The sequence below is a fragment of the Streptomyces sp. NPDC036815 genome (assembly GCF_055609205.1).
Window position 1 is genome coordinate 55,687 of the sequence record NZ_JBVJPW010000004.1, and the last position, 57,459, is coordinate 113,145.

Below are 57,459 nucleotides of genomic sequence, written 5' to 3' on the forward strand. Positions count from 1 at the left end.
GAAGGAACCACCATGTCCAAGACGGCTTACGTCCGCACGAAACCGCATCTGAACATCGGCACCATGGGCCACGTCGACCACGGCAAGACCACCCTGACCGCCGCCATCACCAAGGTCCTCAGCGAGCGCGGCGCCGGAGGCGGTACGCAGTACGTCTCCTTCGACCGCATCGACCGCGCGCCGGAGGAGGCGCAGCGCGGCATCACCATCAACATCGCGCACGTCGAGTACGAGACGGACACCCGGCACTACGCGCACGTGGACATGCCGGGTCACGCGGACTATGTGAAGAACATGGTCACCGGCGCGGCGCAGCTCGACGGGGCGATCCTCGTCGTCTCGGCGCTCGACGGGATCATGCCGCAGACCGCCGAGCACGTGCTGCTCGCCCGGCAGGTCGGCGTCGACCACATCGTCGTGGCCCTCAACAAGGCCGACGCGGTCGTCGACGGCGAGGACGCCGACCTCGCGGACCTCGTCGAGCTGGAGGTCCGCGACCTGCTCTCCGCGCACGGGTACGGAGGGGACTCGGTCCCCGTCGTCCGCGTCTCGGGGCTCAAGGCCCTGGAGGGCGAGCCGCGGTGGACGTCGGCGATCGAGGCGCTGCTCGACGCGGTGGACACGTACGTGCCGATGCCCGAGCGCTATCTCGACGCGCCGTTCCTGCTGCCCGTCGAGAACGTGCTCACCATCACCGGCCGCGGCACCGTCGTCACCGGCGCCGTCGAGCGCGGCACCGTCCGTCTCGGGGACCGCGTGGAGGTCCTCGGCGCGGACACGGAGACGGTGGTCACCGGCCTGGAGACCTTCGGCAAGCCGATGGCGGAGGCGCAGGCCGGGGACAACGTGGCGCTGCTGCTGCGCGGTCTGCCGCGCGACGCCGTGCGGCGCGGCCACGTCGTCGCGGCGCCCGGCAGCGTCACGCCCTCGCGGCGCTTCACCGCGCAGGTGTACGTCCTGTCGGCCGGGGAGGGCGGCCGCAGCACACCGATCGCCACCGGGTACCGGCCGCAGTTCTACATCCGCACGGCGGACGTGGTCGGCGACGTCGACCTCGGTGGCGTGGCCGTGGCCCGGCCCGGCGAGACGGTCACGATGACGGTCGAACTCGGCCGCGACGTACCGCTGGAGACCGGCCTCGGCTTCGCGATCCGCGAGGGCGGCCGGACCGTCGGCGCGGGAACCGTGACCGGGGTCGTCTGACGGAGCGTTCGGCCCGGCCGCCCGACCCGGGCGGCCGGCGGTGCCTCACTCCTCCAGAGCCGTCGCGATGAGGTCGAGATCCCTGAGGAGCGCCGCCATGCGCGGGGGCGGGATCGGCTCGACCATGCGCTGTTCGACGGCGTAGACGGCGGCCTGGACCGCGGCCAGGCGTGCGCGGCCTTCCTCGGTGAGGTGGGCGGGGCGGGCGCGGCCGTGGTCGGCGGTCTCGGGGCGGGTGATGAGCCCCGCTTCCTGCAGGCCGCGCAGGACGACGTTGCCGGACTGCCGGGTGACGAAGGTGGCGCGGGCGAGGTCGGCGTTGGACATGCCGGGGTGCAGGGCGAGGAGTTCGAGGGTGGAGTACTGCGGCACGGTCAGTCCGTGTTCGCGCAGGACCTTCTCCATGGCGCCGCGCAGGGCGGCCTGGGCGCGTTTGAGCAGGTAGCCCACGTGCTGGGTGATGTCCTTCGCGGGCTCGGGGGACTCGGGCTCTTCCATGTCAGCATTTTGACATATGAGCCGCGGTGGCCCTACCGTCATGCATGTCAAAGTTCTGACATCCCGACGTGAGGAAGAGCCATGCCTGCCACCATCGACGGCCCCGACTTCGTGGCCCTGCAAGTCCGTGACGTGGAGGCGGCGGCGGCCTTCTGCGAGCAGCACCTGGGGCTGCGCCGGGCCGCCGTCTCGCCGCCCCACGGGGTCGTGTTCGACACCCGGCCGACGCCGTTCGCCGTTCGCGAGCTCCTTCCGGGTGTCGACCTCGACGGGGCCGCGCGGCCCGGCCTCGGCGCGGTGATCTGGTTCAAGGCCTCCGACGTCCACGAGCTCCACGACCAGCTCGTCGCCGCCGGAATCAAGATCCTCACGCCCATGGCGGACAGCCCGTTCGGGCCGATGTTCTCCTTCGAGGGGCCCGAGGGCTACAGGCTCACCGCACACGGGGGCTGACCCGCGTACGGGCGGCGGGCGTAAGAGCCTGTGTCATATCCCCGGCCGGGCGGGCGGCGTCTGGCACGCACGCTCGCCGCGTTGCCGAAAAGCCCTGGTAGCTCCGCTACCAAGACTTCCCGGCGCCTTGCGATCGCACGCACCAGACGCCGCCCGCTGATCCGACCGGGGATATGACACAGGCTCTAAGGCAGTTGGGGCGCCCGGCCGCTCCCTGGCCGTGTCCGGGCCGCGAGGCGTATGACCTGCGCCAGTGACCGACACTCACTCTTGCGCCGGGCGGTGCCCGTGTAGTCCGCTGAATCCCATGGGGAAGAAGAGAATTGCCGCAATGGCCGCCGCCCTCGTCGCGGGGTCCCTTCTGACAGGCGTAGCGAACGCCGGCGCGCAAGCGGCCGGGCACGGCGGCGGCCACGCGTCACCGCCTCCCGGGCGGCCGCTCGCAGCCGGGATCGACCTCGACACGGTGACGATCCCGGAGCTGCAGGCGCGCATGGCGGACGGCTCACTGACCGCGTCGACGCTGACCCGGGCCTACCTGGGGCGGATCGAGCGCGTCGATCCCAAGATCCACTCGGTGCTGCGCACCAGCCCGACGGCCCTGCGCGAGGCGGCCGCCAGCGATGCGAGGCACCGGCACGGCAAGACGCTCGGGCCGCTGGACGGCATCCCCGTCCTGCTCAAGGACAACGTGGACACCCGGGACATGCCGACGACTGCGGGCTCCCTCGCGCTCGCCGGGAGCCCGCCCGACGCCGACGCCGGACTGGTGACCCGCCTGCGCGGGGCGGGGGCGGTGATCCTCGGCAAGACCAACCTGTCCGAATGGGCCAACTTCCGTGCGGCGAAACCGACATCGGGGTGGTCGGCGGTCGGCGGGCAGACCAACAACCCCTACGTACTCGACCGCAATCCCTGCGGCTCGTCGGCGGGCTCCGCCGCCGCGCTCGCCGCGTCCTTGTCGCAAGTGGCGATCGGCACCGAGACGGACGGCTCCATCGTGTGCCCGGCCGGGATGAACGGCGTCGTCGGGCACAAGCCCAGCCTCGGCCTGGTCAGCCCGTCGGGCGTGGTGCCGATCTCCGCCGAGCAGGACACGGCAGGGCCCATGGCCCGCAACGTCACCGACACCGCGCTCACGTTCGCGGTGCTGAGCGGTTCCGAGGGCACGCGCCGTGACGGCACCCGCTCCGACGGCCCCCAAGGCCGCCCCGGCCCGCAGGGTCCTGCCGATCTCACCGGTCTCACCGGTCCTGCCGGTCTTGCCGGTCCGCAAGGCCTCCGCGGGAAGCGGATCGGCCTGTGGCGTCTGCCCTCGCTCGGTTCCGACGTGGACGCGGTGATGACCCGTACGGCGGAGAAGCTGCGCAAGGCCGGAGCCGTGGTCGTCGAGGTGACGCCCCCGTACCAGGCGCGGCTCGCCGAGCTCGAATTCCCGGCGCTGCTCAGCGAGTTCCACCGAGACATCGACGCCTACCTCGGCACGCGTGAAGGCCCCCGCGACCTCGCCGGGTTGATCGAGTTCAACCGCACCCACCCCGCGGAGCAGACCTGCTTCGCCGGTCAGGAGCTGTTCGAGCAGGCTCTCGCCGCGCCGCCCACCACCGACCCCAAGTACCGGGCGATGCGGGCCGAGTTGAAGGACCTGTCCCGGCGCTCCATCGACGAGACCATGGCCTCCCACCACCTGGACGCCATCGCCGCGCCCACGAACCCGCCCGCCTGGACGACCGACTGCGCGCGCGGCGACAACGACGTCATCCCGTCCTCCACCCCGGCGGCCGTCGCCGGGTACCCGTCCCTCTCCGTGCCCGCCGGGTCCGTGGGCGAACTGCCGGTCGGCCTGCTCCTGATGGCCGGTGACCACCAGGACACCCGGCTCCTGTCGCTGGGCGCGGCGGTGGAGCAGCGGTTGCGGGCCTGGCGCGCGCCGCGCTACCTGCCGACGGCCGGGCCCGGCGCGACACGGTGAATCCGGCCTGATCGGAAGGCTGTTGACGGGTCAAGGCCCGCCGGGTCACGACTCCGTCCCAGCGGCCACAGGGCGTGGAGAGGTACGGGAACGGCGGGGGAGGGCCCGGGAGAGGCGCGTTCGGGCGGGGGGTCCTCGGCAGGGTGCGTGTGGCGTACGGCTGTGCGTGTAACAGGGGTGTATTAGCGGGCGTCGGGGCGGAACGGTTCTCCGTGCCGGACCGGTCCTGGTGTGCAGCATCGCTCGCTCGTACCGCTGTTCGGCGAGTGGGCGGTACCCCCGAACCCATACTGAGGACGAAACGATGCGCGTTCACAAGCTCACCTTCGCAGCAGCCCTCGCCGTTGCCGCGAGCCTCTCGCTCACCGCCTGCAACGGCGATGACAGCACGGCACAGGGCGACGGCTCGTCCGCGTCCTCCGCGTCCACGGGGGGCGGTTCCGGCTCCGACGGTACGGACCAGGGTGGCGGCAAGGACTCTGCCGGGGAGAAGCCCGGCGAGAAGGGCGGCTCCGGCGCGGCAGGAGCCGGCTCGAACGCGGGCGGCGCGGGCGGCAAGTGCCGCACCGACGATCTGGACATCTCGGCGTCGGACAGCACCGTCGACGGTGACGACCAGGGTTCCGTCGCGGTGGAGATGAAGAACGTGGGCGGCAAGGACTGCCTGCTGTCCGGGTTCGCGGGCGTCGACCTGAAGACCAGCGAGGGCGCGCTGTCGGCGAAGCGCAGCGGCCAGCCGGCCGACCGGGGTGTCCTCAAGGCCGGGAAGTCGACGTTCTTCAACGTCAGCTACCCGATGAACGACTCGGGCGGCTCCGGTGTCAGCATCTCCGGACTCGTGGTGACCCCGCCCGGTGAGACGAAGTCGTTCTCCATGGAGTGGCCCGGCGCCAAGACCCTGCCCGTCACGGACGGCTCCGGCTCCCCGGTCACGGTCGGCCCGATCGGCAGCGCGGGCCAGGGCGGCTGATTCCACCCCTCCGGCAATCCGAACATCCCGGTCGCCCGCACGTGACGATGCCGTCCCCCGTGCGGGCGACAGCCGTGTGCCGGAAAAGAGAACAGGAAAAGAGAAAAGGCAAGGAGCGCTCTCCTTGCCACTCTCAACTTATAGCGCACCGGGGGGCTTGCCACAAGGCCCGGGGCATGGCGCAGAATCGTCGACCGAAGCCACCACCTGCGGAAATGGGGACGCGACGTGCCTGTGTTGTTGTCGATGTACGGGGGACGCAGTGGCGTCGGATCAGAGGAAGCGCCGACGGAGGTGACGCGATGAGCGAGCGATACGTACTCGACCTCTCCGAGATCGACGAGCGGCAGGTCGCGGTCGTCGGCGGCAAGGGCGCGCACCTGGGCGCGCTGTCACGGATCGAGGGAGTCCACGTACCGGCCGGTTTCTGCGTGACGACCGACGCCTTCCGGCGGATCGTCGCCGACGCGCCGTCCCTCGGCGAGCAGCTCGACCGGCTCGCACGCCTGGACCCGGACGACCGGGAGGCGATCCGTGCGCTCAGCGCCGAGATCCGCCGGACCATCGAGGAGATTCCCGTCCCGGCCGACCTCACGGCGGAGATCACCCGCGCGCTCGGCCGGTTCGGTGAGGACGCCGCCTACGCCGTACGGTCCAGCGCGACGGCGGAGGACCAGCCGACGGCGTCCTTCGCGGGCCAGCAGGACACGTATCTCAACGTCGTCGGCCCCGCGGAGATCGTCCGGCACATCAGCCGGTGCTGGGCCTCGGTGTTCACCGAGCGCGCCGTGACCTACCGCCGGCGCAACGGCGTCGACCACCGCACGGTCCACATGGCCGTGGTCGTGCAGCGGATGGTCCTGCCGCACGCGTCCGGCATCCTGTTCACCGCCGACCCCGTCACGGGCGACCGGAAGGTCTCCACCGTGGACGCCGGTTTCGGCCTCGGCGAGGCCCTCGTCTCCGGCCTGGTCAACCCCGACGTCTTCAAGGTGCGGGACGGCCGGGTCGTGGACCGGACGATCGCCGCCAAGGAGCGCGCCGTGCACGCGCTGCCCGCCGGGGGCACGCGGGAAGTGCCCCTCGACCCGGGGCAACAGGAGCAGCCCGCGCTGACGGACGCCCAGGCCGAGGAGCTCGTACGGCTCGGACGGCGGATCGAGGCGCACTTCGGCCGTCCGCAGGACATCGAATGGTGCCTGGCCGACGACGGCTTCCGGATCGTCCAGAGCCGGCCCATCACCACCCTCTTCCCCATCCCGGACGCCCCTGATCAGGACAACCACGTCTACGTCTCCGTCGGCCACCAGCAGATGATGACCGACCCCATGAAGCCCCTGGGCTACTCCATGTGGCAGCTGACGGCCATGGTGCCGATGCAGGAGGCCGGGGGGCGGCTGTTCGTCGACATCACCCGACGCCTCGCCTCGCCCACCAGTCGCGCCGGTCTCCTGGACCTCATGGGCAAGGGCGACCCGCTCACTCGGGACGCGCTGGAGACGGTCATCGAGCGCGGCGACTTCGTCCCCTCGTTCCCGGACGAGGTGCCCGCCGGTCCGCCGGCCGGCGGACCGCCCGCCCCGATCGATACCGATCCGGCCGTCGTCACCGAGCTGATCGAGCGCAGCGAGGCGTCCGTCGCGGCGCTGGAGCGCGACATCCGGGCGACGTCAGGACCGGCCCTGTTCGACTTCCTCCTGGAGGCCTTCGAGGAGCACAAGCGCGTCCTCAGCGACCCGTTGAGCTTCCAGGCGCTCATGGCGGGGATGGAGGCCACGTGGTGGCTCAACGACAAGCTGCAGGAGTGGCTCGGCGAGAAGAACGTGGCCGACACGCTGACCCTGTCCGCCCCGGACAACATCACCTCGGAGATGGGCCTCGCGCTGCTCGACGTCGCGGACGTGGTCCGGGCGCATCCGGAGGTCGTGGCGTTCCTGCAGAGTGCCGAGGGTGAGGACTTCCTCGACGAGCTGGCGAAGGTCGCGGGCGGCGCCGAGGCGCGCGACGCCATCGAGGCCTACCTCGACCGGTACGGCATGCGCTGCGTCGGCGAGATCGACATCACGCGGCCGCGCTGGCGCGAGCGCCCCGCCACGCTCGTACCCGTGATCCTGGACAACGTCAGGAACTTCGAGCCGGGCGCCGCCGAACTGCGCTTCGAGCGAGGACGGCAGAAGGCGCTGGCGAAGGAGGAGGACGTGCTGTCGCGCCTGCGGGCCCTGCCGGACGGGGAGCGGAAGGCCGAAGAGACCAAGCGGATGATCGACCGGGTCAGGACCTTCATCGGGTACCGGGAGTACCCGAAGTACGGCATCGTCAGCCGCTATTTCGTCTACAAGCAGGCCCTGCTCGAGGAGGCCGAACGCCTGGTGCGGGCCGAGGTGCTCGCCGACAAGGAGGACGTCTTCTACCTCACCTTCCAGGAATTCCACGACGCCGTGCGCACGCACCGGGTGGACGAGCGGCTCGTCCAGCGGCGCAAGGACGACTTCCGCTCGTACCACGCGCTCACCCCGCCCCGGGTGCTCACCTCGGACGGCGAGGCCGTCACCGGGGCGTACCGGCGCGACGACGCACCGGCCGGCGCCCTGATCGGCCTGCCCGTCTCCGCCGGGACCGTCGAGGGACGGGCCCGCGTCATCCTCGACATCGCGGAGGCCGACCTGGAAGCGGGCGACATCCTGGTCACGACCTTCACGGACCCCAGCTGGTCGCCGCTGTTCGTCGGCATCGCGGGCCTGGTGACCGAGGTGGGCGGCCTGATGACGCACGGCGCGGTGATCGCCAGGGAGTACGGATTGCCGGCCGTCGTGGGCGTGGCGGGGGCCACCCGGCTGATCAGGGACGGGCAGCGGATCCGCGTGCACGGGACCGACGGGTACGTCGAGCTCCTGGACTGACCTGACTCGACCCGACGTGACCTGACCGGGCGGGGGAGAGCGCGGGCGGGGCCGGACGTCACCCCACCAGGTCGGGCGAGCGCAGCATGCGCTGCGGGATGCCCCAGGCGTCGACGAGGTCGGCCGCGAGCGGCCGGATCTTGCGGCACAGGTCGTTCACCTCGCGGCGGATCGCCTTGGACCGCTGGACGGTCAGGCGGCCGTGCTCCATGAACCAGGCGCGGTCCGCCTCGATCGTGGAGAGGGCGAAGAGGTCGCACAGGAGTCCCAGCGCGACCTTGTTGCCGCCGTCGGGCAGCTGCCGCACCTTGTCGACGAACGCCTCGAGGACCAGCCGCTCGACGTGCGCGTGGGCCACCGCGATGACGTGGTCCTGCACCTGCGAGAAGACGACGCCGGGATGGGCCTCCTGACCCGTCCCCCGCTTGAGGCGGCGCGCCACACCGGCGAGCAGGTGCTCCTCGCGGAAGCGGAACATCGCGAGCTGGTACTCCGAGTCGAGGAGGCCCGCCTCCTGGTCCCACTCGTCGCCGCCGGGCAGCAGGTCGCGCACCCGCTCCAGGAGCTTGTGGGCCGAGGTCTTCTCGATGACCGTCTCGACCGCGAGGCCGGTGACGTACCGGACCATGCCGAGCTGGTCCAGGTCCTCGAACGCGCTCGCGTAGTGGGTGAGCAGGCCCTTCGCCACCAGCTGGAGCAGTACGTGGTTGTCGCCCTCGAACGTCGCGAAGACGTCACTGTCGGCCTTCAGGGCGGCGAACCGGTTGACGGCGAGGTATCCGGCGCCCCCGCACGCCTCGCGGCACTCCTGGATCGTGCGCGTGGCGTGCCAGGTGCCGAGCGCCTTGGTTCCCGCGGCCCGTGCCTCCAGCTCACGTCGTGCGAGTTCGTCGTCCTCGGTCCCCGAGAAGACCTCGTGCAACTGCGTGCGCACGACGTCCTGGGCGAAGTGCAGCGCGTAGGTGCGCGCGATGAGCGGGAGGAGTCGGCGCTGGTGCATGCCGTAGTCGAGGAGCACCTGCTCCTCGTCGTCCGAGGCGGCCCGGAACTGCCGGCGGCGCACGGCGTACTTGGTCGCGATGGCCAATGCGACCTTGCTGGCGTTGATCGCGCCGCCGGCGACGCTGACCCGCCCCTGCACCAGCGTGCCGAGCATGGTGAAGAAGCGGCGGTCCGGATGGTCGATCGGGCTCTCGTACACGCCCTCGGCGGTGACGTCCGCGAACCGGTTGAGCAGTGCCTCGCGCGGCACGCGCACGCCGTCGAACCAGATGCGGCCGTTGTCCACGCCGTTGAGGCCCATCTTGCGGCCGTCGTCCTCGATCCGGACGCCGGGGGCCACCTCGCCGTTCACACGGATCGGTACGACGAAGGCGTGCACGCCCCGGTGCTCACCGGCCACCTCCAGCTGGGCGAAGACGACCGCCAGCTCGGCGTGCCGGGCCGCGTTGCCGATGTAGTCCTTGCGCGCCTGGTCGCCTTCGGTGGTGATGACGAACTCACGGCTGTCGGCGTCGTACCGGGCCACGGTGCCGAGCGCCTGGACGTTGGAGCCGTGTCCGGTCTCGGTCATCGCGAAGCAGCCCATCAGCTCCCCGGTGATCAGACGCGGCAGGAGTGCCTCGTGGTGGCGTTCCGTGCCCAGCTGCAGGATCGCGCCGCCGAAGAGCCCGAACTGCACGCCGACCTTCACCAGGACCGAGAGATCGCCGAAGGCGAGCGTCTCGAACGCGGCGATCGACGCGCCGACGTCGCCGCCCCCGCCGTACTCCTTCGGAAAGCCCATGCCGGTCTGGCCCGTCGCCGCCATCTCGACGACCAGCTCCCGCACGCGCTCGCGGAACGCGTCGAAGCCGAGCTGTTCCGCGTCGTCCAGTACGCCCGCGTGTTTCGTCAGGTTGGCGCGGACCAGGCTTCGTACCTCGGCGTATTCGCCGTCGAGCAGCTCCGCGAGAGCCTGGACGTCGACGACGGGCTGCGCGTAGCCGCTGGGGGATGCGGTGCTGTCGGTGGCCATGTCGCCCGGCTACCCGCCCCGGGAACGATCAAATCGACCGCTTGGCCCATCCGGCGCAGGCGCGCCGCGGGGCCGCGCACCCTGGAGCCCTTTTGCGCCATTGTTCCCGTGGTGCCCCCGGTGCGTCGGATGATCTCGGTCGACGGCGGGCAGCTTTCCGTGAGCGAATCGGTGGTGAGCACCGGCCCGTGCGTCCACGTACGGACCGCCGTTCCGGGAGAAGCGAGGAGCGGATGACCGCGATCCGGGTCGGAGTGATCGGCGCCGCGGGCCGGATGGGGCGCGAGGTCGTCGGGGCCGTCGAGTCCGCCGGTGACCTGGAACTCGTCGCCGCGCTGGGCCGGAGCAGCCCGCTGGAGGGTCTCACGCGGTCGGGGGCCGAGGTCGTCGTCGAGCTGACCCATCCCGACTCGGTCATGGACCACCTGGAGTTCTGCGTGCGCCACGGCCTGCACGCGGTGGTCGGCACGACCGGCTGGACCGATGAACGCCTCGACACCCTGAGGGGCTGGCTCGCCGCCTCGCCGGGGACGGGTGTGATCGTCGGCCCCCTCTCGGTCGGTGCCGTGCTGACCATGCGCCTCGCCCAGTACGCGGCCCGCTGGTTCGAGTCTGTCGAGATCGTCGAGATGCACCACCCGGACAAGGCCGACGCCCCCGGCGGGGCCGCCGTGCGCACCGCCCGGCTCATCGCCGAGGCGCGCCGCCGGGCGGGCACCCCCGGCCGGCCGGACGCCACGACCACCGCCCTCGCCGGTGCCCGCGGCGCGGACGTCGAGGGGGTGCCGGTGCACGCCGTACGGGCGCGCGGACTCGTGGCCCACCAGGAGATCATCTTCGGTACCACGGGTGAGACCCTGACGATCCGGCACGACTCCACGGATCGCGCCTGCTTCACGCCCGGCTTCCTGCTCGGTGTGCGCCGCGTCGGTTCGGCCCCCGGGCTCACCCTCGGCCTGGAGCCGTTCATGGACCTGGACTGAGCGGGCGACCACGAGCACGTGACCGCAGACGGCCCGAAGGGTGGAGCACGTGGCAATGGGACCGCAGGGCAGCGCGCCGAGGCCTCCTCACATATCCGACGCCACACTGCGGGACTCGGCGCACATGGCGGGCGTGGAGTTCGGCGCCAGGGACGCCTCGGCCATCGCGGGCCTGCTGGTCGCGACCGGCGTCGAGCTGGTCGAGGTGGGCATGGTCTCGGGCCCGGGAACCAAGGACGCGGACCTCGTCCTCGCCACCCACGAGAGCGTGGGCCCCGAACGCTGCATGACGCTCGTCGTCGTACGCGACCGCAGGCAGGTCGGCCACGCCCTGAAGGAGGCCGAGCGGCTGGGCGTGCGGCACGTCATGTGTTCCCTTCCCACGTCGGCGTTGCACGCCGGGATGAAGCTCGGGTCGACCAGCCTCAAGTTCTTGCAGGTACTTGCGCGTTCGGCGATCTCCCAGGCCAAGGAGCGGGGCTTCCACGTCACCTTCAGCGGCGAGGACGGCGCGCGGACGCCCGCCGAGCGGCTCGTCCCGTACGTCACCTCCGGCTTCTCGGCCGGGGCCGACCGCTTCCGGCTCGCCGAGACCGTCGCCTGCCTCTCGCCCTGGCAGATGGAGGAGACGGTCGCGCGGCTCGTGGCGATCGAAGGCTCCGAGATCGAGGTCCACTCGCACAACATGCTGGGCATGGCCGTCGCCAACTCCCTCGCCGCCGTCCGGGCCGGCGCGCGGTGGATCTCCGCGACCGTCGGCGGCATCGGTGAGCGCGGCGGCAACACTCCGCTGGCCGAACTGCTCACCGCGCTGCGCGTCCTGCACGGGGACACCCGCTTCGACCTGACCCACCTCACCGCGCTCTCCCGCATCGCGCTGAAGGGTTCCGGTCTGGGCGAGGCCTTTCAGCCCGGGCCGACCACCCGTCACTCGTTCGCCTACGAACTGACGGGCCAGCTCAGCAACCCGGAGGCGTACGAGACGCTGCCGGCCGAACTCGTCGGCAACACCCGCCGGTTGAGGGTCCGCAGCCGTCTCACTCCCGGCCTGATCGCCTGGGCGCTCGCCGACACGGACATCGACGTGGACGTCGGCGCCTTCACCTCCTGGCTCGTCGAACGGCAGCGGCGGGCGGGCAACCCGCTGCTCGACCGGGACGCGATCCGCACGGCCGCCGTGGCCTTCGCGGCCGCGTGAACCCCACGCGGCGACCCGATCCCCACCCGATCACCGGAGGTTGTGCATGACGCCCCCTACGCTCACCGGTACCTGCCCCGAGTGCGAGACGAACCTGACCACGCCGGTCATGGGCACCGGAGAGACCCTCGTCTGCCCCGAGTGCCTGCTCACCCTGCGCATCGAGGAAGCCGCCGACGGCCGCATGACGTTGCGCATGGTCGAGACGCGGCTGCGCGACTGGGGCCAGTGACGTGCCGCCGACCGTCGCGCTGGCCGCGGACCGGATCGGCTGGGAGGAACGGCGGCTGATCGCCGCGGCCCCGGCACTCGGCCTGCGCCTGCGGTGGGTCAACGACGAGTCGATGTGCCTCGGCCACCCGGACCTCCCCGCGCTCGCGGGCTACGACGGACTCCTGGTGCGCAGCCGCAGCTACACCCGTGGCGGCCTCATCGCCACGCTCGCCGAGGCCGCCGGCATCCGCACCTCGAACACCGCGCACACCATCCACACCTGTCAGAACAAGGCCACCCTGCGCACCGTGCTGCGCGCCGCCGGACTGCCCGTCCCGGACTTCCGACTCGTGCTCTCCCGCGCGGACTTCGAGTGTTCTCTGCAAGAACTTCCACTGCCGCTGGTCCTCAAGCCCGTCTTCGGCGGCATGGGCCGAAGGGTCACCCTGCTCCGGGACGCCGACACCGCCCCTTCCGTATACGACTACGTCGAGGACCTCGGGCACGCCTTCGAACAGGCCTGCCTGGTGGAGCCGTACGTCGGCGGAACATCCGTACGCTGCCTGGTCGGGGGAGAGGACCTGCTCGGCGCCGCCGAGTTCACCGCAGGACCCACCGAGTGGCGCACCAACGCGGCGCTGGGCGGCCGGGGCCGGGCCACGGCCCGCGACCCGGAGCTGCGCAAGATCCTCGACGGTGTGGTGCGCACGCTGGGGCCGGGAATCTACGGAGTCGACCTCTTCCGCACCCCCGACGGCTACCTGGTCAACGAGGTCAACCACGCCCCGGCCTTCCGGGCCCTGGCCACGGCGACCGGAACCGATCTCCCCGCGGCCGTCGCCCGCAGCGTACGAGAGGCCCTCGCATGATCCGCGCGGGAGTCGTCGGAGCCTCCGGACTCGTCGGCGGGGAACTCATCAGGCTGCTCACGCCCCACCCCGGGCTGGACCTGACCTTCCTCGGCGGCTCCGCGAGCGCCGGGCGGCACATCGGCGAACTGCACCCCGGGCTGCGCGAACCGGCCCTGACCGTGCGGCACGTCACCGAGGCCACCACCGGACGGCTCGACGTCGTCTTCCTGGCCACCCCCGCCCCGGTCTCGGCGGCCCTCGCCGCGCTGCTCGCCGACCGCGTTCCGGCCGTGATCGACCTCAGCGGCGCCTTCCGCATCCGCACCCCGGAACTCCACGACCGCTGGTACCCGGCGGTGGAGCGCCGCGCGGACCTCCTGCGCCGCTCCGTGTACGGGGTCCCGGAGCTGATCGGTGATCAACTGGCGGACGCCGCGCTGATCTCGCTCCCCGGCTGTCATGCGACGGCGGTCACGCTGGGCCTGGCGCCGCTCGCCCTCGGTCTCGGTCTGCCGCTGGAGAAGGTGCTCGTGGACGCCAAGAGCGGGTCGAGCGGCAGCGGACTGCGCCTGCGCACCGCCGCTCTGCACCCGCTGCGCAGCGGCGCCATCACGCCGTACGCCCCGACCGGTCACCGGCACGCCGCCGAGGTCACCGACTTCCTGCGGCGGAGAAGGCCCGGTTCGATCGGCTCGTTGAGCATGTCGGCCTACGGCGTCCCCACCGTGCGGGGGCTGCTCGCGAGCATCTACGTGTTCACGGACGAGGTGGTCGGCCGGCGCGAGCTGCAACGGGCGTACGTCCGCTACTACAAGGGGCACCCGTTCGTCCGCGCGCGGCGGCACACCGAGACGCGGATCCCGGTGCCCGACCCGCAGGCGGTCCTCGGCTCCAACTTCTGCGACGTGACCGCCCTCGCCGACGAGGACGGGGGACGCATCGTCGTCCTCGCCGCTCTCGACAATCTCGTCAAGGGCGCCGCGGGCCAGGCGGTGCAGGCCGCCAACCTGCGCTTCGGGCTGCCCGAGGAGACGGGGCTGACGATGATGCCGGTGATGCCCGCATGAGCAGCGCCCCGCTCCCGGCGCCGACGGCCGTCGTCAAACTCGGCGGCAGCTGCCTCGAAACACTCGACGACCGCTGGTGGGACGATCTGGCCCGGCAGGCACGGCAACGTCCCCTGATCCTCGTCCACGGCTGGTCCCGGCCGCTGCGGCGACTCGACCCCCGCCACGGCCGCCCGTCCGCGATGCTGCGCGACCGCTACGGAAACCGGAGCCGCTGGACCACCCCCGAGGTCCTCGATGACATCAGGACCGTCAGCTCGGCGCTGGGCGAGGCGATCCTGAAGCGGCTCGCGGAGCGTGACGTCACCGCGGAGCGGCTGCTCGGCAGCGACGGGCTGATCGGCGCGGGTCCGGCCGAACGCCTGTGGTGGCAGGGCAAGCGGCTGGTCGAACTCGACAACCTCGTCGGCCCGGTAGACATCGTGCGCACGGGGCCGCTGGAGCCCGCCCGGCCGGGCCACGTCCGCGTCGTGACCCCACTGGCCCGCAACGCGTCGGGTCAGGAGGTCAACACCGACGCCGACCGGGCGGCGGCCGCGCTCGCCGGCGCCGTCGGAGCCCGGGACCTGGTACTCGTCACCGACGTCCCCCATCTGATCGTCGAAGGGAAGCCGGTGCGCCACGTCTCCGAAGAGACGGCGATCGGTCTCCGCGACACCGTCGTCACCGGCGGGATGCGGAAGAAGCTGCGCGCCGCGTGCGAGGCCCTGGACCACGGAGTGCGGTGCGTCGTCATCGGCGACGGCACCGTCACCGCCCTGCTCACCGCCCGCACGGGAACCCTCGTCGCCGGAACTCCCGCCACCGGAGCCTGAGGAGGCCGGGCCCGTGCTCCGTCCCCACGTCCTCGTCGTCGACAACGGAACGCTGTCACTCCCACAACTGCGCGCCCGCCTGGAGGACTTGGGGTCCGCCACGGCCGCGGTGGACACGGCCTCCCTGCCGTCCCGGCTCTCCGGCCGCTACCAGGCGATCGTGCTCAGCGGCACGAAGGTGCGCGCCCACGACCTCGACCACTACCGGCCCCTCATCGACCTCGTCGCGGACACCGACGTCCCCGTCCTCGGCATCTGCGGCGGCATGCAGATCCTCGCCGTCGCCGCGGGCGGCCACCTGTCCCCGGGGCCCCAGCGGGTCGGGCGCTGCGAGGTTCAAGTCGACACGGGGGAGCCGCTCTTCGCCCACGTCCGGCCGACCGTGACGCTCTTCCAGCGGCACACCCTGTACCTGCGCGAGGCCCCTGCGGGCTTCCGCGTCATCGGCCGCTCCGCGCAGGCGCCCGTGGAGTTCCTCCGCTCGGCCGACGGCCGCCTGACCGGCTCCCAGGCCCATCTGGAATACCGGGCCGATGGCCGGGAGATCCTGCGGGGGTTCACGCGGTTCTACCGCTGAGCCGCCGCTGTGTCCCACCGGACCCGGCACAATGGACGGCGTGGACGCGGATGAGTTCGAGGGCGGGGCCGGGGCGGATGCCGCCGGTGGGGACGAGGCGGTTCCGGTGATCAGGGAGGTCGATCACGGCACCGCCAAGCTCATGCCCGACGTCGACCGGCCGCGGGCCTGGCTGCTCACGGTCGACGGCGCCCCCCAGTCGTACGTCGACCTGGACGAACCCACGCACCTGGAGTTCGAGTACGCGCGCAGGCTCGCGCACGTCCTGGACGCCATGGCCGAACCGGGCGACCCCCTCGACGTCATCCACCTCGGCGGGGGAGCGCTCACCCTGCCCCGCTACCTGGCCGCCACCCGGCCCGGTTCACGGCAGCAGGTGGTGGAGGCGGACCGGGGGCTGCTGCGCCTGGTCGCGGAGCAGTTGCCGCTGGCCGGGGGGAGCGGGGTCGCCGTGCACGGCGCGGACGCCCGTGCGTGGCTGGAGGCGGCGCCGGGCGCGAGCGCCGACGTCGTCGTCGCCGATGTCTTCGGCGGCTCCCGCGTCCCCGCGCACCTCACCACGCTCGCGTACGCGCGGGCCGCCGACCGGGTGCTGCGCCCGGGCGGGTACTACATCGCGAACCTCGCCGACGGCGCGCCCTTCACGTTCCTCCGTTCCCAACTGGCCACGTTCGCCGAGGTGTTCGCGGAGCTCGCGCTGATCGCCGAGCCGTCCGTGCTGCGCGGGCGCCGCTTCGGGAACACGGTACTGATAGCCGCGCACGGTCCCATCGACGTCGGAGTGCTGGCCCGCCGGACCGCGTCCGACGCCTTTCCCGCCCGGGTCGCGCACGGCGACGCGCTGCGGCGCCTCATCGGGGACGCGCGGCCGGTGCGCGACGAGGACGCGGTGGCCTCACCCGAGCCGCCCGACGGCGCCTTCTCCATCGGGTGACGGCTCGGCGGCCCCGCGCGAGACGGGCTTCGCCGACGCCACCACCTCCGTCGTGCGCCGCGTCAGGTTGCGTACGTCGGGGACGAACAGGACGGCCGCCGTCACGAGCACCACGAGGCAGGCGCAGCCCCACAGGGACGCGGACAGGCCGAACGCCGACTGCGCGGGCCCGGCGAGCGCCGTCGCGAGCGGCACCATCGCGACCGAGCCGAACCAGTCGTACGCGGCGACGCGCGACAGCTTCTCCTCCGGGATCTCCTGGTGCATCGCGGTCATCCACGAAACGCCGAACACCTCGATCGCCACGCCGCTGACGGACATCACCGCGGCCAGACCCGCGAGCGGCAGCGGCACGGCGAGCGCCGCCGAGGGGGCGGCCAGCGGGAAGACGCAGAGGGTGCCCGCGAGCAGCAGCCGCCGCGGCTTCCACCGCGTCATCAGGAACGCCCCGCCGACCGTGCCCGCGCCGAACGCGCCGAGCGCGAGGCCCCACGGCCCCGCGCCGCCCAGTTCGTCGCGCGCGACCAGCGGTCCGAAGACCGACTCGGCGGCGCCGACCACCGCGACCACCACCGAGAACTGCGCCACGATCGACCACAGCCAGGGCCGCCCGGTGAACTCCCGCCAGCCGTCCCGCAGGTCGGCCATGAGCCCCTCGCCGGGCGCGCGCTCCGGTATGTGGCCGACGTCGAGGAACGAGCGCAGCGCGCCCGCGACGGCGAACGCGACGGCGTCCACGGCCAGCACCCAGCCGGGCCCGAGCGCCGCGACCATGAGGCCGCCGAGGGCGGCGCCGCCGAGCCCCGCGCCCTGCATGGCCATGCGGTACGTCGCGAAGGCCCGGCCGGCCTGCTCGCCGCTGACCGACGACATCAGCATGCCCTCGGCGGCGGGCCCGAAGAAGGCCTGGCCGACTCCGCCGAGTCCGGTGAGGACCATCATCTGCCACAGCCGCGGTTCGCCCGCGAGGACGAGCGCGGCGAAGGCCGCCTGCGACACGCAGTTGAGGGCGTTGGCCGCGACCATGACGTGGTGGCGCGGCAGCCGGTCGGCGACCGCACCGCCGATGAGCAGGAACAGGACGAGCGGCAGCGTCCGCGCGGCGGCCACGAGTCCGACGTCCCCGCCGTCGCCTCCCGCGTCCAGGACCGCGAACGCCGCCGCGATCAGCGCCCCGTGGCTTCCGAGGTTCGTCACGATCGCGGCGGCGGTCAGCAGCGTGTAGTTGCTGCCTGCCCAGGAGGGGCGGCGGCGCGGGGCGGGAGCGGCGGTGGTCACTCCGGGACTGTCCCCGGCGGGGGACCGGCTTGCCAAACCGTTTGTGCCGCCCGCTCGGGGAAGCTCCGAGGCTCTCGGGATCAGCCCGGGACGTCCCGGGAACCCCGGCGGCTCAGGACTCCTCGGTCGCCGCCTCGCTCCACCGGACCGTGCTCAGGATCTTCTTCACCGTGGCGTCGGATACCTCCTCCTTGACGCCCTTGGCGCCGTAGAGGGTCCAGGCCACGTACTCACCGGCCTCGTTCTTGAAGCCGAACGTGGTGGCCTTGCCCTCGGAGTCGCACTTGGCCGAGGTGGCGGCGCCGGACGTCGTCGACGTCGCGAGGCTGCCCTTGATGCCGGACGTGGTGGTGTAGTCCTCGACCTTGCTGATCTTGATCTTCTTCTTGTCGGCCTTCGTCTGCTCGGTGTAGCCGCCGAAGACCCACCAGGCCGAGTCGTTGCGCGCGATGTCCTTGGTGTTCTTGGCGCCGTTCTGGCCCTTGGTGCCGACCGCGGCGAGCGAGGTGTCGTCGGACTCGCCGTCCTTGTCGTCGTCGGAGGTGCACCACTTCTCTTTGTAGACCGCGGGCGAGGACATGATGATGATCGACTTCGCGCCGTCTTCCTTGCGGTCGTCGAAACCGAGGAGGGTGTCCGGCGTCTCGACCTTCCAGTCGGCCGGCACGTCGAAGGCGGTGCCCCACTTGGGGTTCACCACGACCTGCCAGCCGTCGATCGTCGGCTTGTCCTCGCCGCCCTCGCCGCGCGCGTTCCCGTCGTCGCTGGGCTTCGGGCTCGGCTTCTCGGTGGCCGGCTTCGAGGGGGACGGCTTCGCCGGACCCGCCTCGTCGTCCTTGTCGCCGCCGAGGATCAGGAAACCGGTGACACCGGCGGCTGCCACCACGGCGAGCGCGGCCACGATGGCGGTGATCTTCGTCTTGTTGCCGCCGCCACCGCCCTGACCGCCGCCACCGTTCTGGGACGGCATGGGCGGGGGCGTGGGAGCCGCCCACTGCGGCTGCTCGGGCTGCGAGAAGCCGCCCGACTGCGGCTGCTGGTAGCCCCCCGCAGGCTGCTGCTGATGACCCGGCTGCTGCTGCGGGTACCCCGACTGCTGGTATCCCGGCTGCTGATACGGGTTCGGCTGCTGGTACCCCGGCTGCTGGTACGGGTTCTGACTCTGGTCCTGCGGGTTCTGCTCGCCCCCGGGCGGCTGCTGTTCTGGCCACATGGCCAGTAACCATAGATGGGCCACGGGGCGGCGTGCCACGGCCGATCACCCGCGGCGCCGTCCGCGCGACCGCCGTAACGGGAGAAGCCGGTCAAATGGCGCGGTTCTTCACCGGGCGGCCGCACTTTTCCCCCGTACTCGACCCGACACGGGCGGGCCGGGTCAGGAGTTCGTCGGCTCTCCGTACGTGCGGACCGTGCTGAGGATCTTCATCACCGTCTTCTCGGGCAGCTCGTCCGCCACGCCCGTGGCGCCGTAGAGGCTCCACGACACGTACTCACCGGCGGAGTTCTTGAAGCCGAAGGTGATCGCCTTTCCGTCGGTGGCGCACTTGCCCCGCTGGGGCGTGTTCTTGGACCTGGCCCGGGCGATGCTGCCCTTGATGCCGGAGGCGGTGGTGTACGGCTGTGCCTTGTCGTCGTTCGTGAAGCTCTTCTTGTCCGGCTGGGTGTACCCGCCGTAGACCCACCAGCCGACCTGGTTGACCGCGACCTCGGCACTGTTCCTCGCCCCCTTGGCGCCCTTGGTGCCCACGGCGGCGAGCTCGTGGTCCTCGGTCCTGCCGTCCTTGTCCTCGTCGACGACACACCACTTGGGCCGCAGGTACGCGGGGGCCGACATGGTCATCAGCGGCTTGCCGGTCTTGATGTCCTCGAAGGCGATCGCGGAGCCGGGGTTCTGCACCTCCCACTCCGGCGGCACGTCGAAGGCGGTGCCCCACTTCGGGTTCACCACGACCCGCCAGCCCTTGATGGTCGGCTTCGGATCGCCGTCCGTGCCGCGCCCGCCGTCACCGTCGGCGCTGCCGCCGTCCGCGGTCGGCTCCGGCTTCCGGGAACCCGCCTCGGCGGGGGAGCCGGCCTTGGCGTCCTTGTCGTCATCGCCACTGAACAGCAGGAAGCCGGTCACCCCGGCGGCCACGACCACGGCGGCGGCCGTCACCAGCGCGACGATCCTGGTCCTGCCCCTGCCGCCCCGGTCTCCGTCACCGCCGCCGCCCGGAACCTGCGGGGCGCCCGTCGGCGCGGTCGGGGCGCTCCACTGTCCCTGCGGCCCGGCCGCGGGCTGCTGGTAGGGGTGGGGCGCCTGATACCCCGGTTGCTGATACGGGTTCGGCTGCTGGTACCCCGGCTGCTGGTACGGGTTCTGCCTCCGGTCCTGCGGGTTCTGCTCGCCCCCGGGCGGCTGCTGTCCTGGCCACATGGCGGGACACGATACGGGTGCCGGTCCCGCAAGATCACAACGGCCCCGACGTGCCCCGCTCGAAGGCGGGTTCTCAGTTCTCGGAAGCCTTGTACTCGCGCACCGTCGAGAGCATCTTCCGCACGGTGGCGTCCGGGAGTTCGTCCGCGACGTCCTTGGCGCCGTGGAACGACCAGGACACGAACTTCCCCCGGGAGTCCTTGAAGGCGAACACCGTCGCCTTGCCGTCCGAGTCGCACTTGCCCTGCTTCTCGACGCCGGACGAACTCGCGCTCACCAGGCTGCCCTTGATGCCCGACTTCGTGGTGTACGTCTCGGTCGGCCCGGTGGTGACCGTCTTCCTGTCCGGCTGCGTGTACACGCCGTAGACCCAGTTGGCCGCGTCGTGCCGCGCGACCGCCCCGGTGCTCTTGGCGCCGCGGTTGCCCCGGGTGCCCGCGGCCGCCAGCTGCCTGTAGTCCTTCGTGCCGTCCCGGTCCTCGTCGCTGGCGCACCACTTCTCCTTGAAGTAGGCGGGGGCGGCGTACGCGGCGAGGAACTCCGCCGATTCGTCCTCGGCGTCCTCGTTCTCCACGACTCCGCCCGCCCAGTCCCGCGACTCCAGGGACCACTCGGCGGGCACGTCGAACGCGAGGCCGAGCTTGGGGTTGACGACGACCTTCCAACCGGCCACGGCCGGTTCGGGCATGCCGTCGCCGGTACGGGGATTGGCGTCGTCCTCCGAGCCGCTGGGCGCCGGTGAGACGGCCGCGGTCCCGGTCGGGTCGGGCTTGGCGGTGTCGTCCTTGTCGCCGCCGAGGAGCAGGGCGCCGGTGACGCCCGCGGCCACCACGACCGCGCCCGCGGCGACGAGGGCGATCAGTTTGGTGCGGTTGCCGTTGCCGCCGCGCGGGGGTTCCGGCGGGGCGCCGTGCGGGCCGCCGGGCAGGGTCGGCGCGTTCCAGGGGGCCTGCTGCCCGTACGGGTTGGGCTGCTGGTACCCGGGCTGCCGGTACGGGTTCTCGCCCTGGTTGCGACCGTCGTTCCGGCCCTGGCCCTGCTGGTTCTGCTCGCCCCCGGGCGGCTGCTCTCCTTGCCACATGGGCGTCAACGATAGGTGACGGTGATCCACACCGGGACCGGCCCCGGCCGCCAGGTGAGACGGGTCCTGGTCAAGAAACGCTACCCGTGGGTAACATCACCGCATGAGCGCAGACCAGATGTCGATCGGCGAGATGCTCGCCGCCACGGTTCCGATGGCCAGGACCCTGAACCTCGAGTTCCGCGAGACCACGCCCGACAGGGCCGTGGTGGCCCTGCCCGACCAGGGCGAGTACCACAACCACGTCGGCGGCCCGCACGCCGGTGCCATGTTCACGCTGGGCGAGTCCGCGAGCGGCGCCATCGTCCTCGCCGCGTTCGGGGCGGAGCTCTCGCGGGCCGTACCGCTCGCCGTCAGCGCGGAGATCGCGTACAAGAAGCTGGCGATGGGACCCGTCACGGCCACGGCGACCCTCGGTCGCCCGGTCGCCGACGTGATCGCCGAACTGGACGCGGGCAAGCGTCCCGAGTTCCCGGTCGCCATCGAGATCCAGCGCGAGGACGGTGCCGTCACCGGCGAGATGACCGTGGTCTGGACGCTGCGGCCCAACAACCCGAGCTGAGAACGGGCCCGGTCGCCCCGGGTCGACCCCACAGGCGCGCGGAGGCCCGCGGCCGTGTCCGACGACACGGCCGCGGGCCTCTTTTCGTGCACCGCTCGCGCACCGCTCGTGCACCGCTGTCGTGCCTCTCCAGCGCACCGCCCGTGCACCGCCACCGAAGTCCCGGCGCGGCGCGCCCGTCAGAGCCGGGCCGCGCTTCTTGTTCAACTTATTGACACGAGTCATCTCCGGTCATAGTTTTCCCGCCGCCACACGTGGTGCCTAACGGGGTGTCAAGTCGGTTCTGCCGCATAGTGCGTTCAAAGGCCGAACAGCGACCCGCCGTTGGCACGTGTACACGCTTCACACAGTCGTGTTCGCGCATCAGGCACAGAAGGAAGTGACGGCTCATGTCCGACTCCGTGTCCCGCTCCGTGTCCCGGCGGTCAGCCCTCAGGCTGGCCGGCGGTGCGATCACCGTGGCAGCCGCGGCCACCGCCGGTGTGGCGGTGCCCTCGCACGCGGCCGCCCGCGCCAGACAGGGCCCCGGCGCGGGCCCGCGCGTCGAATCCCTCATCGGCAAGCTCACGCTCGACGAGAAGATCTCCCTGCTGCACGGCGCCACCGACCCCAAGAGCCACGGTCAGGCGGGATACGTCCCCGGCGTGCCGCGCCTGAAGATCCCGCCGCTGCGCCTCGCCGACGGCCCCGCGGGCGTCCGCGTCACGGCCCGTGCCACCGCCCTGCCCGCTCCCGTCCTGCTCGCCTCGGCCTTCGACCCCGCACTCGCCCGCCGCTACGGCCAGGTCATCGGCCGCGAGGGACGCGCCCTGGGGCAGGACGTGCTGCTCTCGCCCATGGTCAACCTCATCCGCACGCCGTACGCGGGCCGCAACTTCGAGACCTTCGGCGAGGACCCGCTGCTCGCCGCCGACCTGGTGTCCGCCGAGATCAAGGGCATCCAGGGCGAGGGACTCATCGCGACCGTCAAGCACTTCGCCCTGAACAACCAGGAGAAGGACCGCATGTCCGTCGACGTGCGCGCCGACGAACGGACCCTGCACGAGACGGAACTGCGCGGGTTCGAGGCGGCCGTCGCCGCAGGCACCGGCGCCGTCATGGGCGCGTACAACAAGGTCAACGGGACCTTCGCCTGCGAGAACAAGACGCTGCTCGACGACATCCTGCGCGACCGCTGGGGCTTCGAGGGCTGGGTGATGACCGACTGGTTCGCCCAGCACAGCACCGCCGCCGCCCTCGCCGCCGGGCTCGACATGGAGATGCCGGACGACGCGTACTACGGGGCCGCCCTGAAGAAGGCCGTCAGGAACGGCAGCGTGCCCGAGGCGCAGGTCGACCGTTCGGTGCGCCGGATCCTCCGCGTCATGGACCGGTTCGGGCTGCTCGGCAAGAGCGTGCCGCCGCGGCCGGGGCGCGACGCGAAGGCCGGGGCGGCGGTCGCCCTGGAGGTCGCCAAGGCGGGCGCCACCCTGCTGCGCAACGTGCACAGGACCCTGCCGCTGACCGGCCGCGCCGCCCGCGACATCGCCGTCATCGGGCCCACCGGCCGCTACCCGTTCGTCAGCGGAGGCGGCAGCGCCCACGTCGTCCCCGACCGCGCGGACAGCCCGCTCCACGCCATCACCGCACGGGCCGGGCGCGGCGCCGACGTCACGTACGCCCTGGGCGAGGACCTCTACGGCAAGGCCATCCCGCGCCGCGCGCTCACCCCCGGCTTCGACCCGGAGGGCCAGCGGGTCGCCGCCGGGAAGGAGTGGACGTACGACGGGACGCTGACACCCGCGGAACCGGACGAGTGGACGCTCGTCATCCACTACTCGGGCGAGCGGCCCAAGGTGGAGCTCGACGGCACCGAGCTCTATCCGACGCTGCCGGGCGTCGGCGAGTACTTCTCCGGAGGCCTCGTCTCCAGTGCGCCCGACGGGCTGAACGTGCGCCGTGCCACGCTGCGCCTCACCGGCGACGGGCACCGGCTGCGGATCAGGGCGAAGGGCGGGGGGAAGGGGCAGACGTTCCGGCTCCGCCGCGTCACCGGCGGCACCCGCGCGGCGGACGTCGCCGAGGCGGTACGGGCCGCGCGCGCCGCGCACAGCGTGATCCTCTTCGCCTACGAGGACGCGACCGAGGGCCAGGACCGCACGACCGTCGCGCTCCCCGGCCACCAGGAGCACCTGATCCGGGCGGTGACCGCGGCCAACCCGCGCACCACCGTCGTCCTGAACACCTCGTCGGCGACCTCGATGCCGTGGCTGGAGCGGACCGCCGCCGTGCTGCAGATGTACTACCCCGGCCAGGAGGGCGCGGCCGCCACCGCCGCCGTCCTGTTCGGCGACTGCGACCCCGGCGGGCGGCTCACCCAGTCCTTCCCGGTGGACGACGACCACCATCCGATGGCGGGCGATCCGCGCCGCTACCCCGGCGTCGACGGAGTCGAGGAGTACTCGGAGGGCATCCACGTCGGCTACCGCTGGTACGACGCCGAAGGCGTGCGGCCGCTCTTCCCCTTCGGGCACGGCCTGTCGTACACGGCCTTCGCCTACCGGGATCTCGCCGTCCGCAGGGCGGGGCGGGGGCTGGACGTGAGCTTCACCGTGCGCAACACGGGCAGCCGCCACGGCGTCACCGTCGCGCAGGTCTACGTCGGCCCCTCGCCCGACCTGGACCTGCCCCAGGCCGAGCGGGCACTCGGCGGCTACCGGCGGCTCGCGCTGCGCGCGGGGGAGCGGCGGCGCGTCACCGTCCACGTCGAGGGGCGTGCCCTGGCGGCGTGGGATTCCGACCGTCACGGCTGGGTGCGCGGCACCGGCCGGCGCACGGTGCAAGTGGGCACCTCCGCAAGCGACTTGATTCTCTCCGCGTCCACCGTCGTCAAGGGAGGCGGCTCATGAAGGGCAACGACAGGGGCAGGGGCAGGGGCAGGGGCAGGGGCAGGGGCAAGGGTGGTGCGGGCGGGCGGATACGACGCCTCGCGTCGGTGGGGGCCGTCCTCGTGGCGGCCGCCGCGGCCGCCCTCGTTCCGCTGTCGGCCGAGGCCCAGCAGGGGGCCGATCCCCGGCGGGACGGCCCGGCCGTCACGGACAGCACACTGGTGCGCACCGACGCCGGCTGGATCCGGGGCGAGTCCACGGCCGAGGGCCGGCAGTTCCTCGGCGTCCCCTACGCGCGGCAGCCCGTCGGGCGCCTGCGCTGGCGGGAACCGCGCCCCGTGCGGGCCTGGCACGGAGTGCGCAGCGCGACCACCTTCGGCAACCGCTGTGTACAGGACGCGAGTTGGGACCCCGGCTACGAGAAGCCCACCCACACCGAGGACTGTCTCGACCTCAACGTCTACACGCCGCAGGGCCGTGCCGCGCACCGCCCCGTGATGGTGTGGCTGCACGGCGGCGGCCTGACCGCGGGCGCGGGGCGGGACATCGTGCCCGACACCTTCGCCCGCCGGACCGGCGCCGTCGTCGTGACCGTCAACTACCGCCTCGGAGCAATGGGGTTCCTCGCGGCAGCGGGCCTCGACGACGAGGCGTCCGACGGTGTGTCCGGCAACTACGGGCTGCTCGACCAGCAGGCCGCGTTGCGCTGGGTCCGCGCCAACATCGGCCGGTTCGGCGGCGACGCGGGCCGCGTCACCATCGCGGGCGAGTCCGCGGGCGGCCGGTCCGTCTGCACCCTGCTCGCCTCGCCGACCGCCCGCGGCCTGTACCGCGCGGGCATCGTGGAGAGCGGCGCGTACGGCGACTGCGCGGGCCGCGAGCGACGGCGGGCGGCCGGTGACGGCAGGGCGTTCGCGAAGAAGGCGGGCTGCCCGGATCCGAAGACGGCCCTCGCCTGTCTGCGGGGCAAGTCCGCCAAGGAGATCCTCGCGGCGCAGGCAGGCTTCGACTGGGGTCCGGTCGTGGGCGGCGCGTTCCTGCCGGTACAGCCCGCGCGGGCGTACGAGAAGGGGAGCGCGGCCGGGGTGCCCGTGCTGAACGGCGCCAACAGCGACGAAGGCCGCCTGTTCGCGTTCGGCCGGTTCGACGGGAAGGGCGAGCCGCTGACCGCCGAGCGGTATCCGGCGGTGCTCGCCGAGGAGTACGGGCCCGAGCTCGGCCGCCGTGTCCTGCGGACCTATCCGCTCGCGGACCACGCCTCGCCCACGCACGCGTACGGTGCGGCGGTCGGTGACCGGATGTTCGCGTGCACGGCACTGCGCATGGACAGGGCGCTCGCGGGCCGCGGTCCCGTCTACGCCTACGAGTTCGCGGACCGCACCTCGCCGCCCTTCGCGTCGCTGCGGGAGCTGGGAACCGACTTCGACTTCGGCGCGACGCACGTCAACGAAGTGCAGTACCTCTTCAAGCACTTCGGCCTGGACTCGCCGTTCAACACCGAACAGCGGGCGCTGGCGCGGCGGATGGTGCAGTACTGGGGCTCCTTCATCCGTACCGGGGTGCCGCGCGCCGAGAGCGGGCCCGCCGCGCCCGACCAGCGGACCCGGCCGGGGCGGGTGCTCTCCCTGCGCACCGCGTCGGCGGGCGGGACCGCGATCAGCACGACGGTGCACGCCGAGCACCGGTGCGGCCTCTGGGACGCCGTTCCGGCCGGGTGAGCCCGTCCGGGTAGGCTGCCCGGCGTGCGCGTCCGTGGGGGGAGCGCACGCCGGGCACACACACTTGGACCACGGGAGGAACCGGCGTTGCACGTTCAGGAGTGGCTGGAGCAGGTACCAGCCGTCAGCATCTACGCGCTGGTGGGCCTCGTCATCGGACTGGAGAGCCTGGGCATTCCGCTGCCCGGTGAGATCGTCCTGGTCTCGGCGGCGCTGCTGTCCTCCCAGCACGGCGACCTCAACCCGGTGATCCTCGGGGCGTGCGCCACCGTGGGCGCCATCGTCGGCGACTCCATCGGGTACGCCATCGGACGCAAGGGCGGCCGGCCGCTCCTTGCCTGGCTGGAACGGAAGTTCCCCAAGCACTTCAGCGCCGCCCACGTGGCGAGCGCCGAGCGGTCCTTCCAGAAGTGGGGCATGTGGGCGGTCTTCTTCGGCCGCTTCGTCGCCCTGCTCCGCATCTTCGCCGGACCGCTCGCGGGCGTCCTGCGCATGCCGTACTGGAAGTTCCTGATCGCCAACGTGCTCGGCGGCATCATCTGGGCGGGCGGCACCACCGCCGTCATCTACTACATCGGCGTCGTCGCCGAGGACTGGCTCAAGCGCTTCTCGTACGTGGGGCTCGGCATCGCCGTGCTGATCGGCATCGGCTCGATGCTGCTCGTCAAGCGCCGGGCGAAGAAGGCGGCGGCGGAACCGGAGGCCGAGGAGGCCGCCGGAGCGGCCGGGACCACGGCGGCCGAGCCGCGTCCCGTCACCGCCACCGACTGAACCGACCGGTCATCGACCGGTTTCCGATCGGTCCGGTAACCGGCGGATCAGGTCACCAAGAAACGCTTGGTCACCAGAATGCCTGGTCAGCCCGCCGCATGCGCGTCGCGGTGGGCTTTGACCAGCTCCAGGTACACCGTGCTGTTGAGGGTGATCCCCGCGCGCTCCTCGTCGGTGAGCGTCCGGCGGACCTTCGCGGGCACCCCCGCGACGAGCGAACCGGGCGGCACCTCCATGCCCTGCGGCACGAGGGCCTGGGCCGCCACCAGGGACCCGGCGCCGATCACCGCGCCGTTGAGGACGGTCGCGCCCATGCCGATCAGGCAGTCGTCCTCGACGGTGCAGCCGTGCAGGACGGCGTTGTGCCCGACCGAGACGCGCTCCCCGACCGTGAGGGGGAAGCCCGGGTCGACGTGCAGGCTGCAGTTGTCCTGGATGTTGCTCTGCGCGCCCACGACGATGGGCCCGCAGTCGGCGCGCAGCACCGCGCCGTACCAGGTGCTCGCCCCGGCGTGCAGGGTCACCTCGCCGAGCACGACGGACGTGGGCGCGGTGAACGCCTCCTGGTCGATCTTCGGGACCTTGCCGCCGATGCCGGTGACGAGTGCCTCGTGGCCCATCGGGTCTTCCCCTCTTGTGTCCGTTTCTTGTGTTCGTCTCTTGTGTCCGTCCGCGACGCGTCGCGCCTGACGGCACCGTACGGGACGCCGGGGCTTCGGCCGTCGCGTGGGGTGAAGATCACAGGCCGACGGCCTGCGGGGCCTTGCGGCACTGAGTAACGTGAGCGGGTGCCGAAGAACAGGAACACGTTCTCATCGCTTGCCGCCGGGCCCCGCCGGCTGGCGCAGCGCGCCGTCCACGCGGGCTGGGACTGGGTGCAGCGCACCGGCGCGGTGACGGCCGCGCACCCCGGCAGGCTGCGGTTCGGCGCGATCGGCGAGGGCACCCGGCTCGCCTTCCCGCAGGGCACCGTCTTCGGGGAGCCGTGGATCACCGTCGGCGACCACTGCATCGTCGGCCAGCACGTCACGCTCACCGCCGGGATGATGCCCGACCTCGACCTCGGCCCCGATCCGATCCTCCGCATCGGCAACGGCGTGGTGCTCGGCCGCGGCAGCCACGTCATCGCGGACACGACGGTCTCCATCGGTGACGACTGCTACTTCGGCCCCTACGTGTACGTGACGTCCACCAACCACTCCTACGACGACCCGCACACGCCCATCGGCAAGCAGTGGCCCCGCATGGAGCCGGTGGAGATCGGCCCCGGCTGCTGGATCGGGACGGGCGCGGTGATCCTGCCGGGCGCCCGGATCGGCCGCAACGTCGTGGTCGCCGCGGGCGCGGTCGTCCGGGGCGAGGTTCCCGACCACGCGGTGGTGGCGGGCGCCCCCGCCCGGGTCGTGCGCACCTGGGACGCCGACCAGGGGTGGCAGCCGCCGCTGCGCACGCCCGCGCCGGTGCCGATTCCCGACGGCGTGACGCCGGAACAGCTGATCGCGCTCGGGGAGTTGGGGGAGGGCTGACGCGGGGCGGGGCGCCGGGCCTCGCAGTACGGTGTGGTGGACCATCTGGGATCATCGGGTGGACCGCGTGGCGGCTGTTCGCGCCGCACGGTGGTTGCTAGCACCGCACGGTGGTTCCCCCTCCGTGGCCCCTGTCATCCGAAATCTGGACGGAAATGTGTCGGACCTCGATCAGCTGACCCAGTCGCTCGCCCGCAGCCTCAAGCGCCGGCGCAACGAGAGGGGCTTCACCCTCGACGCCCTGGCCGCGCGCGCGGGCGTGAGCCGCGGCATGATCATCCAGATCGAGCAGGCCAGGACCAATCCGAGCGTGGGCATCACCGTGAAGCTCGCGGACGCCCTGGGCATCAGCATCACCACTCTCCTCGACTACGAACAGGGCTCGCAGGTCCGGCTCGTGCCGCCGGAGCAGGCGGTGCGCATGTGGTCCACCGACGCGGGCAGCAGCACCACGCTGCTCGTCGGGACCGAGGCGCGCGGGCCCTTCGAGCTGTGGTCATGGCACCTGGCGCCGGGCGAGGGCAGGGACTCCGACGCGCATCCGCCCGGCACCGTCGAGCTGCTGCACGTCTCGCGCGGCGAGCTGACGCTCATCGTGGACGGCACGGAGCACGCCTTGCCCGCCGGGATGTCCGTGACCTTCGAGGCCGATGTGGCGCACGGATACCACAACAGGGGCGCCGAGCCCGTCGAGATGACGATGTCGATCTCGGTGCCACCGGCCCACGCGCCCTCCCACTGAGGACTCACTGAGGACTCACTGAGGACGCACGGTGGGCTCACGGAGGGCTGGCGACCGGCTGGTCCGCGGCGGCTGTTAGCGTGCCGCCATGCGTGCTCCCCTGGGAAACTTCGACGTCGTGAGCCCGGCCCCCGAAGTCCTCGACCTGCTCGTACCGGCCGTCGCCGACGCCGTGCGCGGCTGGAGCGGACCCGTCCCGGCCGACGAGCTGATCCATGTCGACACGGAACCGGAGTGGGCCGACACCGCCGCCTTCCTGGAGCACTACGGTCCCGAGCTCCTCGGTCAGTCCGCCAACTGCGTCGTCGTGGCGGGCAAGCGGGGCGGTGAGGCCACGCTCGCCGCGTGCGTCGTCCTGTCCGGGACACGGGTCGACGTGAACGGCGTCGCGCGCCGCCAACTCGGCGCGCGCAAGGCCTCGTTCGCGCCGATGGACACGGCCACGGGGGAGACGGGCATGGAGTACGGCGGCATCACGCCGATCGGACTGCCCGCCGCGTGGCCGCTGCTCGTCGACGCCGCCGTGGCCGGGCTGCCGCACGTCCTGGTGGGCAGCGGCAGCCGGCGCGGCAAGCTCATCGTGCCGGGCAAGGTGCTGGCGGGGCTGCCGAACGCGGTCGTCCTGGAGGGACTCGGCGTCGCGGCCGACGGCTAGTGCGGCCGAGGAACTCGCGGCAGAGCGCCGCCCATTCGCGCTCGTTCTGCACCGACAGCAGCACGTCCTTGCCGTCGGACGCGGTGAACGGGCCGTACGGCGCGACCGTCGCGTGGCGCGCGCCGACGCGCGGCGGTTGGGTGCCCCCGTAGCGCGTGTAGTACGCGGGCTGGCTCACCCATTCGGCGACTGCACGAGCAGGTCGTACGCCGTGCGGTCCGCCCAGGGGCCGTCCGTGCCGTAGCCGCTGACGTGGGGAGGGGGCATGCCGCGTCTGTACCCCGCGGGTCGGCTGACAAGGCCTCGTCGTACCGAAGCCTCCTCAGCGTCCGGTGGGTTCAGCCTCGGCCTCTGATGCCTGACCCCGTGGAGCCCCGCACCACCAGCTCCGGCATGAAGGTGAACTCGCCGTGCGGGGCGGGGGTTCCGCCTATTTCCTCGAGCAGGGCGCGGACCGCCGCCTGGCCCATCGCCTGGACGGGCTGGCGGATCGTGGTCAGGGGCGGGTCGGTGAACGCGATGAGCGGGGAGTCGTCGAAGCCGACCACGGAGATGTCGCGGGGGACGCCCAGGCCCAGGTCGCGGGCGGCCCGGACGGCGCCGAGGGCCATCATGTCGCTGGCGCACACGAGGGCCGTGCAGCCTCGGTTGATGAGGGTGGTGGCCGCGGCCTGGCCGCCCTCCAGGGTGTAGAGGGAGTGCTGGATCAGTTCCTCCGACTCCTCGTCCGCGAGGCCGAGGCGTTCCTGGAGCGCGAGGCGGAAGCCCTCGATCTTGCGGACCACGGGGACGAACCGCTTGGGGCCGACCGCAAGGCCGATCCTGGTGTGGCCGAGGGATGTCAGGTGGGTGACGGCGAGGCGCATGGCGGCGCGGTCGTCGGTGGAGACGAAGGGGGCCGCGACGTCGGGGGAGAAGCCGTTGACCAGGACGTAGGGGACGTCCTGGCCGCGCAGCGCGGCGTAGCGCGTCATGTCGGCGGTGGTGTCGGCGTGCAGGCCGGAGACGAAGATGATGCCGCTGACCCCGCGGTCCACGAGCATCTCGGTGAGTTCGTCCTCGGTGGAGCCGCCCGGTGTCTGCGTGGCGAGCACCGGCGTGTAGCCCTGGCGGGTCAGCGCCTGCGCGATGACCTGGGCGAAGGCCGGGAAGATCGGGTTGTCCAGCTCGGGTGTGATGAGGCCGACGAGCCCGGCGCTGCGGCGGCGCAGCCGTACGGGCCGCTCGTACCCGAGGACGTCGAGGGCGGCGAGCACCGCCTCGCGGGTGGCCGCGGCCACCCCGGGCTTGCCGTTGAGGACGCGGCTCACGGTGGCTTCACTGACCCCCGCGTGGGCTGCGATGTCGACAAGCCGTGCAGTCATGGCACTGGACTGTACCTGTCGGCGCGGGGATTGCACACTGCCGATGAAAGCTTGCGGAAAGTGCCGTCTTGCAAGAGCCTTGCAGGCGCCTTCAACGCCTCCCCCAGGCCCGGCCGTTACCGCCCCACCCTCCCGACCGGCCCCGAAGCCACGGCCCACAGCGCTGTCAAGCGCGACAGCGGCAACGGTAAGGACACGCAGGCGTAACGATCACCGGGGCTTGCAGAAATTTTCCGCAAGCTCTTTCGGCGACATTCCAACGCTGTTACGTTCCTGGCAACCCGGCGCCGCGTCCAGAGCGGCCAGCAGGAGGCACCTCCTCGTCTCCCCGTGATTCCGGGATCAGTTGAAGGAGTTCACATGCGGCGTGGCATAGCGGCCACCGGGCTGATCGCGGCCCTGGCCCTGACAGCGGCAGCGTGCGGGGGCGACGACGAAGACAGCGGCGGCGGCAAGGGCGGCAAGCTCTCCGGCACCGTCACCTTCTGGGACACCTCGAACGACGCCGAGAAGGGCGCGTACGAGAAGCTCGCCAAGGGCTTCGAGAAGCTGCACCCGGACGTCGAGGTCGACTATGTGAACGTCCCCTTCGGCGAGGCCAACGCCAAGTTCAAGAACGCCGCGGGCGGCAACTCCGGCGCCCCCGACGTGATGCGCACCGAGGTCGCCTGGACCCAGGACTTCGCCTCGCTCGGCTACCTCGCCCCGCTCGACGGCACCGTCGCGCTCGACAAGCCGGACGACTACCTCCCGCAGGCCGCGGCGAGCACGAAGTTCAAGGGCAAGACCTACGCCGCGCCGCAGACCATCGACACCCTGGCGCTCTTCTACAACAAGAAGATGCTCAAGGCCGCCGGTGTCGACGTGCCGAAGTCCTTCGACGAGGTGAAGTCCGCCGCGGGGAAGATCAGGTCGAAGTCCGGGAAGACCGGCCTCTACCTGCGGGGCGACGACCCGTACTACTACCTCCCGTACCTCTACGGAGAGGGCGGCGACCTCCTGGACACCAAGAACAAGAAGGTCACCGTCGACGATGCCGAGGGCGCGAAGGCGTTCTCGGTGATGAAGGACCTGGTGGACTCCAAGGCGGCGGTCACCGACGCGAGCGACGGCTACAACAACCAGCTCAACGCCTTCAAGGACGGCGACGTCGCGATGGCGCTCGACGGCCCGTGGTCCATCGAAGGGGCCCTGAAGGGCAAGGAGTTCAAGGCCGACAAGGGCAATCTCGGCGTCGCCCCGGCCCCGGCGGGCAGCGCGCGCCAGGGCGCTCCGCAGGGCGGCTGGAACCTCGCCGCGTACGCCGGTTCGGGGAACCTCGACGCGTCGTACGAGTTCATCAAGTACATGAGCTCCGCCAAGGTGCAGCAGCAGACCACCGAGCAGCTGAGCCTGCTGCCGACCCGCTCCTCCGTCTACGACGTGAAGTCCGTCAAGGACAACCAGATGGTGCAGTTCTTCAAGCCCGCCGTGGCCAAGTCCGTGCAGCGGCCGTGGATCCCGGAGGCCAACGCGCTCTTCGAGCCCATCCGCCTGCAGCTGGAGAAGGTGCTCAGCGGCAAGTCCTCGCCGGAGCAGGGCGCCAAGGGCATCGGTGACGCCTACCGCAAGCTCCTCAAGGGCTACAAGTAAGAGGAAGGGCGGAACCGACCCATGGCTGTCGAGACCGGCCGGTCGGTGGCGAAGGCCGCGGGTGCCAGGAGCATCCGCGGCCGCGGCCACCGCCCCGCCAAGAACCCGGGAGGGCTGCGCAGGGCGCTGGCCACCCACTGGTACGCGTGGGCCATGGTCGCCCCCGTGGTGACCGTGATCGGCGTGATCGTCGGCTACCCGCTGGTGCGGGGCATGTACCTCTCGACGACCGACGCCAACGAGGCGAACGTCGAACGGCACATCGGCGTCAACGACATCCCGGCCACGTACAAGTCCGTCGGGCTCGACAACTACACGTCGATCCTGTCCGACGGCGTCTTCTGGGACCGCCTCACCTGGACCGTGGTCTGGACCGTCTCCTGCGTCGCGCTCTCCTTCGTGCTCGGTCTCGCGCTCGCCACGATGCTCAACCGCAAGCTGACGGGGCGTTCCTTCTACCGGATGGCGCTGATCCTGCCGTGGGCCGTGCCGGCCTTCGTCTCGGTCTTCACCTGGCGGCTGCTCTTCAACGAGAAGAAGGGCATCCTCAACAAGATCCTCGAAGGCGGCGGCATCGACGCGGTCCCGTGGCTCAACGACCCGACCTGGGCGAAGCTTTCGGTGATCACCGTCAACGTCTGGCTCGGCGTGCCGTTCATGCTGGTCGCCATGCTCGGCGGCCTGCAGTCCATCCCGGGCGAGCTGTACGAGGCGGCCGAGATGGACGGCGCGGGCGCCTGGCAGCGCTTCCGGCACATCACGCTGCCGGGGCTGCGCTCCGTCGCCAGCACGGTGATCCTGATCAGCGGCATCTGGACCTTCAACATGTTCCCGGTGATCTTCCTGCTGACCAGGGGCGGCCCGGGAGACGCCACCGAGATCCTCGTGACGTACGCCTACCGGCTCTCGTTCGTCGTCAGCCCCCGCGACTTCGCGGGCTCGGCGGCCTGGGGCGTGCTCATCCTGGCCCTCCTGTCGATCATCGCGGTGGCCTACCGCCGCGCGCTGCGCAAGCAGGGAGAGGTGTGGTGACCACCGTGCCGACCGAAGCCGAGAAGCCGACCGCCGAAGCCGAGAAGCCGACCGAAGCCGTGAGGGCGAAGCGCAGGCCCAGGGGGCGCGACGAGCGCGGGCCGCTCGCCTCCATCGCCCTGCACCTGACGCTGCTGCTCGCCAGTGCCGTCGCCGTGGGGCCTCCGCTGTGGCTCCTGGTCACCTCGTTCAAGCCGGAGAGCGAGGCCTTCTCCACCGACCTGGTGAAGGACTTCACCTTCGGCAACTACGACCACGTCCTGAACGACACCGAGTTCCCGAGCTGGCTGCTCAACTCCCTGATCGTGGTGGGCCTGACCACGGTGATCGGCGTCTTCATCGCCGCCACCACCGGCTACGCGGTGAGCCGCTTCAAGTTCCCCGGCATGCGGCCGCTGATGTGGCTGCTCCTGATCACCCAGATGTTCCCGGTCGCGGTGCTGATCGTGCCGCTGTACAACCTCCTGGCCAACCTGGGCCTGCTCAACCAGCCCATCGGCCTCGTCGTCACGTACCTGACGATCGCCGTGCCGTTCTGCGCCTGGATGATGAAGGGGTACTTCGACACCATCCCCGTCGAGATCGACGAGGCGGGCCGGGTGGACGGGCTCAACCCCTTCGGCACCTTCTGGCGGCTCATCGTGCCGCTCGCCAAGCCGGGCCTGGCCGTCACCGGGTTCTACAGCTTCATCACCGGCTGGGCCGAGGTCGCCTACGCCTCCGCCTTCATGACCGGCGAGGAGAACCTCACGCTCGCCGGCGGACTGCAGACCTTCGTCAACCAGTACACCAGCGACTGGGGTTCGCTCACGGCCGCCGCCGTCATCGTCGCGGTGCCCGCCGCGATCATCTTCGGCTTCGCCCAGCGCCACCTCGTATCCGGCCTGACCGCGGGCGCGACGAAGTCCTGAGGCGTTCCGCCGCCCCCACCACACTCGATCTCCAGGGAAGACATGACCCAGCACCTCGCTGCCCCTGCCGCCCCCACCACCCGGACGCACCAGGACTGGTGGCGCGGCGCGGTGATCTACCAGGTGTATCCGCGCAGCTTCGCCGACGGCAACGGCGACGGCATGGGCGACCTGGCGGGCATCCGCAGCCGGCTGCCGTACCTCAGGGACCTCGGCGTCGACGCCGTCTGGCTCAGCCCGTTCTACGCGTCCCCGCAGGCCGACGCGGGCTACGACGTCGCCGACTACCGGGCCATCGACCCCATGTTCGGCAGCCTCCTGGACGCCGACGCGGTCATCCGCGACGCCCACGAGCTGGGCCTGCGCATCATCGTGGACCTGGTGCCCAACCACTCATCCGACCGCCACGACTGGTTCCGGCGCGCGCTGGACGAGGGGCCCCGATCCCCGCTGCGCGAGCGCTACCACTTCCGCCCCGGCAAGGGCGCCGACGGTCAACTCCCGCCCAACGACTGGGAGTCCATCTTCGGCGGGCCCGCCTGGACCCGGGTGCCCGACGGCGAGTGGTACCTGCACCTCTTCGCGCCCGAGCAGCCCGACTTCAACTGGGAACACCCCGCCGTCAGGGACGAGTTCCGCTCCATCCTGCGCTTCTGGCTCGACATGGGCGTCGACGGCTTCCGCGTCGACGTGGCGCACGGGCTGGTCAAGGAGGCCGGGCTGCCCGACATCGGCGGCCGCGACCAGCTCAAGCTGCTCGGCAACGACGTCATGCCGTTCTTCGACCAGGACGGCGTGCACGAGATCTACCGCAGCTGGCGGCAGGTGCTCGAGGAGTACGCGGGAAGCGCATCAGGGCCCGAAGGGCCCTCCTCGGAAGGGCGGCGGTGGGAGACGGGTGGGCGGATCCTCGTCGCCGAGGCGTGGACCCCGACCGTCGAGCGCTCCGCCCACTACGTGCGGCCCGACGAGATGCACCAGGCCTTCAACTTCCAGTACCTCGGCACCTCGTGGGACGCCGCCGAGCTGCGCCAGGTCATCGACGTGTCGCTGGCCGCGATGCGTCCCGTGGGCGCGCCCGCCACCTGGGTGCTCTCCAACCACGACGTGACCCGGCACGCCACGCGCCTCGCCAACCCGCCGGGCCTCGGCACCCAGCTGCGGACCGCGGGCGACCGCGCCCTCGGCCTGCGCAGGGCCCGCGCCGCGACCCTGCTGATGCTCGCCCTGCCCGGCTCCGCCTACCTCTACCAGGGCGAGGAGCTCGGCCTGCCCGACGTCACGGACCTGCCCGACGAGGCGCGCCAGGACCCGTCGTTCCACCGCGCCGAGGGGCAGGACGGGTTCCGGGACGGCTGCCGGGTGCCCATTCCGTGGACCGTCGAGGGGCCCTCGTACGGCTTCGGGCCGGGCGGCAGCTGGCTGCCGCAGCCCGCCGACTGGGGCAAGCTGAGCGTGCAGGCGCAGACCGGCGACCCGGGCTCGACCCTGGAGCTGTACCGCAGTGCGCTCGCCGTGCGCCGCGCGGAGCCCGGACTCGGCGCGGGCGGGGCGATCGAGTGGCTCGACGCCCCCGAGGGCGTGCTCGCGTTCGCCCGGCCCGGCTTCGTGTGCACCGTCAACACCACCGCCGAAGCCGTACGCATTCCGGCCCCCGGCCGTGTCCTGCTCGCCGTCGAGGAGCCCGAGGTCGTCGACGGGAGCGTGCGGCTGCCCGCCGACACCACCGTCTGGTGGGCGGTGTGACGCTGCCCTCCGTGCCGCGGGACGCCCACCGGGGCGCCCCGCGGCTCCTGGACCTCGCGGCTCAGGCCGGCGTCAGCGAGGCCACCGCGAGCCGGGTGCTCAACGGCAGGACGGGGGTGGCGGCGGACACCCGGCGCCGGGTGCTTGCCGCCCTCGACGTCCTCGGTTACGAGCGCCCCACCCGGCTGAAGCGGCGCAGCGCCGGTCTGGTCGGCCTGGTCATCCCCGAGCTCACCAACCCGATCTTCCCGGCCTTCGCGCAGGTCATCGAGCAGGTCCTCGCCGGGCACGGCTACACCCCGATGCTCTGTACGCAGATGCCCGGCGGCGCCACCGAGGACGAGCTGGTCGAGCAGCTGGAGGACCGCGGCGTCAGCGGGATCATCTTCCTCTCGGGGCTGCACGCCGACCTGACGGCCGACACCGCGCGCTACCGCGAACTGGCCCACCGCAACGTGCCGTTCGTCCTCGTCAACGGCTACAACGAGGGCATCCCCGGCTCCTTCGTGTCGCCCGACGACCGCTCGGCCGTGCGGATGGCGGTGCGCCACCTCGTCGACCTGGGACACGAGCGGATCGGCCTGGCCATCGGCCCCACCCGGTACGTTCCCTCGCTGCGCAAGGCGGAGGGGTTCGCGGCGGCGCTGCACAGCATGCTCGGCGTGCCGCCCCGGGAGGCCGAACGGCTGGTGCGGCGCACCCTGTTCACGGTCGAGGGCGGGCAGGCCGCGGCCGGCGCCCTGCTCGACCTGGGGTGCACGGCGATGGTCTGCGGCAGCGACCTGATGGCGCTCGGCGCCGTCAGGACCGTGCGCGAGCGCGGCCTCACCGTGCCCGGCGACGTCTCCGTGGTCGGTTTCGACGACTCCCAGCTCATCGCCTTCACCGACCCGCCGCTGACCACGGTCCGCCAGCCGGTGCAGGCGATGGCGACCGCCGCGGTGGGCGCCCTCCTGGAGGAGATCGACGGAAATCCCGTGCAGCGCACGGAGTTCGTCTTCCAGCCCGAGCTGGTCGTGCGGGGTTCCACCGGGGTGTGTCCGCAGGGTTGACCCCGTGCCGGGGGCGCCATACGGTCCAACCCGCAACAACTTGTGCTGACTTGCAGCAAGAAGTTGCCGCAGGTTCCCCCAACGCGCAGGAGGTACCCATGACCGGCCGGATCAGCAGACGCCGCAGGCCCATCGCGGCCGCGCTCGCCCTCCTTGCGGGGGCGGCGGGCGGCCTCGTCGCCGGAGCCCCCGCCGCCCAGGCCGCGCCGCCCGGCGCCAAGGACGTCACCGCCGTCCTCTTCGAGTGGAACTTCGCCTCGGTGGCCAGGGCCTGCACGGACCGCCTCGGCCCGGACGGCTACGGATACGTGCAGGTGTCACCGCCCCAGGAGCGGCTTCAGGGCAACGCCTGGTGGGCCGCCTACCAGCCGGTCAGCTACAGGATCGGCTCCCGGCTCGGTGACCGGGCCGCCTTCAAGGCCATGGTCGACACCTGCCACTCCGCCGGGGTGAAGGTCGTCGCCGACGCGGTGATCAACCACATGACCAACGCCTCCGGCACCGGCTCGGCGGGCTCCGCCTTCTCCAAGTACGACTACCCGGGCACGTACTCGGCCGCCGACATGGACGACTGCAAGGCCGCCATCAGCGACTACCGGGACCGCTGGAACGTACAGCACTGCGAACTGGGCGGCCTGGCCGACCTCGACACCGGCGAGGAGTACGTGCGCGGCCGCATCGCCACGTACATGAACGACCTCCTCTCGCTCGGCGTGGACGGCTTCCGTGTCGACGCGGCCAAGCACATACCGGTCGAGGACCTGAAAAACATCAAGTCGAGGCTGAGCAACCCGGGCGTGTACTGGAAGCAGGAGACCCTGTACGGCGCGGGCGAGGCGGTCTCCCCGAGCGAGTACACCGGCACCGGTGACCCCCAGGAGTTCCGCTACGCCTGGGACCTCAAGCGCGTCTTCAACGACGAGAAGCTCTCCTACCTGAAGAACTTCGGCGAGGGCTGGGGCTATCTGCCGAGCGGCACGGCCTCGGTGTTCGTCACCAACCACGACACCGAGCGCCACGGCCAGACCCTCAGCTACAAGGACGGCGCCAACTACACCCTCGCGCACGTCTTCATGCTGGCCTGGCCCTACGGTTCCCCCGACGTCCACTCCGGCTACGAGTTCAGCGACACCGACGCCGGGTCGCCGCGCGGCGGGCAGGTGAAGGCCTGTTACAGCGACGGCTGGAAGTGCCAGCACGCCTGGCCGGAGATCCGCGGCATGGTCAAGTTCCGCAACACCGCGCGCGGTTCGTCGGTCACCGACTGGTGGGACAACGGCAACGACGCCATCGCCTTCGGCCGCGGCGACAAGGCGTACGCCGTCATCAACCATGAGGGCGCCGCCGTCGCGCGGACCTTCCAGACCTCCCTGGCGGGCGGCACGTACTGCGACGTTCAGAGCGGCAGGAAGGTCACCGTGGACGGCTCGGGCCGGTTCACCGCCTCCGTCGCCCCGAACACCGCGCTCGCTTTGCACACCGGGGCCAGGAACTGCTGACCGGCCCCTCGGCCCGGCCGCCCGGCCCCTCCGTATCCCCGCAGCCGGGCGGCCGCACCCCTTCCCCGCACCCCTCGCCTCCCCGCAAGGAGAACTCTCCGTGACCGGCTCCCCGCGCCGCACCGCCGTGACCGTGGCCCTCGCCCTGCTCGCCGCCACCGCGCCGGCGACCGTGACGGCGGCGGCCGCGCCGCTCGCCGCGCCGGCGCCGTCCGCCTCGGCCGAGCCCGCCGACGGCCTGGACCTCTCGACGTCGCGGGCCCAGTGGATCGACCGGTCCACCCTCGCCTGGGACATCGGCACGGGCACCGCCCACGAACTCCGTTACGCACCCCACGGCGGCCTCACGATCAAGGACGGCGGCCTCCACGGCGCCGCCCACCGGATCCGCCTCAGCCGGGCGGGCGGCGGCCTCACCGACGCCCAGAAGGCCAAGTACCCGCACCTCAAGGACTACGCCGCCTTCACCGTCGACCCCCGGGACCGCGCCCGCGTCCGCTCCGCCCTCACCGGCCAACTCGTCGCCACCGCACGCTCCGCCGACGGCACCCTGCGCGCCGCCACCGGCGTCCAGACCCAGGGCGTCCTCGACGACCTGTACGCGAGCGCGGCCGCCGGGGCGGCCCTCGGCCCCCGCTTCCCCCACGGCCGCCCGGCCCTCTCCGTATGGGCCCCCACCGCGCAGCGGGTCTCCCTGGACATCGGCGGACGCCTGGTTGCGATGCGCCGCGACTCCGCCTCGGGCGTCTGGTCGGCGAGCGGGCCCCGGAGCTGGTCGGGCAAGGCCTACCGCTACGTCGTGAAGGTCTGGGCGCCGAGCGTCGGGAAGGTCGTCACCAACAAGGTCACCGACCCCTACTCGACCGCCCTCACCGCCGACTCCGCGCGCAGCCTCGCCGTCGACCTCGACGATCCGGACCTCGCGCCCGATGGCTGGGCCACGCTCCGCAAGCCGAAGGCGGTCCCGCTGCGCGACGCGCAGATCCAGGAGCTGCACATCCGCGACTTCTCCGTCGAGGACCGCACGTCGGGACATCCCGGTCAGTACCTGGCCTTCACGGACGAGAAGTCCGACGGGATGCGGCACCTGCGCCGCCTCGCCCGCGCCGGGACGTCGTACGTGCACCTGCTGCCCGCCTTCGACTTCGGCACCGTCCCCGAGCGCCCCTCCGGGCGGTCCGCCCCCGACTGCGACCTGCCGTCGTACGCCCCCGACTCCGACGAACAGCAGGCGTGCGTCTCCAGGAGCGCCGCGCGGGACGCGTACAACTGGGGCTACGACCCGCTGCACTACACCGTCCCCGAGGGCTCGTACGCCAGCGACGCCGACGGCACCCGCCGCACGGTCGAGTTCCGCAGGATGGTGCAGGGCCTGAACGGCTCGGGCCTGCGCACGGTGATGGACGTCGTCTACAACCACACCGTGGCGAGCGGTCAGGCCGACCAGTCCGTCCTCGACAAGATCGTGCCCGGCTACTACCAGCGCCTCGCGGCCGACGGCACGGTGACGACCTCCACCTGCTGCGCCAACACGGCTCCCGAGAACGCCATGATGGGCAAGCTCGTCGTCGACTCGATCGTCACCTGGGCCAGGCAGTACAAGGTCGACGGCTTCCGCTTCGACCTGATGGGACACCACCCCAAGGCCAACATCCTGGCCGTCCGCAAGGCCCTCGACGCGCTGACCGTGGCGGAGGACGGCGTCGACGGGAAGAGCATCGTCCTGTACGGCGAGGGGTGGAACTTCGGGGAGGTCGCCGACGACGCCCGCTTCGTCCAGGCCACCCAGCGCAACATGGCGGGCACCGGCGTCGCGACCTTCTCCGACCGGTCCCGCGACGCGCTGCGCGGCGGCGGGCCCTTCGACGGCGACCCGGGTGTGCAGGGCTTCGCGAGCGGCCTGTACACCGACCCCAACGCGTCGGAGGCGAACGGCACTCCGGCCGAGCAGAAGGCCCGCCTCCTCCACTACCAGGACCTCATCAAGGTCGGCCTCTCGGGCCACCTCGCGGGCTTCCGCTTCACCGACTCGGCGGGCCGCAGGGTCAACGGCTCCGAGGTCGACTACAACGGAGCCCCCGCCGGATACGCGGCCGCTCCGGGCGACGCCGTCTCCTACGCGGACGCGCACGACAACGAATCGCTGTACGACGCGCTCGCCTTCAAGCTGCCCCGGGGCACGACGGCGGCCGACCGCGCCCGCATGCAGGTCCTCGCGATGGCGACCGCCTCCCTCGCCCAGGGCCCGGCGCTCTCCCAGGCCGGCACGGACCTGCTGCGCTCGAAGTCCCTCGACCGCAACTCGTTCGACAGCGGCGACTGGTTCAACGCCATCCACTGGAACTGCCGGGCGGGCAACGGGTTCGGCCGCGGCCTGCCACCGGCCGTCGACAACAGGGACAAGTGGTCTTACGCCAAGCCCCTGTTGGCCGCCTGGCGGACGCTGACCCCCGGCTGCGCGGAGATCGACGGCGCGTCGGCCGCGTACCGGGACCTGCTGAGGATACGGACGACCGAGCCCGCCTTCTCCCTCGCCACGGCCGGGCAGGTCCAGTCGGCCCTCTCCTTCCCGCTGTCCGGCACCGCGGCCGAGACGCCCGGCGTCATCACCATGAAGCTGGGTGACCTGGTGGTCGTGTTCAACGCGACCCCGCGGGAGCAGCGGCAGCGCGTCGCCTCCGCCGAGGCGACGCGCTATGCCCTGCACAGGGTGCAGGCTTCCGGCGCCGACCGGGCCGTCAAGTCGGCGTCCTACGAGCGGAGTTCGGGCACCTTCGCCGTCCCCGCGCGGACGGTCGCCGTCTTCGAGGTCAGCCGGTGAGCCGCTTGAAGTTGTCCCCGAAGGTCCAGCCCTTCGACCCGTCCCAGTTGATGGACCAGGTCATCAGGCCCTTCAGGGCGCCGCTGTAGCGGTTCCAGGCCTGGGACACCAGGCTCGGGGACATGTAGCCGCCGCCGGCGCCCGGTTGGGCGGGGAGGCCGGGGACCTGCTTGTCGTAGGGGACCTTGACGGTGGTGCCCTGGATGACCAGGCCCTTGTTGAGGCAGTCGGTCTGGGCGGTGAAGCCCTGGACCGTGCCCGCGGAGTAGGAGTCGCCGGAGCAGCCGTACATGCTGCCGTTGTAGTACTGCATGTTGAGCCACCACAGGCGGCCGTTGTCGGCGTACTTCTTGACGATGGGCAGGTAGGCGCCCCAGATCGAGCCGTACGTGACGCTGCCGCCGGTGACGTACGCCGTCTCGGGGGCCATCGTGAGGCCGAAGCCGGCCGGCATCTTCGCCAGCACGCCGTCGATGATGCGGATGAGGTTGGACTGCGAGGCGGAGAGCTGGTTGATGTTGCCGCTGCCCACGAGTCCGGTCTCGATGTCGATGTCGATGCCGTCGAAGTTGTACTTCTTCAGGATCGGCACGATCGTCTCGACGAAGCGGTCGGCGACGCTGCTGGAATTCAGGTCGATCCCGGCCGCCGCGCCACCGATGGACATGAGGATGGTGGCACCGTCCGCCTTGGCCTGGCACATCTCGGCGGGGGTGGCGACCTTCACCGTCGCGTCCATCCCGTCCTCCCACAGGACCGTGCCGTCCGAGCGGATCACGGGGAACGCCGCGTTGATCACGTTGTAGCCGTGCTGCTTGATGCGGCTGTCGGTGATGGGGGTCCAGCCGAAGGGCGGGTGCACGCCGTTGGAGGCGCCGTCCCAGTTCTCCCAGTACCCCTGGAGCACCTTCCCCGCGGGCTTCGGCTTGGTCGCGCAGGTGTCCCCGGCGGGCGCGGCGGGGGCCGCGGCGGCGGCCGGTAGTTGTGCGACACAGGCCAGCGCGATGGCCGACCCCAGCAGGCGTAACGTCCGACCGAACACGCGGGGCTCCTTGGCTGCGAGGGGGGAGGAGGAGACGTGCGTGGTGCGAGGCGTCACGCTAGGCAGGTCCGGACCAGCCGTCAATAGGTCTGTACCAAAGGAGGGGTGGAGGCGTGGTGGTGCGCGGGTGCCGCCCCGGAGCCCTCAGCCGTCCACCGGGAGTCCCTCCGGTTCCTTGATCCGCTTCATGATGATCTGGGAGTTGACCTCGGTGACCCCCGCCAGCGCCGTGAGCCGCTCGATCCAGAGGCGCTCGTACGCGGCGAGGTCCGCGACGGCGATCCGCAGCAGGCAGCCGGGGCTCCCGAACAGGCGATACGCCTCGATGACGTCCGGGATGTCCTTCAGCGCGGCCTCGAACGCCTCGACCGTCTCGCGGTCGCGCCGCACCTCGATGGAGACAAGGACCTCGAACCCGCGGCCGACGGCTTCCGGGTCGACGACCGCGCGGTACCCCTGGATCACGCCGTCCAGTTCCAGCTGGCGGACCCGGCGCATGCAGGGCGACGGGCTGAGGCCGACCCGCGCGGCCAGTTCCTGGTTGGTCAGTCGGCCGTCGTTCTGCAGTTCGCGCAAGATATTGCGGTCGATCTCGTCCATGGCGCAATTATCCCCTACTTATATTGCAAGTGAGCCGGATCTTGGCAAACACATTGCGTAATGTTCGATCTATCCTTGCGCCCGGACCGTCCGCCACTCGGGGGGCTCGTGGTCCACAGGATTCCTGGGAGGTACGCAGACGTGGAAGCACAGGCGCGACGGGTCGTCGTCATCAGCACCGGCGGGACGATCGCGAGCCGCTGGCAGGGGACCGGCTTCGCCGCCGACGCCCCCGGCCGCGAGGTGCTCGCCACGGCCTCGATACCCCACGGCATAGCCTCCGAGGTCATCGACCTCTTCAACGTGAACAGCCCGCGCCTCACCTCCGCCCAGCAGCTCACCCTGCTGCGCACCGTGCACGAGGTGTTCGCCGACCCCGGCGTCGACGGCATCGTCGTCACCCACGGCACGGACACCCTCGAAGAGTCCGCCTACCTGCTCGACCTGCACCACGACGACCCCCGCCCGGTCGTCTTCACCGGCGCCCAGAAGCCGCTCGGCGCCGAGGACGGCGACGGACCCGGCAACCTCTACGACGCGCTGCTCACCGCCGCCACCGTGCGGGACCTCGGCGTCCTGGTCGTCTTCGACGGCAAGGTGCACGCCGCGCGCGGCACCGTGAAGACCCAGACCCTCGCCGCCGACGCCTTCGCGGACCCGTCGGGCCCGCCCGTCGGCAAGGTCGGCTTCGGCAAGGTCTCGATACTGCACCGCCCGGCGCGGCCCGAGCCGCTGCCCCTGCCCGCGGCCGTCCCGACCGGATCCCTGCCGCGCATCGACATGGTCATGCACCACGTCGACGCCGACCCGCTGTTCCTGGAGACCGCGGTCGAGGCGGGCGCCGAGGGCATCGTGCTCGTCGCCACCGGCGCGGGCAACGCGACCCCCGAGTTCGTCGCCGCCGTCACCGCCGCCATAGAGCGCGGCGTCGTGGTCGCCCTCACCACCCGCGTCCAGGGCGGCCCCGTCACCGAGATCTACACGCACGGCGGCGCCGTCGACCTCTCGGCCGCGGGCGCGGTCCTCACCGGCACGTTGCGCGCGGGACAGGCGCGTACGGCGCTGCTCGCCGCGCTGCTCTCGGCCGGCGACCCGGGCGTGCGCACGGCTCGGCTGCGCCGCATCGTCGGTGAATCGGCACCTGCGGTCACGGACGACGCCACGGGCCAGGCCGCCTGAGCCGCCGCCTCGCAGGACCGATGAGACTGCTGCGGGCCGGTTGTGGCCGGCCGCGCAGTTCCCCGCGCCCCTGACGGGGCGCCCCGCGCCGGAAGAGAACAGCACCACACCATGAGCAGCCCCACCCCCACCCCCGCCCCTGCCCTCCGCCGTGAGCACGACCTGCTCGGCGACCGCGACGTCCCCGCCGACGCCTACTGGGGCATCCACTCCCTGCGCGCCACGGAGAACTTCCCCATCACGGGCATCCCGATCTCCGTGTACCCCCAGCTGATCAACGCGCTCGCCGCCGTCAAGGAGGCCGCCGCCCGCGCCAACGAGGAGCTGGGGCTGCTCCCGAAGGCCAAGGCCGACGCGATCGCCGCGGCCTGCCGGGAGATCCGCGAGGGGCGCCTGCACGACCAGTTCGTCGTCGACGTCATCCAGGGCGGTGCGGGCACCTCCACCAACATGAACGCCAACGAGGTCGTCGCCAACCGGGCGCTGGAGCTCCTCGGCCACCCCAAGGGCGCGTACGAGCACCTGCACCCCAACGAGGACGTCAACCTCAGCCAGTCCACCAACGACGTCTACCCGACCGCCGTGAAGGTCGCGACGATCAGCGCGGTGCACGGGCTGCTGCGCGCGATGTCGTCCGTGCAGGACGCGTTCGCGGCGAAGGCGCTGGAGTTCCGTGACGTCCTGAAGATGGGGCGTACGCAGCTCCAGGACGCGGTGCCGATGACGCTCGGCCAGGAGTTCTCCGCGTACGCGGTGATGCTCGACGAGGACCGCATGCGGCTGGCCGAGGCCGTCGAGCTGATCCACGAGATCAACCTCGGCGCCACCGCCATCGGCACGGGCCTCAACGCCCCCGCCGGATACGCGGAGACGGCCCGCCGTCACCTCGCCGAGATCACCGGCATGCCCCTGGTGACCGCCGCCAACCTCGTCGAGGCGACGCAGGACTGCGGCGCGTTCGTGCATCTGTCCGGCGTCCTGAAGCGGATCGCGGTCAAGCTCTCCAAGAGCTGCAACGACTTGCGGCTTCTTTCGTCGGGGCCGCGTGCGGGGCTCAACGAGATCAACCTGCCGCCGGTGCAGGCCGGTTCGAGCATCATGCCGGGCAAGGTCAACCCGGTCATTCCCGAGGTCGTCAACCAGGTGGCCTTCGAGGTGATCGGCAACGACGTCACCATCACGATGGCCGCGGAGGCGGGGCAGCTGCAGCTCAACGCCTTCGAGCCGATCATCCTGCACTCGCTGGCCAAGAGCATCACCTCGCTGCGCGCGGCCTGCGGGACGCTCGCCACGCGGTGCGTGGCGGGCATCACCGCCAACACGAAGGTGCTGCGCCACTCCGTGGAGACGTCCATCGGCCTGGTCACCGCGCTCAACCCGCACATCGGCTACACCGCGGCCACGGAGATCGCGCAGGAGGCGCTCAGTACGGGGCGTGGCGTCGCCGAACTCGTCCTGGAGAAGGGGTTGTTGCCGCCGGAGCGGCTGGCCGAGCTGCTCACTCCCGAGCGGGTGGCCGGCGCCGCCTGAGCGGGCCCTCTGGGGCGGGTTTTCCCCGCGCTCCTACCGGGACGCCAGGATGTCCAGGGCGGCCTGGGCCGTGAACTCGGCCTGGCCGCCGCGGAAGAGCAGGTCCGCCTGCGCGAACGACGGGTCGTCGGCGTGCGCCGCCACGTAGGGGATCGCCACACAGCGCATTCCGGCCGCGTGCGCCGCCATCGCCCCCGGCGCCGCGTCCTCGAAGACGACGCAGTCCGCGGGCTCCGCGCCGAGCAGGGCGGCCGCCGCGAGGAACACGTCCGGCGCGGGCTTGCCGCGCGGGACCTCCTCGGCGGAGACGAACGTGGTCAGTCGGTCGGCGAGGCCCGTGCCGTCCAGGACGGCGTCTATGGCCGCGCGGGAGGACCCGGACGCGACCGCCATCGGCACGCCCGCGTCGTGGAGCCGCTCGACGAGCCCCCGCATCTCCGGGTAGACGGGGGTCGCCGCGCGGGCCAGCGCCAGGTAGCGGCGGTCGAGGTCGGCGAGGAGCTCGGTCACCGGCGCCTCGATCCCGTACTCCCGCTTCCACTGCGCGAGCGTCTCGTGGGAGCTGATGCCGACGTACCGCTCGTTGTCGGCCCAGGTGTACTCCCGGCCCGTGAAGTCCGCGAGCAGGGCCCGCGAGGCTTCGTAGTAGTTGGGCTCGCTGTCCACGAGGGTGCCGTCGAGGTCGAAGACGACCGAGGTCGTGCCGAAGGTGCTCATGATCTCCAGCATGCCAAACGGCCTGGTCATCCCGGTCCCGCGGCCGACCTGCCCACCGACTCGACCAGCGGGAGGAGCCGGTGCGGCACCCGCTCCCGCAGCGCCATCTCGGTCCGGGTGCGCACCACGCCCGGCAGGTTGATCAGCTGCTGGACGACGTCTTCGAGGTGCCCGTTGTCCCGGGCCGCGACCCGGGTCAGCAGATCGCCGCCGCCCGTGATCGAGTGCGCCTCGATGATCTCGGGCACGGCGGCCAGCGCGTTCCCCACCTCGTCCAGGTGCCCCTGCGTGACCTCGATGTGCACGAACGCGAGCACGGGGTGACCGAGCGCCGCGGGGGAGAGGAACGGCCCCGTACCCGTGATCACGCCGTCGCGCTCCATGCGGTCGAGCCGGGCCTGCAGCGTGCCACGGGCGATACCGAGCACGCGCGCGTACTCGCGCAGACTGGTGCGCGGCTGCTCAAGGAGCAGCCGAAGGATGCGGGTGTCGAGTGCGTCGACGGTCATGGCGCGAGGTTCTCCCAGGTGAGCGGGGCCGATCGCAGGCGACTGTAGCCGCTGCCCCCACCCGCGCGGCTGCGCCGTCCCGGGCACCGCGGAGTTCGCCTTCGACGTGCCGCGCGGCCACCTGGACACGGTTGATCTCGAGGTCAGGCCGCAGTTCGATCTCGACGGGCGGCACTGGGTCGGTGAGGTCAGGGATGCGGTGGTCGCGCGGCCGGGGAGGTGACACAGGCCCCGAGGTGGCTACTTCGGGGTGGTCCAGAGTTGGCGCTTGTACGTGTTCGCCGAGTGCAGTTGGACCTTCGTGCCGTTGGCGGTGGAGCCGCCCGTCACGTCGAGGACCTTGCCGGACGCGACGTGCACGATCTGGCCCTTCGCGTTCACCGACCAGCGCTGGGACGCGCCGCCGGTGCAGTCGGAAAGGGTGATCCTGTTGCCGTTGGTGCCGCGGTTGCGGTCGTTGTCCAGGCACTTGCCGAGCGCCCGGAACGCGCCGTCCTTCTGCAGGATCCACGACTGCGCCACGCCGCCGTTGCAGGCGTAGAGCTGGATCTGCGTGCCGTTGGCCGCCTTGCCGCCCTTGACGTCGAGGCACTTGCGGCCGATGCCGGTCACCTTGCCCTGCGGGGGAAGCGCCGCGCCGCCGCCGCGCGCCAGGTGGCGCAGACCCTGCATGTCGAACTGCTGGACATAGGTGCCCGCGCGCTTGTCCTGGTAGGCGGTGGTGGGCGTGCACATCACCGGGAACTCGCCGGAGTCGGTGCCCTTGACGCAGTCGCCGCGCGTCGCGCTGCGGTTGGCGTGCGTGAGGCCCATCGTGTGCCCGAGCTCGTGGCTGATGTGGTTGCGCATGTACGTCTCGCCCATGGAGGGCGCCGGCCTGCCGTCGGCGGTGAAGAACTCGTCGTCGATGTACGCGTGCCCGCTGGTCACCGTGTCCGCGACGGACGAGGAGAAGAAGCCGCAGCTCAGGTTCTTGCTGCCGGAACCGTCACGGACCACCTTCCAGCCGGTGGAGCCGCCGTCCGCGGGCGGGATGCACGGCCGCTTCAGGAGTCCGACGACGATCTCGCCCCTGGGCCTCGTGTAGTCCCAGCCGACCGGGTGCGTGTCGACGGCGATGGGCAGGTTCGTCACGCGCCGCAGGTCCGCCGCCGACCGCTTCACATAGGGGGCCAGCCAGTCCGCGGCCCTCTTGTCGTAGAACTTGATGGTGTAGCCGGTGCCGAGGTACTTGGACTGGCCGCCCGACTTCCACCCCACGCCGTGCGGGGGAGCGGCGGCGGCCCGCCGCGACGAGGCCGCGGAGGGCGCGGCGGGAGCCGTCCCGAGGTTCATGACCCCGTTCCGGAACGCCGTGCCGTCCGCGCCGGAGGAGCCGAAGTCATCCGTCTCGGTGTGGCCCGCGGCCGCGTACGTGGTCCGCGGGTCCTTGTCGCCGGAGCCCGAACCGGAACCGGAGCCGGAACCGGGGCCCGTGCTCGTGCCGAACGCGGCGGGCGACAGCTGTGCCCCTGCCGCGACGGCGGCCACCGCACCCACCGCCGCCATGACGATGCGGCGCTTGCGCGCGCCGCGCTTGCGTATGGAACTCAAGTCCCCGTTGTCCTCTCACTGAACAGCGATGTGCCGAACAGATGATAGGTGTGAAGTGCCGTGGCTGTTGCGCCAGTTGGGGTGCGGCAGGGGCGGCGGCCGGTTCAGCCCGCCGACCGTTGCGCCGTGGAACCGCGAACGACGAGCTCGGGCTCGAAGAGCAGCTCGCCGGGGTGGGCCTGGTTGCCTTGGATCTGCGCGCACAGCAGGTCGACCGCCGCGCGGCCCATCGCCTCGATGGGCTGGCGCACCGTCGACAGGGGCGGCTCCGTGCAGGTCATGAAGGCCGAGTCGTCGTACCCGACGACCGAGACGTCGGTGGGGACGGAGAGCCCCCGGCGGCGGGCCGCCCTGATGGCTCCCAGCGCGAGCGGGTCGCTGCCGCAGACGATGCCGGTGACGCCGCGCCCCAGCAGACGGGTGGCGGCCGCTTGGCCGCCCTCCAGCGAGAAGATCGACCGTTCCACGAACGCGTCGGCCAGCTCCGTGCCCGCCGCCCGCGCGACGAGCCGGGCCGCTTCGAGCTTGCGATGGGAGGGCACGTGGTCGGACGGGCCGAGCAGCAGGCCGATCCGCTCGTGTCCGAGCGAGGCGAGATGGCGCCAGGCCTGCTCGACGGCGACGGCGTCGTCGCACGCGACGCAGGGAAAGTCGAGGCCCTCGATCGACGCGTTGATGAGGACGACCGGGATCTTCCGCTCCGCGAGCTGGTGGTAGTGGTCGTGCGGGGCGTCGGTCTCGGCGAAGAAGCCCCCCGCGAACACGACGCCGGAGACCTGCTGCTGGAGCAGGAGCTCCACGTAGTCCGCCTCGGAGACCCCACCCCTGGTCTGCGTGCAGAGCACGGGCGTGAGCCCCTGCTGGGCGAGGGCACCGCCGATGACCTCGGCGAGCGCCGGGAAGATGGGGTTCTGCAGCTCCGGCAGGACGAGGCCGACGAGCCGGGCGCGCTCCCCGCGCAGCTGCGTCGGCCGCTCGTAACCGAGGACGTCAAGCGCCGTCAGTACGGACTGTCGTGTCGCTGCGGAGACACCGGGCTTGTCGTTGAGGACACGGCTGACCGTGGCCTCGCTCACCCCCACCTTCTTCGCAACTTGAGCAAGTCGTCGCGTCATCGCGCAACCATATAGCAAGCAGCGCAAGCGAGTTACTGTCCTGTGCGCCACTTTCTTCAGTGAGTTGTTGAGGTGTTGCAGGCAGGGAAGGGAAGGCCGGAGGGCCCCGGCCGCCCGCGTCCCGGACGGCCGAGGCCCGCCGCTCCCTTCCGTGCCGGTCAGGGCTCGATGTTCAGCTTGAAGGTGGAGGTGGTGTTCTTGATGTCCTGTGCGTTGCCGTTCAACTTCAGGTTGTGGATGGTGGCTTCGCCCACCGCGGGCCCCTGTCCGGCCTCGGGCATCTCATTGGCCCAGACGCCGAAGCCCGACTTGTGGTCGAAGGCGTCACCGCTCTTGCGTGCGCCCGTGATGGTGATGTCCCGCAGGACCGTGTCCTTGACGGGGAACTGCGGTTGCCCGCCCACGTAGTTCGTCTGGAACATGATCCCGTGGTACGTGGGGTCCGTGATGTCGACGTTGTTGATGCGGATCCCCTGGAAGACCTTCGAGGCGGAGAACAGCCAGATCCCCGGGAAGGTCTGGCCGTTCCAGAAGTGGCCGCCCGCCCGCTCGATGGAGACGTTCTCGAAGGTCGTGGGTTCGGTGCCGAAGCCGTTCATCGGGTAGCCGAAGTCCAGGGAGCTGATCGTGATCCCGGAGTAGACCAGGGTGTCGGCGATGCGGATGTTGCGGAAGGTGTTGTTGTAGCCGCCGTAGACGGCGACGCCCGCCGCGCGCCAGGTCAGCAGCGAGGTCAGGTTCTCGTAGACGTTGTTCTTCATGTCCGCGCCACCGGCGTCGATGGCCGAGAACAGGGCGAAGCTGTCGTCGCCCGTCGCGCGGGCCTCGTTGTTCGCGACGAGGTTGTCCGTGCTGCCGTTGGTCATGTTGATGCCGTCGGCGAACATGTCGCGGATCCGTGAGTTCTTGATGGTCATGCGGTCCGTGTTGGCGCCCCAGTACAGGCACACCATGTGTTCGTTCCAGATGTCGTCGATGGTGATGTCGGATACGTTCTGGAAGTCGAACACCTTGCCCGGACCGTCGATGCGCGACGTGTAGTTGCCGAAGTAGGCGAAGCCCGAGAAGGACGAGCCCTTCGCGCCCGCGTCGGCGCGGAACCCGATGTCGGTGTTCTGCTGGGCGGCCGGTGCGTGGAAGCGGGTGTACCAGGGCCCGGCGCCCACCACCTGCACGGCCTTGCCGTACACCTGGAACTTGCTGCTCGTCTCGTAGTCGCCGGGCGGCAGGTACACGCCGGTCAGCTTTCCGGTCGTGTCCATCCGGACCTTGTCGAGGGCGTTCTGCACGTCCTGGTGCGCGAACCCGGCGGGGACGACGTACGCGCCCGGGTCCGGGTTCGCCCTCGGCGCGGTCTTCTCCAGGTCGACGAAGTCGATCGCGTAGCGGGAGGTGTTGGCGCCGTCCTTCTGCAGCTTGATCCTGCTGCCGGCCGGCACCGTCTCGCCGAGCAGGAGGTGCGCCTCGTCGTAGATGTGGCGGGCCGGGCCGTCCCCGGGCGAGTTGCCGGGCGAGGCCTCCGCGCCGTACAGCCAGGCGTACTTGGAGGTGAGGTCGACGGCCTTGCGGAAGACCCCGTCGACGTACACGTTCAACGTCGCCTCGGTCCCTCCGCCGCCCGGCGCGTCCGGGATGGAGAAGCGGGTGACCAGGGTGTTCGTGGGCCGGTCGGCCGTGAACTCCACCGAGGACCCGGTCGAGTCGAGCGTGACGGCCCTGCGGCCCGAGGCCTCGCCCGCCAGGTCGCCGATGGTGCGGTTGGGCCCGACGACCTTCGCGCCGCCTGCGAGCACTCCGTCCTCCGCCTCGTACGTGTCGTACGGCATGGCGGCGCCGCGGCCGACGAACAGCGGCCGGGTGCTGGTGTTGTTCTCGCGCTTGGCCGGGACCTCGTTGGCGTCGTCGGCGAGGACGACCTCGACCGTGTAGCGGCCGTTGGCGGCCGTCCACGCGCCGAGCCTGACCGGGGCCGTGGTGTCGCCCGCGCCGATCACCCCGTCGTACGTACCGGTCAGGGCCTTGACCGTCTCGCCCTTGGCGTTCCGCAGGGTCAGCGCGATGCCGTGGGCGCCGGACGCGGAGTCCTGCGTGCCCTGATTCTTGATCGCGACGCTGAAGGCGGCCTCCTTGCCGGCCGCGGGCGCGCTCGGCGTCCAGCTCACCTGCGACGCGACCAGGTCGGAGCTGCGCACCGGCTCGACGGTCAGCGGCGTCGGACTGGTGCGGGTGTTGTTCCCCTCGTCCTGCTCGATGACCTTGTCCGCCTCGTCGACGGTCGCGGCGAACGCGTACGAACCCGCGTCGCGCGCCGGGACCTTGACGCTCACGGTCGCCGAATCGCCCGCGCCGAGGGCGCCGACCGGCGCCGTGCCGGCCTTGTCGCCGCCGAGCCGGAACGTGACGTCACTGGCGGCGGACGCCTCCCTGCCACCGTTGTGCACGGTCGCGCCGAGGGTGAGCTCGTCGGACTCGTCCGGGGCTTCGGGGGCGTACGTCAGCTTGCTGACCTCCAGGTCGGGGTTGGGCGCGGGGGTGCCCATGACCTGGAACTCGGCGACCTGCCCGGCCGTCGCCCCGCTGTTCGCGGTGAACTTCAGGCGGACGTCGGCGACGCGCGCGGAGAGCGGGACGGTGACGGTGTTCTGGTTGCCGGAGGGGCTGAAGGAGTACCCCTCGGCCTCCTTGAGCGTGGTGAACTCCGTGGCGTTCTGCTTGCGGCCGAGGACCTCCACCGTCTGGGTGCGCGGGCCCCAGGCGGGGTCGGGACTGAGCTTCACCACGACCGCGTCGACGTCAGCGTCGGCGCGCAGCTTCACGGTCAGCGTGTTCGGGTAACTGCCCGCGGCGCCCTCCCAATACGTGGACGCCTGCCCGTCGTTGGCGTTCTCCGCGACATAGGTGTGGATCACCGAGGACGCGGTGATCGGCTTGCCCTCGGCCAGGTTCGAGCCGGCGCCCGCCCCGGGGCGGGTCACGGTGTTGCTGAAGGCCGAGACGTTCCCCGCCGCGTCGCGGGCGCGCACCGCGTACGAGACCGTGTCACCGGCCGCCCGCTGATCGGTGTACGTCGTGACGTCACCGCCCACGGTCTTGAGCGGCTTGCCGTCGGCGTAGACGTCGTACGCCGTGACCTTCACGTTGTCCGTGGAAGAGCCCCAGACCAGTTTGACCTCGCCGCCGGAAGGCTGCGTGAAGGCGAGGTTCGAGGGCGCGGTGGGGGCCTGCGTGTCGCCCGAACTCCCCTTGCGCACGACGGAGTTGCTGTTCGGCGAGGCGTTGCCCGCCGCGTCGCGGGCCCGGACGTAGTAGGTGACGGTGGCGCTCGCGGGCTGCGTGTCCGTGTACGTGCGCGCGTCACCGGCGACGCTGGTGCGCAGCTCCCCGTCGGCGTACACGTCGTAGGCGGCCACGCCCTTGTCGTCGGTGGCCGCGTCCCAGGCGAGCCTGGGCCGGCCGGGGTCGGTCTCGGTGAGGGTGAGGTTCTCGGGCGCGGTGGGTGCCTGGGTGTCGCCGGTCGTCGGGCCGTAGATCTCCAGCTCGGACAGCTGCCCTGCGCTGCGGGCGGTGTTGGCGCTGATCAGGACGCGCACGTACCGCGTGGTGGCGGTGTCGAAGGACAGCGTGGCGGAGTGGTCCGTCGCGTCGCTGAAGGCATGGTCCTTCGTGGCGGTCAGGTCGGTGAAGTCCGTGCCGTTGTCGCTGCCCTGGAGCTTCAGGGTCTGGCTGCGGGTGTTCCAGCCGACGGGCACGCGCAGGACGACCTGGTTGACGCGGGACGAGGCGCCGAGGTCGGCCTGGATCCACTGCGGCAGCTTGCCGTTCTCGCTCTCCCAGTAGGTGTCACGATTGCCGTCGTTGGCGCGCGCGGCGACGTAGTCCTCGGTGTGGCCGGAGGCCTTGAGGGTCCTGCCCAGCGCCAGGTTCCGCGAGGCGTCCTCCGCCGCGTGCACCCGCAGGCCGGAGAGCTGCGCCGCGGGCCAGCCGGTGTTGGCGGTGATGTGCAGACGGACGAAGCGGGTCTGCGCGGCGGGGAAGCGGACCGTCACCGCGTTGCCGTCGCCGGGCGCGAAGGAGTGGGATGCCGACGCGGCGAGCGTGCTGAATCCGGTGCCGTCCGGGCTGCCCTGGACCGCGAGCGTCTGCCTGCGGGCCTCCCAGGACGGAGGCAGTTCGAGGACCACCTCGTCGACGCGAGCGGTGCGGCCGAGGTCCACCTGTACCCACTGCGGCAGGTCGCTGCCCGAACTCTCCCAGTAGGTGGCCGAGTTGCCGTCGGTGATGTTCGCCGCCCCGTAAGCGTCCTTGCTGCTGCTCGCCTTGGCGGGCTTGCCCGCGGCCAGGTCGGGGCCGCCCGCCGCGGTGGCGGTCAGCGCGGGGAGGCCAAGGAGGAGCAGGGTGGCGGCGAGGGCGGCGGCGAAGGACCGCCATCTCCGGCTGATCGGCCGTTCCCGTCGGGATCTTCGTGTCGGCGTCCTGCCCTGAGCGGGCCTGCTGCGGCTCATGGGTCTCACCACTCCCTCACGTGGGTCTGCGCGCAAGATTTGGCGCGGTGAAGTTGGAGAGTTGCAGAGAACTGTCAATCTGGCCACAGCGGAAGCGGAAGTTGTGACCGTGTGATTCCGGCCCTTCCTGGCCCGCGCCGAACGGTGAACTGGCCTTGCTGGCAAGGGTGATCAGGTTTTTGCAATGTATGCGCGAGATATTGTGTTGGTCTGTCGCCGGTGGTTGAGTGTGCGCCGCACCCGACAGCCACAGCACCGCGGCGGACCGGCCGTGCCCGTCAGGGTCGCCCACGCGCCGCCGGCCCGGCGCGCCTTCGCGCCGTGGAGCACGACCCGGAGGGGGTCTCCCGATGTCATCCATGAGCAGCCGAACGCTCGCACTCGCCACCGTCACCGTTCTCGCGCTGGTCGCCACGTCCGCCTGCGGCACCAGCAGCGACGAATCCGACGCGGACTCGGGAGGCAGGGTCAAACTCGACGTCAACGGGCAGCCGCCCAAGACCCAGGCCTTCGAGCGCACGCTCTTCGACCGGCACGTGGCGCGGTTCGAGAAGGCCAACCCGGACATCGACGTCGTGCCGCACGAGGGCTTCATGGACCCGAAGACCTTCAACGCGAAACTGGCGGGCGGCAAGCTGGAGGACGTCTTCTACGTCTACTTCACCGACACCCGGCCCCTCATCGAGAAGAAGCAGGTCGCGGACATCAGCGACGCCGTCGAGGACATGCCGCGCCGCGGCGACATCCAGGACCCGCTGATGAAGATCTTCCAGGACGAGCAGGGCCACCAGTACGGCCTGCCGACGTCGAACTACTCGATGGGCCTCGTCTACAACCGCGCCCTCTTCGAGAAGGCTGGCCTCGACCCCGACAAGCCGCCGAAGACCTGGGCCGACGTCCGCAGGGCGGCCAGGAGCATCGCGGGTCTCGGCGACGACAACGTCGGCTACGCGGACTTCTCCAAGAACAACCAGGGCGGCTGGCACTTCACCGCGGAGCTCTACTCCCGCGGCGGCCGTATCGCCCGGGAGAGCGGCGGCGGCTGGAAGGCGGCGTTCAACTCGGCCGAGGGCAGGGCGACCCTCCAGGACCTGCACGACATGCGCTGGAAGGACGGTTCGATGGGCAGCAAGCAGCTGCTCCAGGTCGAGGACGTCCAGCGGATGATGGGGTCGGGCAAGCTCGGCATGTACGTCTCGGCGGCCGACAACATCACCGTCATCGCCAAGCAGTTCGGCGGGAAGTACGAGGACTACGCGCTCGCCCCGGTACCGGACGCGAAGGCCACGCTGCTCGGCGGCGAAGGCTACATGTTCAACGCCAAGGCGTCCCCCGCGAAGATCAAGGCCGGCGTCAAGTGGATCCAGTGGCGCTACCTCAACCCCGACCTCATCGAGAAGAACGTCGCGGACTACGCCGAGGCCAAGCTCCCCGTCGGCATCCCGATGCCCATGGTCCCCGACATTTTCAAGGGCTCCGTCCGCGACCGGATCGAGAAGGTCAAGCAGGACAGCGCCACCATGCCGACCGGCAACTACCAGGCCTTCATGGACGCCGCGCCGAAGATCCCCGGCGTGATCGAACCCCCCAGGGCCCAGGAGGTCTACGCGGTCCTCGACTCCGTGATGCAGGCCGTCCTCACCAAGAAGGACGCCGACATCGACGCCCTCCTCGACAGTGCCGAGGACAAGGTCGACGCGATCTACGACGCCTCCTGATGAGCATGTCGCTCAAGGCCCCGCCCCGGGACACGGCCGCGCCCGCGCCGCCACCCGCTCCCCGACGGCGGTTCGCCGCCCGGCGCCGCGCCCTGCGCGAACACCTCACGGCATACGGGTTCCTCAGCGCCGCCGTGGTCGTCTTCGCGCTGTTCTCGTGGTGGCCGATCGTCCGGAACGTGATCCTCGGCTTCCAGCACGTCAACTTCGCCACCGGGAACACCTGGGCGGGCTTCGCCAACTTCGAGAAGCTCTTCAACGACCCGCTGTTCCTCACCGCCTGGAAGAACACCGGCCTGTTCACCCTGTACGCCCTGCTGCTCGGCTTCGCCGTGCCGTTCCTGACAGCGGTGCTCCTCAACGAGTTCCGGCACGCGCGGGCGTACTTCCGGGTCCTGGTCTACCTGCCGGTGATGCTGCCGCCCGTGGTCGTGGCCCTGATGTGGAAGTGGTTCTACGACCCGGGACCCGGACTGCTCAACGAGATCCTGCGCACGCTGCACCTGCCGACCTCGGCCTGGCTGGACTCCTCGTCCACCTCACTGATCTCCCTGGTCATCGTCTCGACCTGGGCGAACATGGGCACCACGACCCTCATCTACCTCGCCGCCCTGCAGACCATCCCCGGCG

46 protein-coding genes and 2 pseudogenes (1 of these 48 only partly in view) are annotated in these 57,459 nt (G+C 71.5%); 31 read left to right on the forward strand and 17 right to left on the reverse strand.

Annotated elements, in window-relative coordinates; genetic code table 11:
• Positions 1-12: 12 nt before the first annotated feature.
• The gene (gene tuf, locus ACZ69I_RS11215; protein WP_470831654.1) at positions 13-1,203 is read left to right on the forward strand and encodes an elongation factor Tu; all 1,191 of its coding nucleotides are present in this window, start codon (positions 13-15) and stop codon (positions 1,201-1,203) included.
• Between the two features lie 45 nt (positions 1,204-1,248).
• Here tuf and ACZ69I_RS11220 read toward each other — a convergent pair whose 3' ends face one another.
• Entirely contained in the window at positions 1,249-1,701 is a 453-nt protein-coding gene (locus ACZ69I_RS11220) for a MarR family winged helix-turn-helix transcriptional regulator (protein WP_470831656.1), read from the reverse strand.
• A gap of 81 nt (positions 1,702-1,782) precedes the next feature.
• Here ACZ69I_RS11220 and ACZ69I_RS11225 point away from each other — a divergent pair, with 81 nt between their 5' ends.
• From ACZ69I_RS11225 to rph, 4 genes are all read left to right on the forward strand, one after another.
• Entirely contained in the window at positions 1,783-2,154 is a 372-nt protein-coding gene (locus tag ACZ69I_RS11225; RefSeq protein ID WP_470831658.1) for a VOC family protein, read from the forward strand.
• A 307-nt stretch (positions 2,155-2,461) separates the two neighbouring features.
• A complete protein-coding gene (locus tag ACZ69I_RS11230) occupies positions 2,462-4,126 on the forward strand; it encodes an amidase family protein (protein ID WP_470831659.1) in 1,665 nt (554 codons plus the stop codon).
• Positions 4,127-4,430: 304 nt separating this feature from the next.
• Complete coding sequence (locus ACZ69I_RS11235; protein ID WP_470831661.1) at positions 4,431-5,096, forward strand: DUF4232 domain-containing protein; 666 nt, start codon at positions 4,431-4,433, stop codon at positions 5,094-5,096.
• A 302-nt stretch (positions 5,097-5,398) separates the two neighbouring features.
• A complete protein-coding gene (gene rph, locus ACZ69I_RS11240; RefSeq protein ID WP_470831663.1) occupies positions 5,399-7,996 on the forward strand; it encodes a rifamycin-inactivating phosphotransferase in 2,598 nt (865 codons plus the stop codon).
• A 58-nt stretch (positions 7,997-8,054) separates the two neighbouring features.
• On the opposite strand, the gene ACZ69I_RS11245 is transcribed toward rph, so the two are convergent.
• The gene (locus ACZ69I_RS11245) at positions 8,055-10,013 is read right to left on the reverse strand and encodes an acyl-CoA dehydrogenase family protein (RefSeq protein ID WP_470831665.1); all 1,959 of its coding nucleotides are present in this window, start codon (positions 10,011-10,013) and stop codon (positions 8,055-8,057) included.
• A 233-nt stretch (positions 10,014-10,246) separates the two neighbouring features.
• On the opposite strand from ACZ69I_RS11245, the gene dapB reads away from it, so the two are divergent.
• From dapB to ACZ69I_RS11285, 8 genes are all read left to right on the forward strand, one after another.
• Entirely contained in the window at positions 10,247-10,996 is a 750-nt protein-coding gene (gene dapB / locus ACZ69I_RS11250) for a 4-hydroxy-tetrahydrodipicolinate reductase (protein ID WP_470831667.1), read from the forward strand.
• A gap of 55 nt (positions 10,997-11,051) precedes the next feature.
• Positions 11,052-12,194, forward strand: a complete 1,143-nt coding sequence (locus tag ACZ69I_RS11255) for an isopropylmalate synthase (RefSeq protein WP_470832037.1) — start codon at positions 11,052-11,054, stop codon at positions 12,192-12,194.
• A 46-nt stretch (positions 12,195-12,240) separates the two neighbouring features.
• On the forward strand, positions 12,241-12,426 hold the full coding sequence (locus ACZ69I_RS11260) for a lysine biosynthesis protein LysW (protein ID WP_467676054.1): 186 nt from the start codon (positions 12,241-12,243) through the stop codon (positions 12,424-12,426).
• 1 nt (position 12,427) lies between these two features.
• A complete protein-coding gene (locus ACZ69I_RS11265) occupies positions 12,428-13,276 on the forward strand; it encodes an ATP-grasp domain-containing protein (protein WP_470831669.1) in 849 nt (282 codons plus the stop codon).
• On the forward strand, positions 13,273-14,325 hold the full coding sequence (gene argC, locus ACZ69I_RS11270) for an N-acetyl-gamma-glutamyl-phosphate reductase (RefSeq protein ID WP_470831671.1): 1,053 nt from the start codon (positions 13,273-13,275) through the stop codon (positions 14,323-14,325). The genes ACZ69I_RS11265 and argC overlap by 4 nt, the downstream gene beginning before the upstream one ends.
• Positions 14,322-15,140: an amino acid kinase family protein gene (locus ACZ69I_RS11275; RefSeq protein WP_470831673.1), complete on the forward strand. Its 819-nt coding sequence runs from the start codon at positions 14,322-14,324 to the stop codon at positions 15,138-15,140. Before argC ends, ACZ69I_RS11275 begins: the two co-directional genes overlap by 4 nt.
• A 13-nt stretch (positions 15,141-15,153) precedes the next feature.
• Entirely contained in the window at positions 15,154-15,717 is a 564-nt protein-coding gene (locus ACZ69I_RS11280) for a glutamine amidotransferase-related protein (RefSeq protein WP_470831674.1), read from the forward strand.
• 142 nt (positions 15,718-15,859) lie between these two features.
• Entirely contained in the window at positions 15,860-16,651 is a 792-nt protein-coding gene (locus ACZ69I_RS11285; protein ID WP_467676449.1) for a spermidine synthase, read from the forward strand.
• On the opposite strand, the gene ACZ69I_RS11290 is transcribed toward ACZ69I_RS11285, so the two are convergent.
• The 4 genes from ACZ69I_RS11290 to ACZ69I_RS11305 form a co-directional block, all read right to left on the reverse strand.
• On the reverse strand, positions 16,613-17,965 hold the full coding sequence (locus tag ACZ69I_RS11290; RefSeq protein WP_470831675.1) for an MFS transporter: 1,353 nt from the start codon (positions 17,963-17,965) through the stop codon (positions 16,613-16,615). The two genes, ACZ69I_RS11285 and ACZ69I_RS11290, sit on opposite strands and share 39 nt — an antisense overlap.
• A gap of 76 nt (positions 17,966-18,041) precedes the next feature.
• A complete protein-coding gene (locus ACZ69I_RS11295; RefSeq protein WP_470831676.1) occupies positions 18,042-19,142 on the reverse strand; it encodes a DUF8017 domain-containing protein in 1,101 nt (366 codons plus the stop codon).
• Between the two features lie 162 nt (positions 19,143-19,304).
• A complete protein-coding gene (locus tag ACZ69I_RS11300; protein WP_470831678.1) occupies positions 19,305-20,345 on the reverse strand; it encodes a DUF8017 domain-containing protein in 1,041 nt (346 codons plus the stop codon).
• 73 nt (positions 20,346-20,418) lie between these two features.
• On the reverse strand, positions 20,419-21,426 hold the full coding sequence (locus ACZ69I_RS11305) for a DUF8017 domain-containing protein (RefSeq protein WP_467676037.1): 1,008 nt from the start codon (positions 21,424-21,426) through the stop codon (positions 20,419-20,421).
• Positions 21,427-21,529: 103 nt separating this feature from the next.
• Here ACZ69I_RS11305 and ACZ69I_RS11310 point away from each other — a divergent pair, with 103 nt between their 5' ends.
• From ACZ69I_RS11310 to ACZ69I_RS11325, 4 genes are all read left to right on the forward strand, one after another.
• Complete coding sequence (locus ACZ69I_RS11310; RefSeq protein ID WP_389722346.1) at positions 21,530-21,988, forward strand: DUF4442 domain-containing protein; 459 nt, start codon at positions 21,530-21,532, stop codon at positions 21,986-21,988.
• Positions 21,989-22,377: 389 nt separating this feature from the next.
• Positions 22,378-24,876, forward strand: a complete 2,499-nt coding sequence (locus tag ACZ69I_RS11315; RefSeq protein WP_470831680.1) for a beta-glucosidase — start codon at positions 22,378-22,380, stop codon at positions 24,874-24,876.
• Positions 24,873-26,573: a carboxylesterase/lipase family protein gene (locus ACZ69I_RS11320; RefSeq protein WP_470831682.1), complete on the forward strand. Its 1,701-nt coding sequence runs from the start codon at positions 24,873-24,875 to the stop codon at positions 26,571-26,573. The genes ACZ69I_RS11315 and ACZ69I_RS11320 overlap by 4 nt, the downstream gene beginning before the upstream one ends.
• A gap of 87 nt (positions 26,574-26,660) precedes the next feature.
• Entirely contained in the window at positions 26,661-27,344 is a 684-nt protein-coding gene (locus tag ACZ69I_RS11325; RefSeq protein WP_470831683.1) for a DedA family protein, read from the forward strand.
• Between the two features lie 86 nt (positions 27,345-27,430).
• On the opposite strand, the gene ACZ69I_RS11330 is transcribed toward ACZ69I_RS11325, so the two are convergent.
• Positions 27,431-27,964, reverse strand: a complete 534-nt coding sequence (locus ACZ69I_RS11330; protein ID WP_470831685.1) for a gamma carbonic anhydrase family protein — start codon at positions 27,962-27,964, stop codon at positions 27,431-27,433.
• A 168-nt stretch (positions 27,965-28,132) separates the two neighbouring features.
• On the opposite strand from ACZ69I_RS11330, the gene ACZ69I_RS11335 reads away from it, so the two are divergent.
• The 3 genes from ACZ69I_RS11335 (at position 28,133) to ACZ69I_RS11345 (ending at position 30,267) form a co-directional block, all read left to right on the forward strand.
• Positions 28,133-28,870, forward strand: a complete 738-nt coding sequence (locus tag ACZ69I_RS11335) for an acyltransferase (protein ID WP_467676026.1) — start codon at positions 28,133-28,135, stop codon at positions 28,868-28,870.
• Between the two features lie 157 nt (positions 28,871-29,027).
• A complete protein-coding gene (locus ACZ69I_RS11340) occupies positions 29,028-29,612 on the forward strand; it encodes a helix-turn-helix domain-containing protein (RefSeq protein WP_467676024.1) in 585 nt (194 codons plus the stop codon).
• 88 nt (positions 29,613-29,700) lie between these two features.
• Complete coding sequence (locus ACZ69I_RS11345) at positions 29,701-30,267, forward strand: YbaK/EbsC family protein (protein WP_470831687.1); 567 nt, start codon at positions 29,701-29,703, stop codon at positions 30,265-30,267.
• On the opposite strand, the gene ACZ69I_RS11350 is transcribed toward ACZ69I_RS11345, so the two are convergent.
• The 3 genes from ACZ69I_RS11350 to ACZ69I_RS11360 form a co-directional block, all read right to left on the reverse strand.
• Positions 30,188-30,445: a CoA transferase gene (locus ACZ69I_RS11350; protein WP_467676020.1), complete on the reverse strand. Its 258-nt coding sequence runs from the start codon at positions 30,443-30,445 to the stop codon at positions 30,188-30,190. The genes ACZ69I_RS11345 and ACZ69I_RS11350 overlap by 80 nt on opposite strands.
• Positions 30,442-30,534 (reverse strand): CoA transferase, encoded by a 93-nt coding sequence (locus tag ACZ69I_RS11355; RefSeq protein WP_467676018.1) that lies wholly within the window; start codon positions 30,532-30,534, stop codon positions 30,442-30,444. The genes ACZ69I_RS11350 and ACZ69I_RS11355 overlap by 4 nt, the downstream gene beginning before the upstream one ends.
• Before the next feature lie 71 nt (positions 30,535-30,605).
• The gene (locus tag ACZ69I_RS11360) at positions 30,606-31,631 is read right to left on the reverse strand and encodes a LacI family DNA-binding transcriptional regulator (protein ID WP_467676016.1); all 1,026 of its coding nucleotides are present in this window, start codon (positions 31,629-31,631) and stop codon (positions 30,606-30,608) included.
• Positions 31,632-31,991: 360 nt separating this feature from the next.
• Here ACZ69I_RS11360 and ACZ69I_RS11365 point away from each other — a divergent pair, with 360 nt between their 5' ends.
• The 7 genes and pseudogenes from ACZ69I_RS11365 to pulA form a co-directional block, all read left to right on the forward strand.
• The gene (locus ACZ69I_RS11365; RefSeq protein WP_467676014.1) at positions 31,992-33,263 is read left to right on the forward strand and encodes an extracellular solute-binding protein; all 1,272 of its coding nucleotides are present in this window, start codon (positions 31,992-31,994) and stop codon (positions 33,261-33,263) included.
• A gap of 21 nt (positions 33,264-33,284) precedes the next feature.
• Entirely contained in the window at positions 33,285-34,295 is a 1,011-nt protein-coding gene (locus ACZ69I_RS11370; protein ID WP_467676012.1) for a carbohydrate ABC transporter permease, read from the forward strand.
• A 59-nt stretch (positions 34,296-34,354) separates the two neighbouring features.
• Positions 34,355-35,206: a sugar ABC transporter permease gene (locus ACZ69I_RS11375; protein ID WP_470832039.1), complete on the forward strand. Its 852-nt coding sequence runs from the start codon at positions 34,355-34,357 to the stop codon at positions 35,204-35,206.
• Positions 35,207-35,248: 42 nt separating this feature from the next.
• Positions 35,249-36,952 (forward strand): glycoside hydrolase family 13 protein, encoded by a 1,704-nt coding sequence (locus tag ACZ69I_RS11380; RefSeq protein ID WP_470831690.1) that lies wholly within the window; start codon positions 35,249-35,251, stop codon positions 36,950-36,952.
• On the forward strand, positions 36,949-38,004 hold the full coding sequence (locus ACZ69I_RS11385) for a LacI family DNA-binding transcriptional regulator (protein WP_470831692.1): 1,056 nt from the start codon (positions 36,949-36,951) through the stop codon (positions 38,002-38,004). The genes ACZ69I_RS11380 and ACZ69I_RS11385 overlap by 4 nt, the downstream gene beginning before the upstream one ends.
• A gap of 98 nt (positions 38,005-38,102) precedes the next feature.
• A pseudogene (locus ACZ69I_RS11390) lies at positions 38,103-39,500 on the forward strand (alpha-amylase); the annotation flags it as partial.
• 241 nt (positions 39,501-39,741) lie between these two features.
• Positions 39,742-42,324, forward strand: a pseudogene (gene pulA, locus ACZ69I_RS11395) (pullulanase-type alpha-1,6-glucosidase); the annotation flags it as partial.
• Here the strand turns inward: pulA and ACZ69I_RS11400 are convergent.
• The gene (locus ACZ69I_RS11400; protein ID WP_467676004.1) at positions 42,314-43,366 is read right to left on the reverse strand and encodes a chitinase; all 1,053 of its coding nucleotides are present in this window, start codon (positions 43,364-43,366) and stop codon (positions 42,314-42,316) included. The pseudogene pulA and the gene ACZ69I_RS11400 sit on opposite strands and share 11 nt — an antisense overlap.
• 144 nt (positions 43,367-43,510) lie before the next feature.
• A complete protein-coding gene (locus ACZ69I_RS11405; RefSeq protein ID WP_470831693.1) occupies positions 43,511-43,966 on the reverse strand; it encodes an Lrp/AsnC family transcriptional regulator in 456 nt (151 codons plus the stop codon).
• A 141-nt stretch (positions 43,967-44,107) separates the two neighbouring features.
• On the opposite strand from ACZ69I_RS11405, the gene ACZ69I_RS11410 reads away from it, so the two are divergent.
• Both ACZ69I_RS11410 and aspA read left to right on the forward strand, forming a co-directional pair.
• Positions 44,108-45,145: an asparaginase gene (locus ACZ69I_RS11410; RefSeq protein ID WP_467676000.1), complete on the forward strand. Its 1,038-nt coding sequence runs from the start codon at positions 44,108-44,110 to the stop codon at positions 45,143-45,145.
• A 111-nt stretch (positions 45,146-45,256) separates the two neighbouring features.
• Positions 45,257-46,675, forward strand: coding sequence for an aspartate ammonia-lyase (gene aspA / locus ACZ69I_RS11415; protein ID WP_470831695.1), 1,419 nt, complete (start codon positions 45,257-45,259; stop codon positions 46,673-46,675).
• A gap of 33 nt (positions 46,676-46,708) precedes the next feature.
• Here aspA and ACZ69I_RS11420 read toward each other — a convergent pair whose 3' ends face one another.
• From ACZ69I_RS11420 to ACZ69I_RS11440, 5 genes are all read right to left on the reverse strand, one after another.
• Positions 46,709-47,392 (reverse strand): HAD family hydrolase, encoded by a 684-nt coding sequence (locus ACZ69I_RS11420; protein ID WP_470831696.1) that lies wholly within the window; start codon positions 47,390-47,392, stop codon positions 46,709-46,711.
• A 26-nt stretch (positions 47,393-47,418) separates the two neighbouring features.
• Positions 47,419-47,901, reverse strand: a complete 483-nt coding sequence (locus tag ACZ69I_RS11425; RefSeq protein WP_389718704.1) for an Lrp/AsnC family transcriptional regulator — start codon at positions 47,899-47,901, stop codon at positions 47,419-47,421.
• Positions 47,902-48,141: 240 nt separating this feature from the next.
• Positions 48,142-49,494: a ricin-type beta-trefoil lectin domain protein gene (locus ACZ69I_RS11430; RefSeq protein WP_470831697.1), complete on the reverse strand. Its 1,353-nt coding sequence runs from the start codon at positions 49,492-49,494 to the stop codon at positions 48,142-48,144.
• Positions 49,495-49,598: 104 nt separating this feature from the next.
• On the reverse strand, positions 49,599-50,609 hold the full coding sequence (locus tag ACZ69I_RS11435; protein WP_470831699.1) for a LacI family DNA-binding transcriptional regulator: 1,011 nt from the start codon (positions 50,607-50,609) through the stop codon (positions 49,599-49,601).
• Between the two features lie 158 nt (positions 50,610-50,767).
• Positions 50,768-55,111 (reverse strand): discoidin domain-containing protein, encoded by a 4,344-nt coding sequence (locus tag ACZ69I_RS11440; protein ID WP_470831701.1) that lies wholly within the window; start codon positions 55,109-55,111, stop codon positions 50,768-50,770.
• Positions 55,112-55,461: 350 nt separating this feature from the next.
• Here ACZ69I_RS11440 and ACZ69I_RS11445 point away from each other — a divergent pair, with 350 nt between their 5' ends.
• Positions 55,462-56,829, forward strand: a complete 1,368-nt coding sequence (locus ACZ69I_RS11445) for an ABC transporter substrate-binding protein (RefSeq protein WP_470831703.1) — start codon at positions 55,462-55,464, stop codon at positions 56,827-56,829.
• Positions 56,829-57,459 carry the 5' portion of a carbohydrate ABC transporter permease gene (locus tag ACZ69I_RS11450; RefSeq protein ID WP_470831704.1) on the forward strand. Its footprint extends 320 nt past the window's final position, so the window shows 631 of its 951 coding nt (coding positions 1-631); the start codon lies at positions 56,829-56,831; its stop codon lies beyond the right edge, outside the window. Before ACZ69I_RS11445 ends, ACZ69I_RS11450 begins: the two co-directional genes overlap by 1 nt.

What these genes read in the sequence shown, in the direction of transcription:
- ACZ69I_RS11315 (WP_470831680.1), top strand. Translation starts at nt 22,378, where the DNA reads ATGTCCGACTCCGTGTCCCGCTCCGTGTCCCGGCGGTCAGCCCTCAGG.
- ACZ69I_RS11425 (WP_389718704.1), bottom strand. Translation starts at nt 47,901, where the DNA reads ATGACCGTCGACGCACTCGACACCCGCATCCTTCGGCTGCTCCTTGAG.
- ACZ69I_RS11445 (WP_470831703.1), top strand. Translation starts at nt 55,462, where the DNA reads ATGTCATCCATGAGCAGCCGAACGCTCGCACTCGCCACCGTCACCGTT.
- ACZ69I_RS11310 (WP_389722346.1), top strand. Translation starts at nt 21,530, where the DNA reads ATGAGCGCAGACCAGATGTCGATCGGCGAGATGCTCGCCGCCACGGTT.
- ACZ69I_RS11380 (WP_470831690.1), top strand. Translation starts at nt 35,249, where the DNA reads ATGACCCAGCACCTCGCTGCCCCTGCCGCCCCCACCACCCGGACGCAC.
- ACZ69I_RS11295 (WP_470831676.1), bottom strand. Translation starts at nt 19,142, where the DNA reads ATGTGGCCAGAACAGCAGCCGCCCGGGGGCGAGCAGAACCCGCAGGAC.
- ACZ69I_RS11370 (WP_467676012.1), top strand. Translation starts at nt 33,285, where the DNA reads ATGGCTGTCGAGACCGGCCGGTCGGTGGCGAAGGCCGCGGGTGCCAGG.
- argC (WP_470831671.1), top strand. Translation starts at nt 13,273, where the DNA reads ATGATCCGCGCGGGAGTCGTCGGAGCCTCCGGACTCGTCGGCGGGGAA.
- ACZ69I_RS11220 (WP_470831656.1), bottom strand. Translation starts at nt 1,701, where the DNA reads ATGGAAGAGCCCGAGTCCCCCGAGCCCGCGAAGGACATCACCCAGCAC.
- dapB (WP_470831667.1), top strand. Translation starts at nt 10,247, where the DNA reads ATGACCGCGATCCGGGTCGGAGTGATCGGCGCCGCGGGCCGGATGGGG.
- tuf (WP_470831654.1), top strand. Translation starts at nt 13, where the DNA reads ATGTCCAAGACGGCTTACGTCCGCACGAAACCGCATCTGAACATCGGC.
- ACZ69I_RS11365 (WP_467676014.1), top strand. Translation starts at nt 31,992, where the DNA reads ATGCGGCGTGGCATAGCGGCCACCGGGCTGATCGCGGCCCTGGCCCTG.
- ACZ69I_RS11285 (WP_467676449.1), top strand. Translation starts at nt 15,860, where the DNA reads ATGCCCGACGTCGACCGGCCGCGGGCCTGGCTGCTCACGGTCGACGGC.
- ACZ69I_RS11360 (WP_467676016.1), bottom strand. Translation starts at nt 31,631, where the DNA reads ATGACTGCACGGCTTGTCGACATCGCAGCCCACGCGGGGGTCAGTGAA.
- ACZ69I_RS11230 (WP_470831659.1), top strand. Translation starts at nt 2,462, where the DNA reads ATGGGGAAGAAGAGAATTGCCGCAATGGCCGCCGCCCTCGTCGCGGGG.
- ACZ69I_RS11320 (WP_470831682.1), top strand. Translation starts at nt 24,873, where the DNA reads ATGAAGGGCAACGACAGGGGCAGGGGCAGGGGCAGGGGCAGGGGCAGG.
- rph (WP_470831663.1), top strand. Translation starts at nt 5,399, where the DNA reads ATGAGCGAGCGATACGTACTCGACCTCTCCGAGATCGACGAGCGGCAG.
- ACZ69I_RS11255 (WP_470832037.1), top strand. Translation starts at nt 11,052, where the DNA reads ATGGGACCGCAGGGCAGCGCGCCGAGGCCTCCTCACATATCCGACGCC.
- ACZ69I_RS11300 (WP_470831678.1), bottom strand. Translation starts at nt 20,345, where the DNA reads ATGTGGCCAGGACAGCAGCCGCCCGGGGGCGAGCAGAACCCGCAGGAC.
- ACZ69I_RS11235 (WP_470831661.1), top strand. Translation starts at nt 4,431, where the DNA reads ATGCGCGTTCACAAGCTCACCTTCGCAGCAGCCCTCGCCGTTGCCGCG.
- ACZ69I_RS11405 (WP_470831693.1), bottom strand. Translation starts at nt 43,966, where the DNA reads ATGGACGAGATCGACCGCAATATCTTGCGCGAACTGCAGAACGACGGC.
- ACZ69I_RS11305 (WP_467676037.1), bottom strand. Translation starts at nt 21,426, where the DNA reads ATGTGGCAAGGAGAGCAGCCGCCCGGGGGCGAGCAGAACCAGCAGGGC.
- ACZ69I_RS11275 (WP_470831673.1), top strand. Translation starts at nt 14,322, where the DNA reads ATGAGCAGCGCCCCGCTCCCGGCGCCGACGGCCGTCGTCAAACTCGGC.
- ACZ69I_RS11260 (WP_467676054.1), top strand. Translation starts at nt 12,241, where the DNA reads ATGACGCCCCCTACGCTCACCGGTACCTGCCCCGAGTGCGAGACGAAC.
- ACZ69I_RS11345 (WP_470831687.1), top strand. Translation starts at nt 29,701, where the DNA reads ATGCGTGCTCCCCTGGGAAACTTCGACGTCGTGAGCCCGGCCCCCGAA.
- ACZ69I_RS11435 (WP_470831699.1), bottom strand. Translation starts at nt 50,609, where the DNA reads ATGACGCGACGACTTGCTCAAGTTGCGAAGAAGGTGGGGGTGAGCGAG.
- ACZ69I_RS11355 (WP_467676018.1), bottom strand. Translation starts at nt 30,534, where the DNA reads ATGCCCCCTCCCCACGTCAGCGGCTACGGCACGGACGGCCCCTGGGCG.
- ACZ69I_RS11420 (WP_470831696.1), bottom strand. Translation starts at nt 47,392, where the DNA reads ATGAGCACCTTCGGCACGACCTCGGTCGTCTTCGACCTCGACGGCACC.
- ACZ69I_RS11440 (WP_470831701.1), bottom strand. Translation starts at nt 55,111, where the DNA reads ATGAGCCGCAGCAGGCCCGCTCAGGGCAGGACGCCGACACGAAGATCC.
- aspA (WP_470831695.1), top strand. Translation starts at nt 45,257, where the DNA reads ATGAGCAGCCCCACCCCCACCCCCGCCCCTGCCCTCCGCCGTGAGCAC.
- ACZ69I_RS11225 (WP_470831658.1), top strand. Translation starts at nt 1,783, where the DNA reads ATGCCTGCCACCATCGACGGCCCCGACTTCGTGGCCCTGCAAGTCCGT.
- ACZ69I_RS11330 (WP_470831685.1), bottom strand. Translation starts at nt 27,964, where the DNA reads ATGGGCCACGAGGCACTCGTCACCGGCATCGGCGGCAAGGTCCCGAAG.
- ACZ69I_RS11245 (WP_470831665.1), bottom strand. Translation starts at nt 10,013, where the DNA reads ATGGCCACCGACAGCACCGCATCCCCCAGCGGCTACGCGCAGCCCGTC.